This window comes from Paenibacillus sp. 2KB_20, from assembly GCF_052115765.1.
Lineage (GTDB): Bacteria > Bacillota > Bacilli > Paenibacillales > Paenibacillaceae > Paenibacillus_AQ.
On the sequence record NZ_JBFRHH010000014.1, the window covers coordinates 115343 to 163953 of the forward strand.

Consider the following 48611-nt stretch of genomic DNA (forward strand, 5'->3'; position numbering starts at 1 on the left):
TCAGTGCAGCTATAGGTGCTTTACTGAGACGAACCACTCCTGCTTTAGTGATACTGCTTAGTTATTATTTCATTGTCAGTCCATTGTCGAGAGATTTTCTACCTAGTATTAAAAATTATTTTCCGGATACGGCAGGATCTTATATGTATATGCCGCCTTCCTCTGATAAAATAAATGCCCTTACAGTAATGCAAGGGACAGGTATTACAATGTTATGGACAGTTATCTTTATTACAGTAGCTATTGTATTTTACCGTAAACGAGATGCCTAAGTGTTTCATCATTTCCAATGAATAAATATTTCATCTAAGAACGGATTCTAACCTTTTTGCAGGCTGTCGAAAGCGAGAATTCAAGGTTCGTGCTGGATGTGTAGTAAAAAAGTCGAACGCTTGACTTCCTAAATCTGAGGAATCCAGAATTGAAGGGCTTCGGCATCAGATAACGAATTACCTTGAAAGTGATCAGAGACAAAGCGAAGAGAGGGATTCCATCATCGGAATACCCTCTTATTTCCATTTGTATGGCTGATGGTATGTCATATCGGTCAGTAACATTCGGTCACTTCTTTGGGAAGGTGTGTCATATGACATTTTGACACTGTTGCACATGACAACGAGTGCAGTAGGATACAGAAGAGAATTTTGGGAACTAGAATATCTCTTATCAAACCAAATCATAAAGTATTTAAGGAGAGGATTTTATGAAAATGGAAAATCCCAAGAGTTCGCATGGATCAAACAAAATGCACGTATTATCGAGCAATTTACGACAATGGCAGCTTCATATCCTGATAACCAGAAAGACTTTTATTTGAAACATGATATTGCCATGTATGAAAATGCGAAGTGGACAGAAGAACATGTAGGAAAAACAATCGTGTGGGGCCATAATGGACACGTTTCGAAAACAAACATGATCCCTTTCGTATACCCTAAAGTAGCTGGGCAGCATTTAGCAGAACATTATGGGAAACGGTATGTATCCATTGGAACATCTGTCTATGAGGGACGTTACAATGTTTATAACAGTAACCAAGAATTTGGGCCCTATGGAACATTAAAATTAGATGACCCGAATAGTTATAACTATACGTTTGGACAAGTCAATTACGACCAGTTTTTTGTTGATTTACGTAAGGCAAGCGGAGTGACAAAAACTTGGCTAAACGAGCAACATCCCGTTTTCGCTGGAATAACTATGGTAGGTCCAGATATCCCAACAACTGTTGATTTATCATTAGGTAAAACATTTGACATCATCGTTCAAATTCAGAAAGTGAATCCATCTCAACTGAATCAATAAAATCTTAATTAAAGTACAAATGGATGAGTTTTGAAGAAGCAAAAGAAAAAGTCTAGTCAACGATGAAGTCCTTGGATGACAAGAACATGTATGCTTAAAAGTCGCTTAGTTGCGGCTTTTTTTTGTTTTAACGATTTATGTTCTTGTCAAAAACCAATAGACTTGAAGTTTTTTAGTGGGATATGGATTACATGGCGCTTTGCTGCTAGAGAGCAATACTAGAATCATGAACATTCCAGCCACCAGATACTTTGATCAATTACAAATGTCCCAAATACAGCCTTTGACTAAGCAAAGAAGAAAAGGACCTGCGGTGTCAGGTCCTTTTCTTCAGTGAACATCGAAGACTTGCTTTAAGAAATCGGGTTACCTTTGATATTCATCTGGATGTATCCCCTTCTATATACAGACAAAGCACGATACAGACAAAGCACGGATTTTGTGATTAAATGTAAACTAAAGTTGATTGTTGGTTGGGAATTTTGGGCAAATAGGTTGGAAATTTAGGGTAATAAGTAATGGGAGCGTTCATAGGGGGAAACAATATGCATAGCAAAGGGTCTTTCAGGAAATTCGCATGGAGGACAAGCTTGCTGTCGATGGCGACAGTATTGCTGCTGTCCGGATGTGGTGGTAAGCAGCAGGCAGAGTCTGTCCCGGCGCCGGTGGTGGAGGCTCCGATCGAGCAGCCAGTGGAAGTGCCTCAGGAGAATGCATCTTCTCCATATAAGTCACCTCTGACAGGATTGCCGTTAGAAGCGTCACTGACGCAGCGGCCACTGGCCATTATGATCAATAACGCCCCGGCGGCAAGGCCGCAGTCGGGTCTGGGACAAGCGGACATGGTGTATGAAGTGCTGGCGGAGGGAGGGATCACGCGTTTGATCGGCATTTTTCAAAGCCAGAGCGGCATTGAGAAGATCGGGCCGATTCGCAGCATTCGTCCTTATCTGATCAATCTAGGCGAGAGCTACGGCGGTGTTCTTGTACATGCTGGCGGTAGCCCTGAAGCTTATAGCATCATCCAAAAGCAAGGCAAGCAGGATATGGACGAGATCGGAAATGCAGGCTCCTTCTTCTGGAGAGACAAGGAACGCAAAGCGCCGCATAATCTGTATTCCAGCGACGAGAAGCTCCGTGAAGGAGCAGCCAAGCTTAATTATGGCAACGACGTGAAAGTGCCGCAATATTCGTTCTATTCGGAGCCGGCGGCTGCAAGCGGCGATGGTGCAGAGGGAACGGCGCCTGTGGAGGTTGTGTCCGGTGAACCCGGGGAGAAGGTAGAAATCAAATTTTTACTGGATAGTTATGTGGTGGCTTATCAGTATGACGGTTCGACCAATACGTACAAACGGTGGGTCAACGGATCGCCGCATGTGGATCTCAACGATAATGTTCAGCTGGAGGCCGCGAATGTAATCGTGCTGGGGGCGGATCATAAAGTGCTGGATGATGTGGGCCGGCTTGCCGTGAATGTGGAAACGGGCGGGAAAGCGATGCTGTTCCAGCGCGGAGAAGTCATCGAGGGGCAGTGGGTACGCGCAGCGGGCGATGCGATCCGTTTCGTGAAGGACGGCAAGGAAGTGCCGTTGGTGCCAGGAACGACGTATTTCAACATTGTGCCGAATTCGCCTTCTTTTGAAAGCCATGTGACCATTACGAATCCTTGATGCATAAGATGTGGATGGAGGATGCTCTGTCGGGATAATTTGCACTCATACGGAGATGTTAATAGGCAGGAGAATTGAAGCGATATCCATGCATCTTCTTTTTTGTTAGTTCCTTACATTTCTGAGTGTTACTTTTCTATACACACCCTGCCATGGATGTGATAAGATAGTCAAGGTTGTCTATCTTTTGAGGGCGTTCGCGGCAATTTATCGAAAAAAGGGGTTAAGAGTATGAAATTGAAGAAGAAGGATATATTCTTCCAAACGCTGGAGAATATGGCCGATACGGTGGTACAAGCCGCAGATTATTTTTCGCAGCACGTTTCCAATCTTCAAGATGTGCTTGAATTTGCCAATGAAATGAAAAAATACGAGTCCCAGTGTGATACCTATACACATACCATCATTACTGAGCTCAACAAAACGTTTATCACGCCAATCGAACGCGATGATATTATGGACCTGACAACCAGCATGGACGATGTGATGGACGGATTGGAAGCAACCGCATCCCGGTTCTATATGTACAATTTGGGGAAACCTGACGAGTACATGGTACAGTTTGCTGAAATTCTGCGTCAATCGGCTTACGAAATTCAGAAAGCCATTCATTTGCTCTCTCAAAAGAAACTTCTGGCTATTCGTGAGTACACGATCCGCTTGAACGATCTGGAGAACCAAGGCGACGAGCTGCTGCGCATCTGTATCAAGGATCTGTTCGCCACCGTCTCTGACCCGATTCTGCTGATCAAGAAAAAAGAGATTTACGAACGTCTTGAAACGACCACGGACACCTGCGAAGACGTGGCAAATATGCTGGAATCCATCATTATGCGCAACTCGTAAGGGAGTCCTGAACAATGGATACAACGATGTTAGTATTAGTAATTGTTGTTTTTTTGGCGCTTGCATTTGACTTCATCAACGGGTTCCACGATACGGCGAATGCCATTGCAACGTCGGTATCAACCCGGGCCTTGAAACCGCGGGTAGCCATATTGCTTGCAGCCAGTATGAACTTCATCGGTGCGATGCTGTTCACAGGGGTTGCCAAAACCATCGGCGGCAGCGTCGCGGATCCGACCAAGCTGGATAACGGGATCGAGGTTGTTATTGCAACATTGCTTGCAGCCATCATCTGGAACCTGGTTACCTGGTGGTTCGGATTGCCTTCGTCCTCTTCCCATGCGCTGATTGGGGCATTGGCCGGTGCGGTATTTGTCGGCGCGGGAAGCGACATGCTGAATTATGCCGGATTTAAGGATATCGTCTTGGCGTTGATCCTATCGCCAATCATTGCCTTTGTGATCGGTTATCTGGTCATGCAGCTGCTCAAGGTTATCTTTGCTAAACACAGCCCGCATACGGTGAATAAAGGCTTCCGTACGATGCAAATCTTTACGGCAGCACTTCAATCCTTCACGCACGGCACCAACGATGCACAGAAGGCGATGGGGATTATCACCTTTGCTCTGGTCACCTCCGGTCAATTGACAGAGATGGAAGTTCCGCTCTGGGTTAAAATTTCTGCAGCGACAGCGATGGCGCTCGGGACCTCGATCGGTGGCTGGAAGATCATCAAGACCATGGGTACGAAAATTTTCAAAATCGAGCCGATCAACGGGTTCGCAGCTGACTTCTCGGCCGCATCCGTCATCTTCTCGGCTACGCTGCTTCATCTGCCGATCAGTACAACCCATGCGATCACCTCGGCAATTCTCGGTGTAGGCTCAGCGAAACGCTTCTCCGCCGTGAAATGGTCTCTGGCAGGACGCATTATTGTGACTTGGTTTATTACGATTCCGATTACGGCTGTACTGGCAGGAATCATATTTAAAATTCTTTTCTAAAACGTAATTACACATAGATAATGGATAGTAGTGGGCCAATCAGGAATCGATTGGCTTTTTTTGTCTAACGAAACCGAAGGTGCAGGGAAGGAGTCGTATCATGATTCGTACGTTATCTATTACGCCAAGCAACGAAGCCGTAATCGGACTTTCACTCGAAGAGATTCGAATAGAGGACTATGCCTGGATTTGGGTCGATTTCAGTGAGCCCACCCCGGAGGAGGCCCGGATGCTGGAGAGCTACTTTCACTTTCATCCGCTGGCGGTGGAGGATTGCCTGCACATTCTGCAGCGGCCGAAGCTGGATTATTACGAACAGATGCAGTTTTTTGTCCTGCATGCCCTTCAGCCGGATACTCTGGAAGTCGTCGAGGTGGATCTGTTTCTTGCACCTTCGTTTATTGTCTCCTTCCACGAAAAGGCGCTGCCCGAAATGAATGACGCTTGGGAACGCGTGACCTCGGTCGCCGGCAAGGGTCCGCTGGGCCAGGACGGTCCGAGCTTCACGGCCTATACGATCGTGGATAAGCTGGTGGATCAGTACTTCCCCAGCTTGTTTGCCATCGAGGACGAGCTGGCCGAGCTGGAAAGCCGAGGTGAGAAGGATTCGGTCGAGGAGCTAATGAATCAGGTGTTTGCGCTGCGTTCGAGGCTGCTTCGCCTGCGGCGGACGGTTGTGCCGATGCGGGATTTGCTGTACCGGATCGTGAACTCGCAGCATTTGGAGCACCACGCGCACCATGCTTATTTTTCCGACATCTACGACCATCTGCTGAAGCTGGCGGACATGATCGAGGCCGACCGCGAGATGACGGCGGATCTTCGTGACAGCTACATATCCGTGAATTCGAACCGGATGAACACCATCATGAAGACACTAACAGTGATCACGACCATCTTCATGCCGCTCACCCTGATTGCCGGGATTTATGGGATGAATTTTCAGAATATGCCGGAGCTGGAGTGGCATTACGGGTACTTCTTCGTGCTGATTCTCATGTTTGTGCTTGGCGGGGGCATGGTGATGTGGTTTATGCGCAGAGGCTGGTTTAAATAAAAAGGTTTATTATGACGTGGACATCGTGATGCCATTCGGAAATAGAGGCATGTTAGTCAGAGTTGCTGTGGGTTGGGTCCAAGTCCTTGCCAAGAAGTTATCGGATAAGCGGTAAGGTTGTCCTGCACCATAAGGCGAATGCTAAATCGCTGGGGTTTCTTGTTTCTCCGTAAGGGGTAAAGGCTTGCAGAGGAGGGACTGCATATGAAACTCAGGCTCAAACCACATCCCAAGAAGCGTTCATCGCGTCAACCAGATGAGCCTTTGCGTTCCCGGCTGCTGCGCCGGATGCTTCGCTTGGCTTGGAAGCGAAAACGAAAGCTGGCCGTTACGAACCGCTATGAGGTGGGTATGGTCATCAGCGAGATTGCGACGGGCCTGTTGTTCATTGCAGGCAGCATCATGATGTTCTATCCCCATATGAAGCGAATCCCGACCGTACTGTACCTGCTGGGCAGTATTATGATGCTGCTGCGTTCCGGTTTGCGCGGCTCCTATTGGTTTCGGTTAAAATCACTCGAAAGCGTCGAGAATAAAGAAGCCAGCCCCGAAGGGGACTGGACGCGCTGATGAGGATAGCATAATTTGATAAAAGGATATGGCTCCAGCCTAGTGTAACAGACTGAAGCCTGCTGCATGATGTATGTTGGTTCGGATGATCCCGCCTATAGTGAGTTTCAAACGTATCTGCTAAACCAATCGTGCCCAATATCCTTCGAAGATCAGAGGCTGCGGTGTTTCTGTGACTCACAGTAGGGTTTATAGCCTACCGATCTACATAAATCAACGGCGACGTCTGCTTTTGCCGGATGTTCTGCGCGATCCGGAGCGGCGCCGGCTTCCCGAGGAACGGCGGCGTCTTCTCGGTCTGTATTCGTAGGCGTCCTCATTCTGGTCCGTAAATGTGTTTGATCCGCTTTTGCCTTTCTTCTTAAGTGCGCCTGCCAGCACGGAGAATATGGGGGCAAGCTGCTGGAAGCCCTGCATGAGCTTTTGTACCTTGCCAATGTTGTTGACGATGCCGTCGATGCCGCCCATCCGGTCGATGAGTCCCTTAACGTCGCTCATATTGTTGACCCCGAGCCCGCCGAGGAGCTTGCTTAATCCGCCTCCACCGCCGCTGCCGCTGCTGCCTCCTCCGCCAAGGAGACCTGCCAGGCCACCGCCACCGGAATTCGTGGATGGAGCCAGAGCCGAAGCCGAAGCCTCCATGTCCGTTACACCGTCGGTATATGGATATAACGCGGTTTCGCCCACTTCCGGATAATCGCTGTATGGAGAGATGCCAGGGTATGGCGATGGCGCCTGGGGCAGTGATTCATTTTCAATGAGGGAGCGCTGGTTGGTGGATCGGCGGTGATAATAGTGAGAATGACGCGTCATGATATCACTTTCCTTTTTGAGTTAAGATACAATACTGTATGATGCGGGCGGGCGATGGGTTTAGGCGGATGTCCCGATTTTCGGGATAGGAGCGGAATCGGGCGATAGCCTAGGAAGATTTTGGCGAGCACTGGAGATGCGAAATGTGAGCGTGTATAAGGGATGCTGCCTCTGGGTAATGGTTGTCCTGTAGTGCGTGAAATCGTTAATGCTTGAAAATACTATATCCGCTCGGGTACAATGGGAGTGCGAGTGTTATACACAGTAACAATAGGGGATGATCATCCAGTGCAATTAAAGAAGCTAAATGATAAAAGCATCGATCAATTATTCGAAGCGATATTAACCCTGGGCAGTGTGGAAGAGTGCTATGTATTCTTCGATGATCTCTGCACCGTTAACGAAATTCAGTCCTTGTCGCAGCGGCTGGAAGTGGCGCGCATGCTGGGCAAGGGATGCACATACAACCAGATTGAAGCAGAAACGGGAGCCAGCACCGCAACGATTTCGCGTGTGAAGCGTTGCCTGAACTACGGCAATGACGGTTATAAAATGACGCTGGAGCGTTTAGGACGTTAAACTTATGACGAAGCCGGGTGTGCTGGTTATTAGTCATGGTTCACGTGAACAGAAATGGGTGTCGCTGGTGGACGAAGCCGTCCAGAAGCTGGCCTCTCATATGGATATACCGGTCGTATCTTCGTATCTGGAATTGGTAGAGGGCCGTCTGATTCAGGACGGCATTACGGACTTGGAAGACCAGGGTGTCACCGACATTGTGGTCATTCCTCTATTTGTCTCGTCCGGCAGCACACATGTCGACGAAATAGCTTATGCTATAGGAGCGAAGGATGCTCCGGACATGGAGACGGACCTGGCGCCGTTTCGGGTCCAGTCCCGGGTTCATTTTGGTACGCCGATGGACGACGACCCCGAGATGGCGGCCATGGTATGGGATAAGGTAAAAGAGCTGTCCGTGAACCCGGCGAAAGAAGTTATTCTTCTCGTCGGACACGGCAGCCGGCATGATCTGTTTCGCAGCCGCTGGGAAAAGGGTATTAACTCTTTGGCACAGCGAGTTAGCGAGGTAAGCGGAACAAGCGCGGATTATGCCTTACTCAGTCCCGGCGATGTTCGGGACAAGGTGACAGCATGGATGGAGCGCGGCTGCGATGTGATCGTAGCTCCGCTTTTTTTAAGTGAGGGGTATTTTACGGAGAAGGTGATACCTGATCGGCTGGAGGGGCTGGAATGCCGATATTCAGGCAGAACCTTGCTTCCGCATCCGCTGCTGCCGCAGTGGATGGAGTCGCAGGCTAAACTTCTTCTTCTATCCTTGAAATCATAAGTAGGTGGCGTATCGTTAATGAGAAATGCAAGATTAATCTATAACCCAACCTCCGGCCGGGAGGAAATGAAGCGTCGGCTTGCTGATATATTGAACCGTCTGGACAGTGCTGGCATCGAAACCTCCTGTCATGCAACAACCGGAGAGGGGGATGCGACCCGTGAAGCGGCAGATGCCGTCGAACGCGGCTACGATCTTGTGATCGCGGCCGGCGGAGACGGTACGCTCAATGAGGTCATCAACGGGATGGCTGGCAGGGATAACCTTCCGCCGCTCGGTATTTTCCCACTGGGCACCACGAACGATTTTGCGCGGGCGCTCGGCATCTCGAAGAACTGGGAGGAGTATTGCGATCTAGTGATTCGGGGCGAGACACGTCCGATTGACGTGGGCAAAGCGAATGATCGTTACTTCATCAATATTGCGGGCGGCGGTACGCTGACCGAGCTCACCTATGAGGTGCCAAGCAAGCTGAAGACGATGATCGGGCAGCTGGCGTATTATTTGAAGGGGATCGAGAAAATGGTCAGCCTTACGCCGCAGGAGCTCATCATCAACGCCAGCGGTCATCCGGCGATCCATGACGAATTCATGGTGTTCCTCATTGCCAATAGCAACTCGGTCGGCGGCTTCGACAAAATCGCGCCGGGCGCGAGCATCGACGACGGCTTGTTCGACGTCATTGCCCTGCGCAAGTGCAATCTTGCGGAGTTCGTGCGCGTGGCTACACTAGCACTTCGCGGCGAGCACATCAACGACAAGAGAGTCGTGCATTTCCGCACCGACTATATGGAGGTCGTCTCTCCGGGACCGGTTCAGCTGAACCTGGACGGCGAGTTCGGCGGCGTCCTGCCAGGCACGTTCCGCGTCCTGCCGCAGCATTTGCGGATTTTTGGATGAGATGGGGCAGGCTGAGAGGCGTAAGGCATCGGGGCGCGTAAGGCGTGATGGTTGCTGCCGATGGCTCAGCGTGGACTGATCGCATTAGTGATGGATAGGCGATTGGGGCGATGGACCATTTTTAAAGAGATGGAACAGGCCGAGGATCGCCGCTTAGGCTATACGTTGTTGTAAGTAAATGATTGGATTTGCAGGCTGAATGGATTGAATAACATACGAGGCTCCCGTATAATGATGGACGTGAGCTTGTGCGCTAAGCTCCCTTGGGGGAGCTTTTTGTTGTTTAAGCGAATGAAGGTTAACGGAAGATCATCCGCTCCATTATGGATGGGACGCCGAATGGGAATATAGAGTAGTAAGGGACAAGTTGAACGGAAAGAAGTGAACAGCACATCATGAAGAAGAACCGCAAGGGAAGCGACATGCGCCGCAGCGGCAAGCCGGCGGCTTCGGCGGCCCTCCTGGACCTGCCGGTGGCGAAGAACGACGAGGTCGTGATCGATATTATAGGAATGAACCATGACGGGGAAGGGGTTGGCCGTGCGGAGGGCTACACCCTGTTCGTTCAGGGCGCCCTGCCGGGCGAGAAGGCCCGAGTGAAGGTGCTCAAGACCAAGAAGCAGTATGGCTACGCCAAACTGCTGGAGCTGGTCGAACAGAGCCCGAACCGCATCGCGGCCCCATGCCCGATCTACGACCAATGCGGCGGCTGCCAGCTGCAGCATATGAGTTATGCCGGGCAGCTGGAGTGGAAGCGCCAGCTGGTGGTGGACAACCTGGAGCGGATCGGGAAGCTGCGGGTGGTACGTGAGGCGGAAGGTGCTGGAGAGACGCGTGTGGGCGACGGACGGAGTGGCACAGATGGTGGAGGGGACATTGAGAATTCTGAAACCAATGGGGCGAATCCTGCCGTGTCCGGCGTTGATTCAGATCAAGAGAGGATCCTCGTGCGGCCGACACTCGGTATGAGCGAGCCTTGGCGCTACCGCAACAAGTCCCAGGTGCCGATCGGCGTAACGGAAGGTGGCCTGATCGGCGGTTTCTACGCCCGCGGCAGCCACCGGATCGTGGACATGGAGACATGCCTTATCCAGCACGAGCAGAACGACGAGGTCGTCAGCCGCGTCAAAGCCATTGGCCGGAAGCTAGGAATTACCGCTTACAATGAAGAAACCGGCCAAGGCCTGCTTCGTCATGTGGTGGTCAAGATCGGTTTTGCTACCCGGGAGATGATGATTGTGCTCGTCACGAACGGCGAGCGCATTCCGCGCGTGAACGAGTGGATCTCTGCCATCCGTGAGGAGCTCCCGGCTGTTGTTAGTGTTTGCCAGAACGTGAACACACGCAAAACGAACGTTATTTTCGGGGATGTGACTCGTGTCCTGTGGGGCCGCGAGGTCATCCATGACTATATTGGAGATGTGAAGTTTGCGATTTCAGCGCGTTCCTTCTACCAAGTGAACCCGGCTCAGACCGAAGTGCTGTACGGGAAGACGGTGGAGTATGCGGGATTAACCGGGGAAGAGACTGTGATCGACGCTTATTGCGGCATTGGGACGATATCCCTGTTCTTGGCCCAGCATGCCAAGAAGGTGTATGGAGTCGAGATCGTGAAGGAAGCGATCGAGGATGCGCGTGCGAATGCGGAGCTCAATGGTATGAAGCATGTGGAGTTTGAGGTTGGCGCTTCTGAGGATGTGATTCCACGCTGGAAAGAGCAGGGCATCGAGGCTGATGTCATCGTGGTCGATCCACCGCGTAAAGGGTGCGATCCGCGCCTGCTAGAGACGATTCTTGAGATGAAGCCGGAGCGTGTGGTGTATGTGAGTTGTAATCCCTCAACGCTGGCAAGGGATTTGCGGGTGCTGGAGGATGGCGGGTATCGCACGGTGGAGGTAACGCCTGTGGATATGTTTCCGCATACGGTGCATGTGGAGAGTGTAAGTCTATTGATAAGATGAGATGCTTTCATATGCTCATAAAGGCTACAGAGCAGATCTTAAAATATCGTAAAGGCAGTGTGCGTAGCTCGATGAAATTTGGAATCACCTCAAATGCAGATCAATATTACTTGTATCGGATTATTAAATTGATCAGCGAGAATATCGTGACATTGTCGTCATTCAAGATCCTATTGGTAAGTTTGAAGATGGAGAGCTTACATTAATGCCGAACGCATTTACTATTTCAATGGTACAGAACTTCTGAAAAAATATTATAAAATGAAGGAAATATAAGTAATTTTTTTGATAGAGCAGGAAAAGCAGCGTAGTATGGCGAATGATATATGGTTATAAAACTACTGAAAAAGATGGTGATCTAATGTCTCTAAGAAATGAAATTTCACACATAATAACTAAACAATCTTGGGACACCTATAAATCACAAGCAATGGACAATAAAAGAAAACATGTTGAAACCAATAGAGAGTATGAGATGTTGTTTTCCCCATCATTTTGTTATCTGGTATTGAAAGCACTGTGGAGAATTGTTGACGCTAAGAAACAATTTGAGCTTAGAAGCTGTAAGTATAAAAGATTACAATTAGATATAGAGAGCAACAAACTGGCTAAAGAAATCGCGAACTATTTGTCCACTCTCTCGATCATAGAGTGCAGCTATTACATCGGAGTACTGTATACTTATTTGCTACCTCAGAAATACAAAGCTGAATACGGTATTTATTATACACCTCCGGTCATGGCGGAAAGGCTACTTGATCTCTTGGGTTCTGAGGGAGTTAATTGGTCTAAAGATAGCATCTTGGATCCTGCATGCGGTGGGGGAGCGTTCTTAGTACCTGTAGCAAATCGAATTTTGGGTGACCATAGAATAAAATGTATACCGGCAGAAGAAAGAATTCGGCATCTGGAAAATCATATTTCAGGGATAGAGATTGATGAATTTGCTGGGTGGTTGACACAAGTGATGCTCGATGTAGTTACATATCAAGACGCGTGTATAATTGGTCGTAAGATGAAGAATGTCGTGCGACATGATGATACAATACAATATGCATTGAAGCAAAATAAAAGCTACCAACTCATCGTCGGTAATCCTCCTTATGGTCGAGTTACTCTCAATGAAGAACTTAGGAAAGCATACTCGAGATCCCTTTATGGTCATGCGAATATGTACGGTTTATTCATCGATGCTGCTCTGAGAATGAAGTCGGTAGAAGGTTTCATTGGTTTTGTAACCCCAACCTCATTTATGGGGGGGCAGTATTTCTCTAACTTAAGAAACTTGCTAATGCAAGAAGCCCCACCCTTAGACATTGACTTTATTACAGAACGTTCGGGTGTGTTTGATGAGGTCTTACAAGAGACATGTTTAACTGTTTTCGGCCCAAACGATTCCAAAGAAACAAGCATTCATAATATCAAGACAGACACTGTGGGTTATAGAGTGAATAGAGTAGGAACATTTCAAATAAATGAAGGAACGAGTCCGTGGTTTCTTCCGAGGGATAGTTCTGAGACTAAACTGATTAAGAAACTCAATAAAATGAAAACTACACTTAAAGACTATGGATATAAAGTATCAACTGGGCCACTAGTATGGAACCGACACAAGGAACAACTTGAAAATAACCCGCAAGTTGGCTCATATCCAATAATCTGGTCACATTCGATAGTGAATGGGGACTTCACTTTTGATTATATAAATAAAAAACCGAAATTTATAAATATACAAGATGAGCAAGACTTCCTTATCTGCAAAAAACCAGTAGTGTTGTTGCAACGGACCACGTCAAAAGAACAACAAAGACGTCTAATATCAACAGTTCTACCTCAAGATTTCTTGTCAGAGTGGAATGGAGCTGTCATCGAAAATCATGTTAATATGATTCATTCGGTTGATAAGCAGAAACTTTCACCTGAAGCATTATCTTTGATTCTAAGTACTACAATTGTAGATCGTATATTCAGATGTATATCAGGTAGTGTTGCGGTTTCGGCATCGGAAATCCATGCCTTACCACTGCCACCGTTAAAGAAAGTATTGAGTATTGAGGGCTTAATACAACAATATAACTCAAACCAGATTAGTGCAGAAGATTTAAGCTGTTGCGTTGAGAAAATTGTGTTGAAGGCTTATAATCTTGGAGGGTGAAATGAGATACAACTGGCTTTCGACTGAGGTGCCGAGCGTTGAAGAAATTTCAAGAAGGTTGAGTTTGATTTTTACCAGAGGACTTGATCCAAACGGATATATATTGAGAGAAATCGGTGCTAAGACTATATTTGTGATGCTGTATTCATTCAGCGTGCAGGGGCAGAATTGGATCAGACCTGCAATTGTCACTTGTATGACAGATGAGCAGGCCAAGATAAAAGAAGAGCAGGCAAGGTACTCATGGCTTGAGAATAATTTAAATAGAAAAAAGAAAGAAAAAGACATTCCGGGCAGGTGGTACAAAGAAAATACTCGTGAATCGATTCGTGATGAGACAATTCGCACACTTGTCCATCTTGGGGCTATTGTTGAAAAGAGTGGGCTTGCTACTACATCGCCGGCACCTAGATATACTTTACAGTCTGATTTTGCGGAACTATTTAATACTGAACTCTCCGAAGAAGAACTCTTTCAAGCAATTGCTAATTGGCAGGAGTTAAATCTATCAGCCATTGCAAGAGCAAGGATTGCTATTTCGAAAAATATGGCAACATCAATTGATGATGGTGTACTAGTAGAATTGCCGAATGGCGAAGTGAGGAAATTATCTCCAGGACCGAGTTCTGATATAGCAAAATCTGTGGTGGAGAAGATGGCAAAGGTATTTCTTAAAGAGCCTGCTATTCTATTAATCAGTGAATCAGCAAAAAAAATTGTTGTGAATGACGATAGGATTTGTACTGCAATCGGATTTCATATTGATGTAACTAAGGTACTACCAGATATTATAATGGTTGATCTTGGTCGGGAAGAACCGCTCATTGTTTTTGTTGAATGCGTTGCTACAGATGGGCCAATTTCGGATAGACGAAAGCTAGAGCTTATTTCAATAGCGGAGGAAGCAGGCTATAGGGGAAAAGACTATACTTTTGTTACCGCGTTTAGAGATAGAACGGATGGGGTTAGTAAGAAACTTACTCCTTCAATTGCTTGGGATACATTTGTCTGGTATGCTACTGAGCCCAATTCTATTATTTACATGCATGAGGGGGCTGATCAGAGCAATGTATCTTTAGGTGACATACTTCAAACTTTAAGAAACAATTGAATTCGACTTAATAAGTAAAGGCACTAAAACACCTAAGATATTAAGGGGTTTTAGTGCCTTTCTTGTTTGTTATCTTGATTTGATTTTCGGCAGCTATGCAATTTTGAAGGAGAGACAAGAAGTCATCAGCAAAATCAAGCTGAACAACTAATTCTGCAATAATCCTCGCAGAGAATATTAATAATCGATACTGGCCAGTTGCTATTTTATAGTCATGCACATCATCCCAGCATGTTACTTTATTAGTAGTGGCTAATATTAGAATTCTTTTTGAGTTAAATTTATCTTTAGATAGATGATGTTGTACTTTTTCAATAGTGTGATGATCAACGGCTGTTGTAGTATAACATTTTGCATCTGCTGTAAAGTCGCCTTTAATCACCTCGTCTAAATAATCTAAAAGATCAATTGTAAGTTTATCAGCATTACCTGCACCAGCAGCGTTGACAGGAATCCTCCGGAATCTCGGATACGAGTCTAGCATGTTTCTATATTTGTATAGTTGAATTTGTTGGGAGCGAAGTTTATCTAAGAAAAAATTAGTTAACTCATTTTCAACCGCTTGCCAAGTTATTAACGAACTTTTGCTTAATATTTCTTCTTCAACAAGAGAAACTTTTTGAATGCTTTCAATAACAGTTTGGGCACTTGGCAAATCACGAAGTCTATATTTTTCTTTTTCAAACCCGGAACTAATTATATCTATTGCTGATATAGTGACAATGGTATCAGGGAGTGTGGGCAGTTTATTTTCAACTAGTTTAATGAAGATAAGACCATTATTTTCTTGAATTGCCTTAGATATAGATAAGAAGTCAGTTGCCTCTTCCTCGAGAACTAGAAGATATTGACGCTCTTCAACTTGTAAAAAATAATTACCAGTTCGATTATCAATATTTACTAGTGTACAACCAGTCGATTGAATTATTTTTAAAGTTTCTTCAAAAACTTTACTGTAATTAATAGAAGTAATTTCAAAGTAGATGTTACAACAGCGAGCAATTTCTTCTTCGATATAATAATTATCACAATGAGAGCACTCAAGTAAATCAATTTCTTTTTCAGCAGGCAGGATGGTCTTTTGTCTACAACCTATCATCCTATCTCCAATACTTGTGCTCTCTCTGCCTATACAATCAAGTTCTATGAATTTATTTAAATTAATATAGTTATTATTTTTAAGATCTTTAATGTACGATGGAAGGTCGTTGGTATAACGTGTCCCCAATACTGGAATTAACATAGTTACCTCTCCCTAGATTCTACTATACGAGCATCAGTATGATCATGTAATAAGGCTACTAAACTTCTCTTTTTTTGAGAACCTCCACCAGTACCAGATATTGTGATGTAAATTTGTTCTGAGACTTCTGAAAAATAGAAGGTGAAAATATGTTTTTTTTTGTTTACAGCGAATGAGACCTTTACTTTTTTCACGGTGGAATCAGGAATAAGTAGTGACAATGTGACTTTTCTTGATGTATCCTCAAGCGATTGAATCAACGAGATTTCTCCAGATTTCTTTTCAACTGTTATTAATGGTTTTCCAGGAAGTGGAGTGACTAATTCAATTAAATTAAGTTCAACACCAGGCACATTATCGACTAGTAGTGTTTGGAGAAAAGTTTGAAATACTTCAATAGAGTTACCATTGCTACGTTTCACATAGTTAGCAGGCAGCCGTTGATCGAGATTAATGATAATATTATTTGCAATGGTTAAATAGACTTCTTCTTTTACGACGCTGACCGCTCGCACTCTAAGATCTTTAAGAGTTGGACTAAATCTAAAAACTATTAAATCAGCATTCATGTCTACGATGTATTTCTGAAAAGTTCTTAAGCCTCCACGTTGAGATTCTCGCAGGATAAAAATTAAAATTTCATTATTGTAGTGGAGGATTTTTAAGCAAGTACTTGACAAATTTGTAGAACTAGATGATTCATAACGCTCTAATATTCCGTTAATAAGATCAATGGTGATTGTAGGATCTACAATTCCCATCTGCTCTATTTGGCGTAATTGAGCTTGCTTAAGTGGATCGAATATAGTTTCCATATCCATTAACAGAAGATATTCTTCATATGCAAACTTTTCGCATCTGCTCACTAAATAGCACATTTGTAATAGTTCTACATCAATTTGTGATAACATAAAAGCATAGATCGTTCGATTCAATTTGGATGTTTTTTCAACTGATTCCCAAAATCCACTTTGAACTAAGCCATCTTTAAGATACTCTATAGCTATCTCCCCGGTTAATTGGGAAGTAAACTCTTTGAGATAGCCAATTGATAAGATATCCATTTTTGTCTGATTAGCTAGAGGCCGTGGGAGTTCGGTTGTTTTTGACACACCTAAAGGTTCTAAAATAGAATTTTTGATTTGTTTGGGAAGAGAGTCCAATAATTTAATGTAATCGTCTTCAAGAAGAAGCTTATTTTTTACCCCCTCGCAATCTGTTTCTAGCACATCCTGCCAAGTCACTTCTGTTATCGTTTTCAATGATTCAATGTTAGAGCGAATTGCAACATCCATATTTACACCACCCGCTAAAATTTTCTAATAAGATAGACTATACTACAGTTTATGGAATTCTTAAAGTTAAGTGAACTGACGTTAGATATTTGAAATTTCAGTAGGATTTTAACATGGGAGGACTAATTTAAGTGGGAATACATACTTTAGCTAAAGGCACAGATCTAATAAAGGCTATTCTAAATCTTGGCATCATACTTAATTATCATGTTAGGGCCGAGTCTCCTGTGAAAAAAGGAGAAACCAACCAAGCAGTTGATATAGCTTGGTTTATTGATAAGGAAGATACAAATTATCCAATAATGATTTTCGAAATAGAAAGTTATTCTACTAATGCTTCATCCGCAAATCCACTTAAGATATTCGGAAAATCCAATCAATATTTTGAAAAGCCATTATTCTTTTTTCACGTTTTCGTAAAATCCGGTGATAATCCAGCAATACTTAAAGATCTCGAGTTTCAATATGGGAGTAATAACTATAGAATTTACGAGATATCTAAAGGCGATTTAAACAAATTGATTCTGGATGTGATATCACAACATAGGAGAATCAATAAGAATATTAATATACAGGGCTTAATGAAGTTATTCACTTTTGATGAATACTGGAAAGAGATTAATATAACTTCTGTGCTTGAACACATAGAAAATGTGTATAAGCACAAATGGAGCGAAATTTTGCCGATTTATGCAGAATTAGCTCAACAACTCCCAATCCTGCACAATGAGTTCATTAGATTCTTGGACAAAAAAATATCTAATGGCTCCAATTGTAATGATAATTATGAAGATTACATAGCGTATCATTTTTCTTATGGAATTTATCTAGCTATCTTATATTGTGTCAAGAGTGATAAAGCATATCTTTTTATGTTAAAGGACTGGCAAGAGAACAGTAGCTATACGGAGATGATTGGTCCCTATTTTGGTTTATGCAGAGATTATGATGAGTTCATTGAAGACTGCTCAGGAGCTTATTTAGGGATGTTAGCGGTTCTATTTAAACAACAATCTGATGGCGTGAAATATATACTCAAGCAAAGTATTAAAATTCTAAAAAGGATGAAAGGGCATCCTGATAACATTATATTCTATAACGCCATATGGGCTTTGCATATTGCCGCTACCTGTGACATTTGTGAGCCAGAGTATAACTACATTAGAGATTATATAAATGAAAGAGGAAAGCTAAATAAACATTGGATAGTAGAACCTTTATCTGCATTAGATAATACAACTGAGTATAATAATGAAAGTCTCTCACTCGAATACATTTCTGATTTAGAAACGTTCAAAAAAGAGTTTGTGCATAGTGACATCCTAGATTCAAAAATGTATAAACAAGAGGCAGTCTCATTAGCCATTCGAATGCTTGGTGATTTGGGTTGTTGGTCTGAACGATGGTATGAGCCTGTTCACGATCATGATTGTACAAAAAGCTGGGGAACTAGAATAATCAATTGTTTGCACTTTAATGATAATGACGAATAACTCACATAATTTTTTCGCTTGTGGTAAGGATGATTATTAATGATCCTATAGCTCGATAAACTTGCTCAAACAGTATAGCTGTTTTTAAACCAAAATCCATCATCTCCATCTGGCTCAAAGTCACTATCTCATGGTGGGGAATATCGTCTGCACCTATAACAATTGGTAACATCCGATGATCTTGTCAAGCCCAATTATTATTTTGGATACAAGTCCCTCTGATGAAATGGGCTGTTCTGTAGAGGAAACGGCAATGACAAAGGAGTTCGACCTGAGTTTGCTTTGAAGTTTCTTATATCACACTACCTGCCTAACGCTTTCATATTCTTTAATGGCTTCAAGATAAAACATTTCTATCTTGTCACCTACAGTAAAGACCTTTCCTCCAATTCCCTCTCATACCCCTCTATCAAAACCGAAGCCTTAACATGAAGCGCCCTTGCTAATGCAGTAATCGTTAGCAAAGTAGGCGCTTTTTCTCCGTTTTCTAGCTCACTAATATAAGACCGGTCGACACGGGAATACAGGCTCAGCTCATCTTGGGTGAGCTTCTTTTCTTTACGAATATTTCGGAGAGCTCTGCCGAAGGCTAGTAACTCTATGGATTTATCATTATGATTAGCCACGTTATAACCCCTTAATAGATAGTTAAATTCATCTTATGTGTTTCTATAAGGGAATTTCCGTAGGCTATTGCCTACAAAACGGTTGGAATGTTATAATACAGATACTGGAAAATACTAAATTGGATAACTAGAGTATGTTCTTAGTGAAAAATGGGAGTGAAGCTAATTATGAAATCGACGGTAACAAGAGATACCGACCTGAATGTGAATACATCCTCCCAACATGAGGAAACAGGCGGCTTTTACCAGGATATGATTGTTCTTCATGCCAGCTGCTCTCAAGAATATATGAATTTATCTTTGCATTTCTTTGACAAAAACATGCATCACGTCAGTATATTACTATGCAACAGGGCATTAGGATCCATGCTAACCGCTTTATATATAAAGAAGGAGAGAAGGCAGCCTATTTCAAATATGTTGCTAGAAGAAATACTGCGGATGCTCCCCAAAGACTCGGAGATGAATGTGGAGCCGTTGATATTTATACAATCCTTATCCTTTTTATCACAGGAGAACTCCCTTATTAGCAAAATGCAGCCCACACATCTAATGAACCTGATTAAGAAAGCGGATGAATTCCTTCTTCAGATATCCAGCCAACTAGAGTTACCCTATGAACCATACCACTCTCTTTTTGAGAAATAAAGCTAGCCGTCATCTTCATTGATCATTCAACTTGGCAATTCTACAATGTTGCGTATCGTTACGAAATATAAACTGCAACTTTTTTTCTCCCTTGCGTTCTTACATATATACCAAAACTTACAAGGAGGATTGAACCTAATGAAAAATCTCTCTCGCGGTATTTTATCTTTATGTTTAATCGGAGCATTACTTCTCTCTGCATGCGGGAAATCACATGACACTGACACTCTTTCCAATAGCAAAGAACCTACCAACACAACAAGCCCAGCACCTTCAACCAACAATACACCAACAAACATAGAAAGTCTGATCGAACCAGCCGAGAAAGAAGCAATTAAGGACATCACAGCGGCCGATTTTAAGAAAGGCGTTTCTATTGACTTTGACAAATATAAAGGCAGCTTCTTTGACGAAAACATTATCTCCAAGTTAAGGAACAATCTTGAATCAGTTGTGGAGAACAACAAAGAAAAGTTTAAAGAGAATCTGAATAAGGAGACTTTGGAATCTATAAGAGAAGGCTTCTATTACACAAACGTAAGCGATCAATTTATGTTCTATGATTTGGATCTTATAGAAAAAGTCGATCAGCCAGAACAAATTAGAGTAGGCGTGCGCTTTGCAAAAAAATCCTCAGACGGGAGTATTGAAAATCAAGGTATTACCTACTTCTTTACTAAAAACGAAGCAGGAGAATGGGGTATTGAAAATATAGATTAAAACCCATACAAAAATAGAGGCGGCTCCCTCGTAAGGAGCCGCCTTGTTGTTGCTTAAGTAATAAGAAAACTAATCCTCTCCTTCTATGCCTTCATACAGCTCCGTTATCGTCATGATCGGCAGTAATGCGGACTTCCGGATATTGCTCCTTATAAGTTTGGACGTATTGGTAAACGTCCGCTGCCGTTTCTAATGGATCAGGTGCAGTCTGCCAGTCGCCTGGAATTCAGCTCGTGGGCGCTCCTGGTGTGCCTAGCTGCTCGATACTTCCGGAAGCAGACAAAAGGACGGCCTGGGCCGTCCTGGGTGTGAGCTCCGCTGGTGGGCGCTATGGACATATACTTTGCTGAAGTAAATGTTCTCATCGGGGATTATCACCAAAGGGAATCTTTGGTGATAACTCTAAAAAAGCTGATCGGAATCCGATCAGCTTTTTTAACTATTTCCATCAATCCGCCGAAAAATTTCAATTAGTATATTTCGGGCCATCTCAATATCTTTCGGATCTCGTTCTCTCAGTAAAGAGATAATATCTTTCATACCCGACTCCTCTGGCAATTCTTCTTGTTCTTTCAAATATGTAAAAAGCTCATACACTCCAACATCTAAAGCACTAGCAATCTTCGCCAGATTCTTCATGGAAACATTACGTTCGGCACGTTCAATAAATCCTATATAACTTATATTGAAGCCAGCCTTTTCAGCTAATGCTTCTTGAGATAATCCTCTTAATTTACGAAGATCCTTTATACGTGCTCCGACTAATTTTAAAATATCAGGCATCGTTACACCTCTCTTTAATAGAAGTGTAGGGAATGTTTTGATTTGTAATAATACATAGATAATAAGTTATTTGAATAAATTACTACTATACAGTAATATTGTATGTAGTTTGTATTTATTTATTCATCCTAAGTGAGTATTTATTTCTATATGTTTACTCTTTTTGATGAACTGAGTTAGAACTACTTCTTATGCATCTGCAATTTTGGAAAGACCATTAAAGGAATTCAGTCGCAGCTGGGATATCACCAATAACCTGATAGGAGCTGACGTATGTGAATCATTTAACCTCCATCGACGAATGCAGAGATAGCAAAGATAGGCTGTTAAAAATTCAGGAATCCTCTATTCATTCCAAATCAATGATTAAGATGCAGCATTACGTACAGATCTATATGAACTCAGCAGCCCGGTTGATGCATCCGATCTCTGCTCATGTATGTATCTTGTTTAGTGATCGCGCTTTAGGATGCATGCTCAAGGCATTGTATATGAAGGAGAATAATTGCATGTTTTCTCCATCTTACTTTTCGCTTCAGGATGTCATCCAGCTAACGGGACAGAATTCTATCCCGGATTTGGATAAGGTGATGTTTATTCATACCCTTAATTTTGTGGTCGGCTGTAATGATGCTTCAATTTTTCAACACATGGATGCCGCGCAGCTTGAGAAGCTTCTGAACCGCGTGGACGATGTGCTGATTCACCTATCGGGTAGAGCAGCATCCAATTCTTCCGAGTTGTATCGCTCGATTTTTTAAAGCTGTCTTTAAATATTTAAAGCATGTTGAAACAAGATATCATTATACGTAGGTACTGGAAGTATCTTCATGTTCATTCAACTTGGCAATCTGAAGTGATTTCCGGATATATGGTTGTCGAATAATTCAAAATATGAGGGGGGGGATTTCGATGGATGTCAGAGAGTTCATAAATTGCATTCAAGAAAGATATCCTGATGTAGATAGATTTGAGCTTGAAGATTATCAAGAAATTAGAGAATTTGAAGATAGATTAGGGGTGAAACTACCACTATCGTTTTGTACTTTTCTAAGTGAATTCTCTAATGGGATTTTTGCTTGATTGTGAACCTATCGGCGGGATTAGCGAGGAAACGCCTTGTGGGGCAATATGTAAAAGTCATGTGATTCTTCCGGATCTCCCAAAGCCGAGTTTATGAGAGTTTTAACTGGTTCACCGCAAGAATGGTGCTGATTTTCTATTCCATAGGATTAATGATTTTAGTTGTTATTTTCTTTATGTTGTTTGGTCATTTTGCGGATTAAGTCACATCCTTCTCAGCATGTCAGAGTAGGTTTAATCAAGTGGTCGCATTTTGTTGCGATTATGTATTGGAAAGCGATGTTTGAAGCCGTTAAGAAGGAATCTTATTCGATCGCTGAAGCATGAAGTGGAGAAGATGATCATCTCAACGTTGACTATTGGCTGGGAAGGATGCGGCTCATTGATTCGAACTATGGTGGCACTGGATTTTCCCATTGACGATGCTGATAGTAAAAAGGAACGAGGATGCTAACATCCTCGCTCTTAACAACATCAGCCTTGAGGGCGGTGCCAGTTGCAGGACTAGAAATAGGTCGATACCCCATTCACTCGCGGCCTATTTCTCTTTTTGTTTTGCTTCACTTTGGAGTCGTTTTATCTACCGTTTTTGGGTTGTGCACTAACTTCAATCCGAATAATCCCTTTCAAACATATAATCTGCTACCTTTTGCCAACGGTGACGGATAGATTTAAATCATTTCCAAGTTGATGAGCCCCACCAACCAGTTGCAATTTTTACAAAAAGGTAATTTCCACCCCCGATAGTTGGTAAAAGTGAGGTATCGATGGTGTGTGGTGTATAACGGTAAAGAGAATAGGTGGCTCTATTATCTACCCAAACATAGTTTTTGTACGTTACCCCGCCGGAAGTTACAGATTTACCAAAATTAATACTAGTAACAGTGCCATCAGGTAGCTTTATTGGGTACCCAGATGATGGTGATTGGGTATAACGATTTTTAAGAGTTTGTGTTCCACCGGAAATCTGATAGTTAAATCCGCCTTTTGATCGATCATCACCAGAATCGGTTGCTCCATAACCCATTGCATAATAGAACCGCCGAGAACTATAATCAACGGATCCTGGCTTAGCAGAAATTAGAGAAGATTCCTTTTGCAGAGTTGCCAGTATAACCTTGGGATTAACTCCGTTTGTTGTGGCAGCTGTACTAATAGCTGAAGCGGCATTGATGGTATGACCATTAAAATATGGTTTGCCATTCGAGTCTAAATAATAGATTAGAACAACGTTTTTCAAAACTGAATCTCTATTCTCAAAGAATGTCTGAATAGCTGATGAGCTCATGGTTGAAGAATTGGTAAAGTCAGCATCTGTTATTAGAGTATTCATATTAACTCCCGAAATAACTGTACTTTCATATGCAAAGGGAACTATGGGATAGGGAATAGGAATTTTTTCTGATGTGTCTAATGGAACCTGCTCGTTTTCATTAACAAGGTTCTTTTCATTCACAAAAGCCGAGTTTGCATAAGTTTTAATACTTAGAGAATTCGTTTTTTTGTCAAGCTCATAGATCTGCATCCCGTTATACGAATCTGTTGAAGATATCATTTCGCCGTCTGCGTCATACTGGTAATTAATAATATTACCATCGCTATGGAATTCGTTAAGAATATTCCCGTTTTCATCGTATAACATTACGTTAACGTCTCTGTTTGTCAAAACGTATTCCTTGATCTGATTAATAGAGGATAACCTTTCTTGTTGTGGTACAGCGATTTGATCAGCTGATGCTAGATTTGGCATCAATAGGACTAAGGCAACGACCGAAAAAAATAACTTCTTCAAAATCCCAGCTCCTTTTGGCTAAATATGGTATAATACTAATACAAATTACATATTCTTCTTTTTTGTGGGAAATTCTTCCTTTGTTTAAAAATTTTTTATAGGGGTGATTCATATTAACTTAAAAAAAGTTTTGTTATGCGTTGTTCTTGTTGCTTTGATCGTAACTTCCTGTTCGCCAAGAAATCAGGATCAAATAGAAGAATCCGTAAAATTGGATATGATAAATATTTATATGTACCGTAATGATTCCAGTCGTGTTCAACCCGAACTGATCAATGTTCAAAGTGACCCTGATTTGCTGAGGAATGCCGCACAATGGGCACAGGGTGGAGAACCCGAACCGTTGCCTAATATTCAAGAAATTAAACAAATGTATGTCTTTCAGTTTCAATTTCGCAATGGTGATACCATCCAAGATGTCTATTACATGTACATTACGGATACGAATAATGAGCATTACATGAAGGAATTTGATGGGAGTCTTAAAAAAGATACGGACAAATTTGATGCTTCAGAAAAAGAACGGATATTAAATTTAATAGGACTTGAAGGCTGGAAAAAGGTTTCAGCATCAGACTTATTAAATTCGTGATTGTTAGATTGAATAAGGGATCCTCCGCTTTTTGGGAGAGCACCAGTAAGGAAGCCCACGGCATTCCAGAGGCGGGCATTCAGGCAAAGGAACAAAGTCTGGGTTTTCCATTAGCGATGGCCCTACGGGATTATTATAAGATTTTGGGACGATCCCCATATATCACTAAAGGGTGCAATAACCAATATGAACCGCTCCCTCTGGAGGAAGTTTTCATTCCCGATGACACGTTTTTTACGACAGACAAGGCATTTTTGATCTTCTATCAAGTAGAGGAATCTGTGATATATTGCGGGATCCGAATTCAGGATTTGGAGATGGAAGATCCATTGGTCTATCTGTGCGCGTGGAACTCCCCCGACTGACTGGTAGCTGGATAATTGATCGCTTCAACGTAAGCCAAAGAAAAAGCCGGCTCAACATACGAATAAAGCCAAAACTTCAGGAAACAACGCCAAGCCCAAGGTCCAGCCTACTCGTATTGGTGAACTGGGTGAGCATAAGATTAATATTCAACTAGATCAACTTCCCCAAGGATGTAAGTATGTAAGTGATTTAATGGTGACGAATTCGAAGTCCCGTTCGGGCTATTCGCAGATCGATCATGTAGTGATCACTCCGCAAGGATTGTTTGTCATCGAGACGAAGAACTACACGGGAGAGATTAAGGGAACAAGAGAGAGTAAATCATGGACTGTTAGTAACCGGTTTAAAATGTATAATCCCTTTATGCAAAATTACGGGCATATTCAAGCGATTAAAAGTTTGCTCCCTAACTACCAAAAAAGCCGGTTCATCTCACTGGTTTCTTTTACGATGCGTTGTAGATTCAGCGTAGATCCGGAGCTGAAAAAAAATCCAATCGGACGAACTGATTGTGTATGATGTTGAGCTTTCCGAATATATTCAGCGCAAAATGAATCGGACTCAAGCGGAGAAGGTGGATACCGTTTTGACAGAATCAGATATTCAGAAGATCTATCAATCCTTGATTGAGGCGAACATTACTGATCCGAGGATACGGGCTGAGCATGTGGATAAAGCAAAATTACGTTAATATCAAAGAAGATATGATAACACTAGAAATGAGGGCTTATATATGAAAGGCAAATTCACTACAATGGCATTATTGCTTAGTTTGGCAGTTTTCTTTTCGTTTACGGGTGATGTCTCTGCTGCAGCAAAGAAACCGAAGGACATCTTTGCTGAAAAGTACCCTAATGAAGTGGTTAAGATCGTCAAAACCGATGACATTAACAATGACAAGAAAAAAGAATCGTTTATTCTCACTGAATCGGGTAATTTTTATCTGATTAACTCAAAGAGACGAGTTGTTTTAATTGACACAGGTATTATAAGTGATGAAGACTTTAAACAATCGACGATCCAAGTGTTTACAGTATCGAAGAACGAGAAACATGTGGCTGTTACGTTCTCTTATTTCCCCTCGAATACCCAGTTATATGTATATCGACTTCAACATGGGACATTGAGTAAAGTTCTTCAATTGATGGGCGATCAGGGAGTTATGATTGATTCAAAGGGTAAAGTACATCAGTACTGGAAGAACTTCAGAGACGAAGGCGGCTGGGATCTGGCAGAGGGAATATTCACCTGGAGTACAAAGACCAATAAATACAAAGGTTCAGGAAAATATATGCAACGGGATAATTCCTAGTGTAGATACTTTTCAAAAAAAACGATTTTCTGAACTTGATATGTCGGTCGCCGTAAGAATTATACAGGAGCATCCTCCATCCATGTATATCAAAAAGATTAAGTCCGTATATGTTTTTCATATTTTTATTGTAGATAGCCACATGCTAGCATATACAAATGCAGATAGATTAGTTGAGCTTTATTCTCCACCTATCACAAATTCGCCAATAATGTTCTTTCCAGTTTTATCATAAAGCGGTACGGTCCAAGATCCTGGGTTGTTTTTGCGATACTCAGCAGCCTCACGAGGGTTACTTACATGAGATTCTAGCTCAGATGCGTATACATACCCTTCAGTGCCATCTGTACCAGTTGCAGCGATTAAGTCCGCTTCTACGCCATATAACTCGTATATATCAGCTCCGTACGTAAGTCCATATTCATTTACTGGATAAACATCTTTTGCTGATACAGATGATGGATTAGGATTAACTGCCTTTACTACTGAAGAGTTATTAAGGTTACCAGACTGTTGTGTTCCCTTTGAAGAGTTAATAGGATTACCAGTTTGTTGCGTTGTCGGCAAAATTGTTTTATCAGAAGACAAACCTTTAGCAATTAGGATAATTACAATGCTGCTTAATGCAATGACGGAAACTATTATTATTCTGATTTTCTTGTTCATTCTATTTGAGCCTCCTAAGTGTGTTTGTAGAATCTTCAAATTAAGCTCAAGCATAAGAACTTATTTAGACCAGGTATTATTTTGCGAATAGTTCAATGAATTTACAATTTGGTTTCTACATGTTTGGTTTCATGCTCATTTTGTTTTTACTTGAGTGTACCTCATATATACAACGTAAATAGCGACTCTTTGGTTATGATTTTCTGATCATTTTATCACCAAGGCACCTTAAAATTGGCTCGTGCAGATATGATATGCTTAGGGAAGTTGTATATACAATAACCGCGCAACTGCTAGTTGAACTTTTTAAAAAAAATACCGAGAAACCCAAATGGAGACCTTAGTCCTTCAACCGTTCGATAGTATCCAGTATTACCATTGTAAAAATAGTGAATATTTGAATTTTTGTGAGATTAATAGGTGTTTGAACTTCCAGAACCTTAGTGCCAAGAATGTTTCCTTTTGGTTGGCTTATCCAATTACATAACAACGTATTACTTCGTATGTACCAGGAGGTGCCCATATCTCTCTTTGTTCCACCATCAGGTACATTGCCCCCAATTCATGAGAACGTGCATATGGGAAATTTGTAGAAATTCCGCTGATGTTTCGCCCTTTTCAGAAAAATTATAGCCCTATCGAGTCTTGCATGAAAAGTAGAACAGTCTTAGGTCCAGCATCCGTTCCAACATTGGTCGAGCTCCTCTAACCGACCATAGATCGATGATAAATTCATCTTGGTTTGTTATATTTGTTTGGCAAAGAAGCCGGAGCAAAAGGAGAAATGACAAGTGAAAGTTGTATTACGCATCACGATTTATCTCATCGTTTTTGTCGTTGTCGTGGGAGGGGCAGGAGCGATCGGATTCATCAACACAATGAATAACGGAATGTCGATTTACGATAAAGACGTCCCCGCATTAACGAATGTGCAGGTACCGAAATATGATGCCGGCAAACCGACAGTGGCTGTGCTACTGGCGAACGAAGTGACGGAAGTGTTCGACTTTCTCGTCCCGTACGAGATGTTTGCGATGACAGAGGCTTACAATGTATATGGCGTTGCCCCTGACCGCGAAATTAAATCCCTAACCGGGGGACTCGATGTTGTCCCACATTATTCTTTTGATGAAATGGACGCGATGCTAGGCAAAAGTCCGGACATTATCGTCATTCCGTTTATGCCGATTTTGGATGATAATAAATATGTACCTGTCCGAGAATGGATTCGAAAGCACGCGGACGTTAATACGACATTGCTCTCTATTTGCAACGGAGCAGAAAATCTGGCGGATACTGGCTTGCTGAACGGCAAATCAGCCGCGACGCACTGGGGAGACATTAACCGGCTTATCAAAAAATATCCAGACATTCAGTGGGTGAAAGATCAGCGCTACGTTCCGCAAGGTAATATCGTATCTTCTGCCGGTCTGACATCAGGGATCGACGCAACGCTATATGTCATCTCTCAGCAGTTGGGCGATGCGGTTGCGAGAAAAGTAGCGGAAAATATGAATTATCCTTCTTACGATTACGTGACAAATCCGAAAATGAAGCCATTCAATGCCGGGGTGAGTGATATAACGTACGTACTGAATAATGCTTATCAATGGAACAAAGCCAAAGCGGGCGTGCTTCTCTATAACGGCGTTGATGAGCTGGATTTGTCAGCCGCATTTGACACGTATGCCGCTTCCGGTACGACAACCACACTAACGGTTTCCAGCAAGAATGAAGCCATCGTAACGAAACACGGCCTGAACCTGGTCGCGCGTTATCAAACAAAAGACGTGCCAAAGCTCGAGAAAATGATTGTCGTCGGTGCCGATGCCGAGTCTGAAGCTGCCGAGGATATCAAGGAGTGGAATAACAGCGGCAATAGTGCGAAGCTGATGTTCTTGCATCGTGATATGTCGGGCCGGTTTGCAATGGACCCTGCATTCGAGGATTTGGCAAAACAGGAGGATATCCAGACAGCGAAATTTGCCGCTAAGCGGCTTGAATATCGTGCCACCGACCACCTGAAGCTGGAGGGCCACCCTTTCTCCTTTGAAGCGTTTGGCATACCGATTTTGCTCGGTATCCTGTCTTTGCTTGTCGCTCGGTTCATCGATAGGCGTCTTATCGGCAGGAAAAAAGGATAGCTCGCGCATCGAGTGAAACGGTTCATCCGACAAAGGGCAGCCGGGGCAGGAGGCTGGTTGAAAGTCAGCGTTTCGTACATCTCAGCCAGATGGTTCGGTCTAAGCTATATGGGGTCAGTTAGAGCAACTGGGTTTCTTATGAGGGGAATCCGCTATAGTGGGGGGAGCGGATATTCCTTCCGGTAACACGAGTAAAACAACAAAAGCGGCCATGAAGAATCAGCCAAAGGATAGACTAGGACAAGCTGTAGTATCATTAATATTCGGTATATTCGGAATATTATTTTTCATAGTAGGGATGTTAAAGTTGGGATTTGATTCCCAGTACAGCTACACGACTTCGACAGGTACTATGGCCACAATTCTCTTTGCTTTTATACTTAGTGTTGTTGGTTTTTTCTTAGGTATTATTGCAAGAAGATCTTCTAAAGGAAGAGGTATGGCGATAGCGGGGATTACCCTAACAACATTACCCGTTGTCGTCATGATCTTAATTATTGGTGGGGGACTGGTACTAAACTACATGAGGTGGTAAGGTGGGTCAAATTTTGGTACACTCCCGTCAATTATTGAACGGACTATCTATCTACATATGACTAAAGGGCTTGATAGAACGGAGAATTTTGATATGCAGGGGCGAATAGCTCCTGTGATTGTGCTTGCATTTCTGTATAATAAAAGGCGGCTGTAGTTAGTCGCTCCATCATTGAGCACAGTGCGTTAGGTGTAGAACGCAATTAAGTCATCTCAAAGCCTATAAAGTCGTGTTATAGCCTAAAGTTGTGCCGGGCGAAATTCAGGTATCCACTCCTGTTTTTCCTCGGTTTTTTTATTGAATCCTTCCCCTTCATTTTTCCATAGTCTTTCTTCTGTTTTTAGCACGAATTTAATTGCCTTTTTGGTCCCGATCTTCATATCCTCCTACCGTATCATTAAAAAATTGTGGAATTAATTCGGAATATGGAAATAAAGTAAGATAATAGTACAGTAAAAACCTGTGGCATGTCTCATGGGAGCGCTACAGATAAATAAAGAAACAAGGAGGTTTGAAAATGACTAGTAAAAGGTTTTCTTTTAAGCGCTTATCACTTTTGGTAGTTTTAGTAGTATTTCTATCCACATTTTGCGCAGCCTTACCGTCAGTAAATGCAGCCGCTAGAGGAGCATGGGCTCCAAATACCGCATATGCAGTAAATGACACAGTAACCTATAGTGGAAGCACTTATACCTGTCTTCAGGCACATACTTCTCTCGTAGGTTGGGAACCGTCCAATGTCCCTGCTTTATGGCAGAAAGGCGGTAGCGGCGGAACTACGCCACCGACAACAAACGGAGTGACGTTCTATGCAGATATAAACTATGGAGGAAAAGCAGTGACACTCGGGATAGGCAATTATACACTGTCTCAGTTGAACGCAAACGGAATTCCGAATGACTGGATGTCGTCTCTTAAGGTTCCAAGCGGTTGGACGGTTGAAGTATATGAGAATGATAATTTTGGAGGAACCAAGTGGACCTTTACTTCAGATTCTTCCTGGGTTGGCAACACGATCAATGACAAAATGTCATCAGTCAAGATTTATACGGGTTCACCACCTCCTACAGTAACAAAGCCTGCCGAGGTTCCAAGCCATATATGGACATATGTCATGAATGCGGACAATGCCTATGGGAAAGGCGGAGATTTTGCTTTATTGTTAAGTGCTGTTATCAAAAAGGAAAGCAGCTTTGGAGCAGGTTTACCAGGTAGTCCATCGGCCGGCGACGGATTGATGCAGGTAGAACCAAACACACGCAATGCGTATTTATCTCAATTCAGCTCAAAATTTGGCCGTGTGTATAATCATAGCAGTGAACAAGATCAGGTATATCTGGGCGCGTTAATTTTAAATGAGAAGATTACGAAGTTTGGAAATATCTACAACGGATTATTACACTACAACGGTGGAGATAACTGGTATCCGGGAGCCACCGATTCTTATGGCCGTCCTATTCTGGCAGATCAATATGCAGATGCAGTTTACGCTACGTATAAGGGCTATGGCGGTAAGAATTAAGGTGTTACATTGATATGTAAATTGAAAAATAGCGAGACGTGAAAGGATTTTCTTGTTGAGTGGAAGCGGCTTATTTAATTTGAAAGGGCATGAGTTACCAAGCAGATCATTGCTTGCATAACCCATGTCCTTTTTTCTGTATCAGGTTTTTTTTCGACTACTAATTTTGATTTTGAAAATCTTACGAAACATCTTGGAGCCCAGTGGTATTTTTGGTGCTGAAGAAAATCAGAAGAAAGATCGAGGGAAAACCTGAAAGTGGGCTATCGTATATACAAACAAATAGCCGATAAATCGTGGAAGGAGAAGAGTGAAAAGAGCACAACGGACATTACAGCTGGACTTGGCATTTGCTTGCTGTGGATCGTTATCTTTGATTCAATGCGACGAAGCCGAGGGTGGAGCGCGGTTGGTCGAAGTGTGGCTGAGGACCTTCGGCCCCGGCACTGTGACCGACATCAAGTGGTGGCTCGGATCGACGCTCACCGCGGTACGCAGGGCGCTTGTCAGCCTCCACGCGGTTGAGGTCGATCTCGATGGCCAGATCGGCTACGTCCTTCCTGATGATATGGAACCGGTCGATCCCGTCGAACCGTGGGCCGCGCTTCTACCGCCGCTGGATCCGACGACCATGGGGTGGTTTGAACGCGACTGGTATCTCGGTCCTTACAAAGAGCTATTGTTCGACACCAGCGGCAACGCAGGACCCACGGCTTGGTGGGACGGCCAGATCGTGGGAAGTTGGGTCCAAAGTGACACCGGTGAGGTCATCCTTCAACTTATTAAGGACATCGGCGCAGAAGGGATGGCCTCGCTAGAGCGCGAAGCCGCACGGCTTAGCGATTGGCTCGACGGTAAACGCGTCCTGCCGAAGTTTCCCTCGCCGCTCGCAAAAATGCTCATCCAAGCCGACTAATGTAATCTACTTGATCATTAGTGGGAGCTAAGATTCTCCCCCCACACCTTACATTCTATCAATATTGAGTATTCGTCACATGTGGAGTGCCGTGTGTTGCTAGTGAAGGTATCCTTTAGCAGTAATTACTTCTTCAGGAGGGGGAGAAGATGCACATCAAGATTGCAACTGAATCTAAATATGCTTACTACTGATGTGCCTAAAGACCGTACATTATTAATCTCTGGCGCAGATAGAAAGCTAAATGAGCACGGAGGTTGCAAGCCCTGAAGTAGTTAAAGTCAAACTTCATCACTTAGGGGAGAATCCTTGAATCATAGGTTTAAGCCTGCTATGCTTGTTTCTAACAAATGGCAGAGATGCCGTCTAACAAAGCGGTTGAGAGTCCTGCCTTAATTGAACAACCTACACTTCTGTAGTTCTTCTTTTCTTTTCATTATGAATTTCTCGCAATTGAAGAAACAAGGGAAGACCAAGTGAAACACCAACTATTAGCGTGCCAATAACAGGGAACCATAAGTACTTCATTTCTTCTTTCTTGCCTTCATATAGAATAAAACCGATAAGAACTACTGCTGATACAACTACATCCAACCATGCAAATGTTCCAATATGAGATTGACTAGCTTCATGCAATAATTGAGTAATACTAAATCCATTCTCATATATCCAAGGAATGAATTGTGAATACGGAAGAATCATGCCTAGTAATGATAATATTCCATAAAAGAACTTCACCTTGAACCCCCTAAATCAATGGAACTCGATTAATACAAGTTTGATCTTTTTTTCGAAAAACCTTCTTGATCTTCAACAATCTTACAGTAGGGGGTCCTGATCGGAATGAATAAACCGATGTGTGACCTAAAAATAAGACCCCCTGATAAGACAGCCAACGCTACGATTCTAATTGAAATGCAACGTTGGGTGTATCAGCAGTACAAAAATTTTACACACAACAGATTCAGAGGGCATTCGCACTATCGGGCGAAAGATTACTGATACCGTCCCTATTGATGAAATTAAGTCTATTTCTCGTAACTTTTTAGTGGCATACCAACAAATTCTTTGAATGACTTGATTTGATCACCCTCAAATTCGAAAACTACCGTAAGTTCATTGCGATAAGGTTGTGTATTCAATGTCCCCTGTGCCTGAAAAACGACGACTCCAAAATGGACATCGTAAAGTTCAATAAGGGGAGTAAGCTTTACACGCAGCGCTTCCCTTTCAAAGCTAACCAGTTCTTTAAAACGTTGCTTACCAACCTGTTTACCTTTCCAATCATCGTATGGTAAAGGGATCGAGAATTGAAATTCCTCTGTAACAAGTGCGAGGAATTTAGTCGTGTCCCCGACTTCAATTGCGGAACGAAAAGCCTGAAACGCTCGACGGCATAAAGAAGTTTCCACATCTCTTGCTTTCGGTTGGCCTGTATAATTATCCTTCATCATTTAGGCAATCTCCTTTTTTTTGCTCAATATTGATATTCTATACGTTTGGTATTGTCATCTAAAATCAGACCTTTCCACCTTGTGACGGAAACATTCCCCATCTATACACACGATAGCATTTTGGAGTGCTTATAGAGAGATTTACAAGGATGAATATATACCACCTATTCTTACAAACTCATCAAGCACTCGTGATTCTTTTTTCGATCTCATCGTATCCTCTTATCTCAGTTCCTTCTGCGAAATAGTTATATCCGGCCCCAAAATGCAGCAATAACCTTACACTGGATACTTTCATCTGTTTCATTCCAATCCGCTACATACTTTTCAACGAACTTGTTTATCCCAACACTTTTTGATCCCCTCCTGATACGATTATCTTACCTCTTGGCAAACCAAGAATATCCTATAAACAAGACAGGTACTTACATGTTTATGTGATATGCTAAAAAAAAAAGGGATGTTGGCTTATGTATAAATCTCAACGATTATTGCGGTTGATAATGATCATTAATGCAAAAAAATCATTTACCATTCCGGAGCTTGCGATGGATTTAGGTGTTTCACCACGAACGATTTCCAGGGATTTAACCGACCTTGGAGAACTAGGGGTACCCCTTTATTCCATTCAAGGGCGTGGTGGCGGCTACAGACTTCTAAACGAAAGTATACTTCCTCCAATAACATTTACTGAAAGTGAGGCTATAGCGATTTTTTTTGCCTCCCAGTCTCTACGATACTTTGGGGCGATTCCGTTCGGTGATCAAACTAAATCCGCACTAGATAAGTTCTATCATTATTTGCCGTCTGATGTGAGAGAACAAATTAATCGATTACAGGATAAAGTAGCCATTTGGTCCCCCCACCGGAGTATGTCAGTCTCATGCCTCACCGTTTTATTACAAGCAATCATGAAAAAATCCGCCGTTACGATTGGGTACAATTCAAGCGAAAACGGGCTAAATACCAGAGAGATTCAGCCAATTGGACTTTATTCTGACCGTGGTTATTGGTACTGTCCGGCATATTGTTTTACCAGGCAAGCGTACAGACTATTTCGAGCGGATCGAATTTTGACCGTTAGTCTGAATGATAACGTTTCTTGTCTTGAAGATGTAGATAGAAAGTCCGTGTTCAACTGGGATGTGGAGGAATTAGAGGCTCAAGAAAAAACATTATTTTGTGCTCACTTAACACAAAAAGGAAAGAGAAAATTAGAGGAGAATGGAAGGTTTAGAGATTTCATCGAAAGTCAGGACGATGGAGGCGGAGTTATTCGGATGCACATACCGGCTAACAAATTGGAGTTTTATACGGACATGATATGGGAACTGGGACAAGAAGCAAAAATTGCAGAACCTATGGAAGCCATAACATATATAAAGTGTAAGTTAGAAGAGATGAAAAAACTGTATCCTTGATGTTGCGTGATGTTCAAGCAAGTAGAAATGCCCTGCTAAGTTATCCTGCCCGTTAGCTTAATGACGTGGGTTGCGTTTCTCTTCCTGTCTGTGGGTATGGCGATAGCGGGGATTACCCTAACAACATTACCCGTTGTCGTCATGATATTAATTATTGGCGGGGGACTGGTACTAAACTACATGTGGTGGTAAGGTGGGTCAAAGGCTCCGAGCCTTGTGATATGCTCCCCTTTTGGCAGACAGGTAAAAAAACCGACTGCTTGAAGGGGAGTTTTCTTTAGTCAAAATCGAATCCATTTAGTGCCGGAGCATCACATTTCAAAAAAACGATTTTCTGAACTTGATATGTCGGTTGCCGTAAGAATTATTCAAGGCATCCTGCATGTATATCAAAAAGATTAAGACCTTATATGTTTTTCATATTTTTATTGTAGATAGCCACATGCTAACATATACAAATGCAGATTGAGGGGGAATGTTATTCAGTTTCCGATTCATGGTTTTTATTCATTCGATATAGGTGATCCTAAATGTTAAAAAAGTCAGCGTTTCCATTACTACTGCTCAACATGTTTCTCGCTAATCTAAGTATGGGCCTTGTCATTCCGATCATACCGGAACTTCTTGAGCAGTTTACGGCAAGCGGACAGGCCGCGGGCTATTTGGTCTCCTGCTTTGGCCTGACCCAGTTTCTATTCTCACCTCTTGCAGGTAATTTGTCAGATCGATATGGCCGTAAACCCATGATTATCATAGGTTTGATCTTGTTCGCCATCTCCAACTTGCTCGCAGCGTTCGCGGGCGATCTAACTTTATTATTCGTATCCCGGTTGATTGGCGGAATAGGCTCAGCAGCCTTAATCCCGTCTATCATTGCTTACATTGCCGACATTACAGCAGATGAGCAGCGCAGCAAGGCCATGTCATGGTTAGGAGCGTCGATGACATCCGGGTTTATTATTGGACCGGGTGTCGGCGGATTGCTTGCGGAATGGGGCATTAAGATGCCCTTCTATGTATCCGCATGTGTAGGGCTGCTGGCAATGGTTTGCAGTCTATGGGGTTTGCCTGAATCGCTGTCGGCGGACCTTCGCCGGATGCGTCGTCAAGTGAAGGAGAAGAGGGAAAATGTATTCCGGCAAATCGTGCTTTCGGTTCGGTCTCGCTATTTTGTCCTGTTGCTCATTGTGTTCGCCATGACCTTCGGTTTAACGCATTTTGAAGCGATTTTCCCGCTTTTTGTCGTTCAAGTCTACGGATTCACGACGCGTCAAATTGCTATACTGCTTACCGTATGTTCGCTCATCGGCACGTTGAATCAATTGTTGTTCACTGACCGGATCACACGACGATTCGGAGAAAAACGAATCATCGTTGCCATGTTGTTGTTATCGGCAGTATCCCTTGTATTCTTATTATTCTCAGGCCATTTCTACTATGTCATGGTAGTCACGATGTTGTTCTTTACGTTCAATAATATATTGCGCCCCACGATCAATACGCTGTTGTCCAGAGTGGCCGGGGATGAACAGGGATTTGTTGCAGGGATGAATAACGCTTATACAAGTCTCGGTACGATATTTGGACCGATGCTGGCAGGTATTTTGTTTGAAGTCCACTTTAACTTGCCCTATCTGTTTGGCGGATTCGTACTGCTAGTGAGCAGCATTTTCACGGGAAGTCGATTGAGAAGTATACTATCTGTTCAACGCGGCTGATGTGCTCTAATCTTACACAAAAACAAGAACAGTTGTCTAAGACGCAGCAGTATAAGAAATTTAATGAAAATTGATTGAAGTATTATAAGGAATATAAGATCGAACTAAGAGAACTGCCATTCATGGCAGTTCTCTTGTTTCCGTATATGACCATAATCAGGGTATGATAGATCTTCACCCAAGGGCAATATTCTAACTTTAGAAATTTGTTATTTTAAATCAAACCAGCCTGGCACTATAGATGTCATTGCCATAAATCCGTCGCGAAATACGGGTAGTCAGGGTTTGAAAACATAGGAGGAACCATGTCCTGGAGCAAATTGAAGCAACAGCTGGAGAGTTTTCTCAGTCCTGCATTAGCTGGAAGAGTTGAATATCGCGCAACCGGATATCGTTATTTACCTGATAAAGCAGGGCTTTGTTATATTTCGGGAGATAAGAAGAACGTGAAATTAAGAATGATACGGATATCCAAATTTCTATCAGCCAAGATGAAATTGAAGCGATCAGAAAGGATACCAAGGGGACCGTTCCCGAGGATCGTCTTCAAGTCATTGCAAGAAGCAGAAAAGTTTCAGAGCTTGCAAAAGAGCTTTTGTCAGCACAGGCAAATTTAAGTAAATCCAATTTTGTCGTAGTAGCTACTACGTTTTTATCGACTTCGATAGATGAAAGCTTGGAGAGTCATGATATCTTATTGAATATTTTAGCTTTGGTGGACAGACGAGTTGGCAAAAAGCGAATTTTAAACATGGCCGAGAAGATGAAGTTAATGGATTATAATCGTCTTAATATCAACGGTAGTACCGTGATGCAATCCGATAGCATCGGTAATAAGGCTCAACCCTCTAACTTAGTGGGTTGAGCCTTTTATTCTACTTTCAAATTTAGTGATCCCCTCAGCTTTGTCTTAAGGTGCGATGTAATTATGGCTTTACCATTAATCCCCCCTACTTACTCCCGATTTCATTTTTAATGAAGTTAATTACATCTTCTGAACCAAACGAAGTATGTTCTTTTCCAACTATTGCGTGAGCAAACAGAAGTGTTTTTCCATTCATATCATAAGTGTCTATGTTCAAATAAAAATCTGTAGGACTCCCGATTTTTTGGATATTCTCTTTTTCCATATAGCCAGCAACAAAAGTATGAATTTCTGAGTATACATTTTCCCCTTTATTTTTCATTATAGATAAATTACTCACCGCGAACTCGCTACTAGATGGGTTTTGAACAACCGAGTTACTTTGGTCTACCCAACGAAGGAAACCTTTATTTCTTACTTGTATCAACCCGATTTTTTCACCATCTGCTAAGAGGACTATATTAGTTAAATGCTTAGCATCCATTGAATACCCTTCCTCAGCAACAATATCTTCTATAGAAAAGTCGTACTTTTCTATCTGCGCTTTATAACTGTAATTAAATTTATAGAAAATAAAAATAATTATTGCTATTAACGCTATTAATAATATAAAGATTTTTTTCATATCGAACCCTCCGTTGTAAAAACTAGAAGGAAAATGCAATATTCCATAAATGTGGAATATTGCATTTAACAAATCACCGTTACTGAACTTGACCAGGATTTACAGGAGTCACTAAATACTCAACCAATTTCTTGGTAGTGTCATGTTCAGACTGGAATGTAATGGATGAAATATAGGATGAACGTTGCGCTTGTGTATCAAGATAAGCATCTAGTGCTTTAGTACCGCTAGCATAATATTGGCCATAGTCTGTTTTCTCGGAATCGAGGGTTTTAGAATACCCTTTGCCATCAGTTATACCAACAGCAGTTATGCTGGCATTCGAGGTATACATGTTAGATCTGAAAGTCATACTTTGACTAGAGTCAGATTGGCCTTCACGTTTAACATATGTAAAGCAGACTGTTGATAGGGTACGATGCGAAACAACGATAGAATTATTATGCCTTTGATTTCCTTCAGGTATTAATAATTCCCAAGGGAGCCAACCATATACCGGTACTTTCTGTAACAAATGACCAATAGCTTTCTCCGAATAGAGTTTTACTACCTCCTTACTTCCAGTGATAACATAATGCATGTTATCGTACAATTTATAACCTGTTCTTGCACTCGTTAAATTTGTATTATGTCCTCTGGCTTGGGCGTACAAGTCTTGTAAAGCGTATGTTACACCATTTCTAGTAATGTTATATCTAGCCTCGTACCATCTTACATTAGAATTACTTGGTGGTACCTCTGCTGTGGGGCTAACTTCCCTATAAATGTTACTAACTTCCTTTGGCGACAGGACATTCACACCTAAAGTGTTAAGTTTTTCTTCTAAAGAAACTTCACTATCCTCAAATGAGGCAATTTTCATTTCATTACCAGGTAAAAGTTTAGCAGCTCTTACTTCTGCTAATTCTTGAAATACTTTGTTAATTTCTTCTTTTCGCTTCTCCGTTTCTAAATTAGCTTGGTCTTGTTCAGGAGTATTTACACCCTCCTGGGCATATACAGAAGAGGAAAACGTTAATACTAAAAGCAACGTACTGAGTAAAAATAATGAAATTTTACGTTTCAAAAAAATCACTCCTTAAATGTCAATAAAAGCCGTTCCGATTGGCTCTTCACTTATATAACGTTAAGGATATCTAGTTAGTTAGGGATTTTTGTGAAATTCTCCTAATTTTTTTCAATATAGTTAAAATCGGTTTTTTTTTCAAAGTGAACCATTTTTCAGTACTAACTTAAATCCTTCTTTTTACATTGGTAAAAGAACGAGTGCTCGCATATAATGCAAACAAATGTTCCCGTTTTATTGAAGGAGGAATATGTGTTGAAATCATCTAAACGTGTGGTGATGCTTGGTGACTGCCAGTCCCTTTTATGCCTCTGTTGAAAAGGCCGAACATCCTGAATACAAGGATCGACCTTTGGTGGTTGCTGGGGATCCTGAACGCCGATCAGGAATCATGCTGGCGGCATGCCCTCTTGCAAAGGCGACTCACAACAGCAGAACAACTTGGGGAAGCTGCGGCAAAGTGTCCAGATCTCGTGTGATTAAGCCGCGGATGCAGCGGTACATCGACGTATCCATGCTGATAACGGGCATTTACAAAAGCTATACGGACTTGGTCGAGCCATACAGTATCGACGAGCAATTTCTTGATGTTACAGGCTCAATGCATCTTGTTGCGGATACTCCGGAAGAAATGGCACGGATCACCCAGACTCACGTTCAGGCAACCACAGGGGTTTATACTCGGTTCGGAATTGCTGAAACCAAGATCCTTGCGGAGACTGCACGCGACAATTATGCCAAGAAAAACCCATCAGGGATATACACCCTGACTAAAGAAATGCTGCCTGAAACGCTCTGGAAGCGGCCTGCCAGCGACATGTTATAGCCGGCAGCCGGATGACAAGACATTTTACTACTATGGGCCTCCCAACGATCGGCCACGTCGCACAGCCCCTGTTGGGCAAGCTCAAACAGATGATGCGACGGAAATTCGGCAAGAACTCCGACATTAATGCCGAATTGTACTGGCGGATCGCAAATGGAATCGGCGACAGCCCTGTGCGGCCGGGGACGCACCAGGTCGCCCCTAAATCCGTCGGCCACATGATGACGTTGCCGCGGGATTATGGCACCATCGAAGAGATTAAGGTCGTGCTGCTGGAACTCACGGAGCTGGTCTGCCAGCGCTGTAGGGCACTAGGTTTCATGGGTCATGTTGTATCGGTCGGGTGTATGGGAGCGGACTAGAATTGATTGAGTAGGCGCTGGCAGAGTCTTTTTATACACACCGTACAATCAAATTTACGTTTGTTCGACGAATACGAGGACCAGGAACTAACCGCCATGGTATCTGTAATTCACACCTATCGGCGCGAAATCAGGCTGGCGACAGGAACAGGCGAGTGGGAATGGATTAAGATCGATGATATAATTTCAGCAAGTACTTTTGAATAAAAAATGACCCGCTCGGCGATATGCCGGTGGATCATTTCTTTTTTTATAGCTTGAATTGAGCTTCACTTCCACCCATCGCCTTGTATGCGTCCAATACATTCTGTAAGGCCTTTTTCTCCTGACTGGTAACTGTTCTATCCTGGTGCCTTTCGTCTCCTTGAGAACGTATAATAGTCTTATTTGATTTAATAACAGCGTTGATGATATCATACATATCTTTATCAACTACCACATCATAGTATTCCCAAACTCCACCTACCTGGTTATCCCGATTCACATCACTGTAATTCGGATTAACTGTGAAGGTTTGATCATCTGCTCTGATTGTATAGTTATTAACGAATAACCAGTTATCGCCGGTGTATTGGAATCTTGCAAATAAAACAGGTATGTCACTACCTTCGCTAGTAACGAAGAAGATATTAAAACTATTGTCGTTAATATACTGAGGACTGGTCTTGTCCTCATAAACAGTACTTCCAGTTACTTCGTCTGTTCTTGTCCTCATTGAAGCAGTCGCTTTCTTTTGCCGTTCTTTTTCAGCTGCAGCAAGTTTTTCTGCAGTTGCTTTTTCTTCAGCAGCTTTATCATCTATTTGTTTTTGCAATTTCTCGACTAAAGCATTGATTTGTTTTTCTTCTTCAGAATCAGGGTGTTTCTTAGTTATCGTTTCATGTGTCTTTTCTAGTTGTTTAATATCTCCGGATTCGAATTGCGAGTTAGCTTCTGCCAGCAACTTTTCTGGTCCGTATTTCAATTCGTCTAGTTGTTTCTTAAGCGATTCATTTTCGGTCTTGAGTTTTTCTAATGATTCTTTAGTGGATTCAAGTTCTTCACTTGTAGCACTTAAACTAGAAGATGTTCCGCATCCTACCAGTAAAGTTGCGAAAGATAAAACAGCAATAATAGTTCGAAGTTTCATGTTTCCTCCTCTATATCTAAAGTAATACTTACAGTGTATCAAATATAGGTAATATATACCATGTGAATAGTCATTACTAGGACCAGGAAACAAGAAGGATTGGATTTTTACAGAATATAGGAATGTGTTATTATGAACCCATAAAATTATAAGGAGGTACCAATATACCTCGAAAAAACGTGCAAATTAAAGATCTCGCAGACTCAATAAAAAAATCTGCAGGATTGCCACCAGTATGTAAAATTACAGATGTTATGGATTACTTTCAGTTGAGTAGAGCCACCATTTACCGGTTGCTCAAAACTTAGGAAACCCAAAGTTACAAGTACGGCAACAAACCGCGAATTAAACGCAAATGGGTGCTGGAATATGAAGAAAACCGATTGCAAAATCGAATCGAGATATATTTCAATAAAGGAGAAAAAGACAGTGAGAGAAATCGAACGTATTGTCAAAGTAAAACTTAAACAGCATGCAACATTGATACTTAGCACGGCCTTGACAGGCAAATATACTGAAAAGTACTGGCAGTTCATTTCGCCAGATATAACGAGGCATTACAGTAGTCTGGAGGAAAGCAACCCTTCTGAATTAATTGAAATTTTGGATGACTTATCTATAGAAGGCTGGGAACTTGTTTGTCCACTGGTTAATGAGGATGGTTACATTTTGAGGAGTGTTGAATATAAAGAAGATACAATGACAATCTATGGCGACGAGCAAGAAATTAAAGATCTATATAAGTAAACCTTCATTCATACATAAATGATTTTTGAACTATACGCAGTTTATGTGCAATTTTTTATACCTATAAACTGAACACTCCAGGTTATTGCGACTAGAACATTTTATATTGATATGAAATTGATGTTAAACACCGCGAAATTCCCGCAATCGGAGATAATCTAAAGTTGAAACCTTGTAACCACGCGGTTTAATATAACAGAAGAGTTAATAATAGGATCGTTTCCCGCATACGGTGCATGTGGAGAGTCTGGCGGTGTTAGTGAGGGATTGATGCAGGTCTGTAATCCCTGTAAGGACTATTACTAATGGTCACATATCGAATGTAATAGCTACTGAAAACAGTAAACTACGGATTCACTATATACGCCTTTGTATTTAACTGAAAAGATGAGCTTTTTTATATTGCGCTTAGCATTGGAGGATGGTCAAATAGCGCAAACAAGCGTGGAAATATAAGAAAATGAATGCCCCGGTTAGGGACATTCATTTATCAGGTTTTTTAGGCACCAAGGAACATGTTCATGTCATCTTCCACATTAGTAATACCGCCGATACCGAAGTTTTCGACGAGGACTTTGGCAACGTTAGGCGACAGGAATGCAGGGAGCGTAGGGCCCAGATGAATATTTTTAACGCCAAGATAAAGCAAGGCAAGCAGCACGATAACCGCTTTTTGCTCATACCAGGCAATGTTATAGGAAATCGGCAAATCATTAATATCCTCAAGGCCGAATACTTCCTTCAGTTTCAATGCAATCACGACGAGGGAGTAAGAATCATTGCATTGACCAGCGTCCAGGACCCGCGGAATACCGCCGATTTCGCCTAGATCCAGTTTATTGTATTTGTATTTGGCACAGCCTGCAGTTAGAATGACTGTGTCTTTCGGAAGTTCAGCCGCAAAATCGGTGTAATAGTTGCGGGATTTCATCCGTCCATCGCAGCCGGCCATGACGAAGAAGCGGCGGATCGCCCCGGATTTCACGGCATCGACGACTTGATCGGCCACGTTCATCACAGCGGCATGAGCGAAACCGCCGATGATCTCACCCGTTTCAAGTTCCGTTGGAGCTGGGCATCCTTTCGCTTGCTCGATTAGTAGGGAGAAGTCTTTGGGAGCACCGTCTGTTCCTTCCGGAATATGGCGGACACCCGGAAACCCAGTGTTGCCTGTTGTATAGATACGGTCCTTGTAACTGTCTTTCGGCGGAACGATACAGTTGGTCGTCATTAATATCGGTCCGTTAAAGGCTGCGAATTCGCTATTCTGCTTCCACCAGGCATTCCCGTAATTGCCTACAAAATGCTCATATTTCTTGAATGCCGGATAATAGTGGGCAGGCAGCATTTCACTGTGCGTGTACACGTCCACGCCGGTTCCTTCCGTCTGCTTCAGCAGCTCCTCCAAATCCTTCAGATCATGACCGCTGATGAGAATGCCGGGTCGGTTGCTTACCCCGATATTGACCTTCGTAATTTCCGGGTTTCCGTAAACTGAGGTGTTCGCTTCATCAAGCATCGCCATGGCGTTTACGCCGTATTTACCGGTTTCCATCGTCAAAGCTACCAGATCCTGCACTTCAAGGCTGTCGTCAAGCGTGGCGGCAAGTGCACGGCGCATAAAACGGTTTAATTCGTTATCATCCTTCTCCAGATGAAGCGCGTGGTACGTATAAGCAGCCATCCCCTTCAAGCCGTAAGTAATTAATTCGCGCAGCGAGCGGATGTCTTCATTCTTGGTCGAGAGGACACCAACCGTACGTGCCTTTTCATCAAAAGAAGCTTCGTTATCCGCTTGCCAGACGGCAGCATCAGGGAGATTGGCGGTTCCCTCCGGATATTGTTCGTTATAATAGGTGCGCACCTCGCCGCGGAGCTCTATCGCTTCCCGGATTTTTTTCACAAAAACCTCGCGGTCAAAGTTGGCGTTCGTAATTGTTGCAAACAAGGAGTCCATAATAAACAGCGATACGCGCTGTTCAAGCACCTCCGGCAGCTGGACATCCAGACTGAGAAAAGAGATACCTTTCAGCAAATAAATCAGTAAATCTTGCAGGTTTGCCACATCATGCGGTTTGCCGCATACTCCGACAATGGTGCAGCCTGTTCCTTTGGATGCTTCCTGACATTGAAAGCAGAACATAGACGGTTGATGCTGTAAGGTCTCTTGGGCGTTGTTATTCATTATTTCTCCTCCAATTTCGTGATTTTTTGTCGTAAGGTCAGTATAAGATTGCCTCGCAATAGGACTGTTGAAGACAGTATACTTCGCTCCCACAACCGACATAGTGATTGGAATCACAATTTTTTAAGTAGTGAGTTTAATCACAAACCTGGTCCGTTTCTTCTTTTAAACTGGAATTAATGACCTAAGAAGAAATGAGGAGAGAACATGTCGATTTTACCTCAAAAGAATGAACTGGGATTTTTCGAGATCCGTCTCGAATCCATCGGCGGGCTTGGCGCCAATCTGGCCGGAAAAATGCTGGCCGAAGCCGGGGTCACCGGCTCCGGACTTAACGGTTCGAATTTTTCCAGCTATGGTTCGGAGAAAAAAGGGTCGCCCGTGAAGAGTTTCGTAAGGTTCTGCGATTCCGAGGTGGAAATCCGCGATCACAGTCCCATTGAGCAGCCGCATGTCATCGGTGTATTTCATGAAGCATTGTATAAGACGATAGATGTCATAAGCGGATTACAGCCTGATGGAACGGTGCTTGTGAATACGGCGCGAGACCTTTCCGAAGTGGCCGTGGATCTGAACATGACGCAGGGAACGCTGGCCGTAGTTGATGCGCTGAAAATTTCCGTTGAGGAAAAAACCAAAGTGAATACGGCCATGCTGGGGGCTTTGTTCCGGATTTGCAGCTTCCTAAACCCGGACGATATGCGGCAGGTGATCCGCACAACATTTGAGAAAAAGCTGCCCCACCTCGTGGAAGCGAATTTGCGGACCTTTGACAGAGGATATAACGAAGTCCAGTTCCTTTCCTTGGGAAATGGCTCAGAGCTTATAGACCCAATCGCTTTCGCAAGACCGCAGCCGATTCTTGGATATGAAACGCAGGAGCTGGGCGGGATTCTGAACGTTACGGCGAACAGTGTCCTGAAGGATCTTAGCGGCTCCCGGCAGGGATATTTGCCAGAGTACAAGTTAGAGGACTGCATTCACTGTGCCGCCTGCGATACGGTATGTCCGGATTTCTGCATCGTGTGGGAGAAGAAACCGGATAAGCGCGGGAATATGCAGATGTTTATGAAAGGTATTGATTATCAGTATTGCAAAGGCTGCTTGAAGTGTATCGAAGCTTGTCCGACCACCGCTTTGGCTGCCATGTTAGAAGAGCCGCATTATGCGGAGCAGCACCGTGTGCCGCAATCATTTCCCTATTTAACTGCGGAGGGAGTCAGATCATGAATATGCAAATTCAAGAAACTACGGAGAACAAGCTGGCGGCCGCTCAAACGGCAGTCTTCGAATCGGGCAACGAAATGGCTGCCATGGCGGCTGCCCAGATTAACTATCACATTATGGGTTATTTTCCGATTACACCTTCTACGGAAATTGCCCAATATCTTGACATGATGCGTACACGCGGTGAACACGACATCAAGCTGATTCCAGCTGATGGCGAACATGGCTCGGCGGGGATTTGCTACGGTGCGGCCGCAGCCGGAGCACGGGTATTCAACGCTACCAGCGCGAATGGTTTCCTGTATATGATCGAACAGCTTCCTGTGCAGGCGGGCACACGTTTCCCGATGGTCATGAATTTGGTGACGCGTGCGGTCAGCGGACCGCTGGATATTCGTGGTGACCATTCGGATCTTTACTACGGTCTGAATACCGGCTGGGTGATTTTGACCGCCCGTTCACCGCAGGCAGTTTATGACATGAATATCATGGCGCTGCGAATCGCTGAACATGAAGACGTACGCCTGCCGGTCATTGTAGCTTATGACGGATTTTTCACATCGCATCAGAAACGCCGGGTACAAATATTTACGAACCGGGAAACTGTTCAGGAGTTTGTAGGGGAAAAGGCGCCTGAATATCCACATGTGCTGGACGAGAACAACCCGATCGTTGTTGGGGCTTATATGAACGGCGACGATTTGATGAACAACCACTTCCAACAGTCAAATGCCATGTACCGTGCGGGGGAAGTATTCGAGGAAGTGGCAGAGGAATACGCAGCTTTATCCGGAAGATCCTATTCACCGCTTGATCTGTATCGCATGGAAGACGCGGAGGTGGCTTTATTCCTGCTCAATTCGGCGGCCGAATCCTCCAAAGACGTCGTGGATCGGCTGCGGGCGAAAGGAATTAAAGCGGGCGTAATCAGCCCGAATATTCTCCGGCCGTTCCCGGCAAGAGAAATCCGCAAGGCGTTGACAGATGTCAAAGCACTGCTGGTTGGTGAACGTGCCGATTCTTACGGTGCGCACGGGGCCAATCTGACCCATGAGGTCAAAGCGGCCCTGCAGGAAATCCGTGGTCCGCAGCCTATTGTGCTGTCCCGCATATTTGGACTTGGCGGGAAAGACTATTATGCGGATGACGCGGAAGCTTTTTTTGCCTTGACGATCGAGGCAATGGAGCTCGGTTATGCCAAAGTGCCGTTTGATTATTACGGCCAAACACCGGGAGCTGAGGAGCAAAGTCTGCAGCCGGTCATTGCCCCGATGAATGGAGACAGCTTTAAATCTGGCCTGATCACCGTAAAGGTGGATGAAGAGACAAGTAAACTATCCGTTAAAGTGCCGCCGATGCGGGCGCTTGCCGCGAAACCGAAACGGTTTGCTTCCGGCCACGGAGCTTGCCCGGGCTGCGGTATTTTCCCGGCGCTGGAGCTCTTTTTCAAAGGGATTGAAGGCAATGTCGTTACTTTATTCCATACCGGCTGCGCTTATATCACAACAACGGGTTATCCGTATAACTCGCATAAGCAGAGCTTTATTCATAATTTGTTCCAGAACGGACCGGCTACTTTATCCGGCACGGTAGAAGCGTTCCTTGAGAAGAAACGCCGCGGGGAAATCGAGGTTCCTGAGGATTTCACTTTTGTGATGGTGACCGGCGACGGCGGCATGGACATCGGGATGGGTTCGGCCATCGGGACGGCGCTGCGGGGCCATAATCTGATCATTCTGGAATATGATAATGAAGGCTATATGAACACCGGTGCACAGCTTTCGTATTCTACACCATTAGGACACATGACCAGTACGTCGGGTGTCGGCAAACAGCAGCAGGGCAAAGCGTTCCATCACAAAGATACGGTACAAATGATGGCGGCGGCACATATTCCCTATGTATTCACGGGGACGGAAGCATTTCCGCAGGACCTTGTGAAAAAGGCGGCAAAAGCGCAGTGGTACGCCCAGAATGTAGGTACCGTCTACGGCAAGCTGCTGATCACATGCCCGCTGAACTGGAAATCGAGCGACAAGGATGGGGAGAACATCGTCCGCGCGGCCGTGAATTCAAACTTCTTCCCACTGTATGAAGTGGAGCAGGGAGAAACGAATATTACGTACGATCCTGAAGCGAAGAAAAAACAGGTACCGCTCAGCGACTGGCTGAAATATATGGGCAAATCAAGACATCTGCTCAAGGAAGAAAACAAAGAAATGCTTGGCGAATTTGAAAAAGAAGTGGAGCGGCGCTGGTCGATTCTGAAAGCGAAACACGAGAACCCGCTGCTATAAAATATTCAATTCAGCATACTAGGATTTACAGCAACGGAGCGGGCATTGTCCCGCTTCTTTTTTGTTTATGGCTTTAGCCAGTTGAGTGCGTGAAACGCGCGAAACAAAAAACCACCCGCTATGCGGGTGGAGGGATTGAGGGTTTGACCACTAAGACCATTCCGATAAACTTGAGATGTTCAGGCTCAAAGAAAGGAATGGTCTTAGATGGCA

At 43.3% G+C, this 48611-nt stretch carries 46 protein-coding genes and 2 pseudogenes (1 of these 48 cut by a window edge); 34 read left to right on the forward strand and 14 right to left on the reverse strand.

From position 1 onward, the window contains the following. The 7 genes and pseudogenes from AB4124_RS28345 to AB4124_RS28375 form a co-directional block, all read left to right on the forward strand. Nucleotides 1–272 carry the end of an ABC transporter permease gene (locus AB4124_RS28345; RefSeq protein ID WP_076325562.1) on the forward strand. Its footprint begins 487 nt before the window's first position, so the window shows 272 of its 759 coding nt (coding positions 488–759); its start codon lies beyond the left edge, outside the window; the stop codon is at nt 270–272. 430 nt (nt 273–702) lie between these two features. Beyond that, nucleotides 703–1305, forward strand: a pseudogene (locus AB4124_RS28350) (erythromycin esterase family protein); the annotation flags it as partial. 545 nt (nt 1306–1850) lie between these two features. After that, the gene (locus AB4124_RS28355; protein ID WP_441974914.1) at nt 1851–2975 is read left to right on the forward strand and encodes a DUF3048 domain-containing protein; all 1125 of its coding nucleotides are present in this window, start codon (nt 1851–1853) and stop codon (nt 2973–2975) included. A 231-nt stretch (nt 2976–3206) separates the two neighbouring features. After that, on the forward strand, nt 3207–3821 hold the full coding sequence (locus AB4124_RS28360; RefSeq protein WP_053489885.1) for a DUF47 domain-containing protein: 615 nt from the start codon (nt 3207–3209) through the stop codon (nt 3819–3821). Between the two features lie 14 nt (nt 3822–3835). Further along, nucleotides 3836–4825 carry an inorganic phosphate transporter gene (locus AB4124_RS28365; RefSeq protein WP_076325560.1) on the forward strand — a complete coding sequence of 330 codons (990 nt, stop codon included), beginning with the start codon at nt 3836–3838 and terminating at the stop codon, nt 4823–4825. Between the two features lie 100 nt (nt 4826–4925). Continuing rightward, nucleotides 4926–5882 (forward strand): magnesium/cobalt transporter CorA, encoded by a 957-nt coding sequence (corA, locus tag AB4124_RS28370; protein WP_430201924.1) that lies wholly within the window; start codon nt 4926–4928, stop codon nt 5880–5882. Between the two features lie 204 nt (nt 5883–6086). Beyond that, nucleotides 6087–6452, forward strand: a complete 366-nt coding sequence (locus tag AB4124_RS28375) for a YrhK family protein (protein WP_076325558.1) — start codon at nt 6087–6089, stop codon at nt 6450–6452. 213 nt (nt 6453–6665) lie between these two features. Here AB4124_RS28375 and AB4124_RS28380 read toward each other — a convergent pair whose 3' ends face one another. Continuing rightward, entirely contained in the window at nt 6666–7265 is a 600-nt protein-coding gene (locus tag AB4124_RS28380) for a hypothetical protein (protein WP_441974915.1), read from the reverse strand. A 288-nt stretch (nt 7266–7553) separates the two neighbouring features. On the opposite strand from AB4124_RS28380, the gene AB4124_RS28385 reads away from it, so the two are divergent. The 6 genes from AB4124_RS28385 (at nt 7554) to AB4124_RS28410 (ending at nt 14740) form a co-directional block, all read left to right on the forward strand. Next, a complete protein-coding gene (locus tag AB4124_RS28385) occupies nt 7554–7844 on the forward strand; it encodes a YerC/YecD family TrpR-related protein (RefSeq protein WP_053489879.1) in 291 nt (96 codons plus the stop codon). Between the two features lie 4 nt (nt 7845–7848). Continuing rightward, nucleotides 7849–8613 (forward strand): sirohydrochlorin chelatase, encoded by a 765-nt coding sequence (locus AB4124_RS28390; RefSeq protein WP_430201928.1) that lies wholly within the window; start codon nt 7849–7851, stop codon nt 8611–8613. A gap of 18 nt (nt 8614–8631) precedes the next feature. Further along, complete coding sequence (locus tag AB4124_RS28395) at nt 8632–9513, forward strand: diacylglycerol kinase (RefSeq protein WP_076325555.1); 882 nt, start codon at nt 8632–8634, stop codon at nt 9511–9513. A 395-nt stretch (nt 9514–9908) separates the two neighbouring features. Continuing rightward, nucleotides 9909–11474, forward strand: coding sequence for a 23S rRNA (uracil(1939)-C(5))-methyltransferase RlmD (rlmD, locus tag AB4124_RS28400; RefSeq protein WP_441974916.1), 1566 nt, complete (start codon nt 9909–9911; stop codon nt 11472–11474). Between the two features lie 361 nt (nt 11475–11835). Beyond that, a complete protein-coding gene (locus AB4124_RS28405; protein WP_441974917.1) occupies nt 11836–13629 on the forward strand; it encodes an HsdM family class I SAM-dependent methyltransferase in 1794 nt (597 codons plus the stop codon). A gap of 1 nt (nt 13630) precedes the next feature. Next, the gene (locus tag AB4124_RS28410; protein WP_441974918.1) at nt 13631–14740 is read left to right on the forward strand and encodes a BsuBI/PstI family type II restriction endonuclease; all 1110 of its coding nucleotides are present in this window, start codon (nt 13631–13633) and stop codon (nt 14738–14740) included. Nucleotides 14741–14780: 40 nt separating this feature from the next. Here the strand turns inward: AB4124_RS28410 and AB4124_RS28415 are convergent, their stop codons facing one another. Next, entirely contained in the window at nt 14781–15983 is a 1203-nt protein-coding gene (locus AB4124_RS28415) for a hypothetical protein (RefSeq protein ID WP_441974919.1), read from the reverse strand. Between the two features lie 2 nt (nt 15984–15985). Beyond that, nucleotides 15986–17278, reverse strand: a complete 1293-nt coding sequence (locus tag AB4124_RS28420; RefSeq protein ID WP_441974920.1) for a hypothetical protein — start codon at nt 17276–17278, stop codon at nt 15986–15988. A gap of 131 nt (nt 17279–17409) precedes the next feature. On the opposite strand from AB4124_RS28420, the gene AB4124_RS28425 reads away from it, so the two are divergent. Continuing rightward, on the forward strand, nt 17410–18771 hold the full coding sequence (locus AB4124_RS28425; RefSeq protein ID WP_441974921.1) for a hypothetical protein: 1362 nt from the start codon (nt 17410–17412) through the stop codon (nt 18769–18771). Nucleotides 18772–19136: 365 nt separating this feature from the next. Here the strand turns inward: AB4124_RS28425 and AB4124_RS28430 are convergent, their stop codons facing one another. Then, complete coding sequence (locus tag AB4124_RS28430; RefSeq protein ID WP_441974922.1) at nt 19137–19397, reverse strand: helix-turn-helix domain-containing protein; 261 nt, start codon at nt 19395–19397, stop codon at nt 19137–19139. A gap of 168 nt (nt 19398–19565) precedes the next feature. Between AB4124_RS28430 and AB4124_RS28435 the strand changes: the two genes are divergently transcribed. Together AB4124_RS28435 and AB4124_RS28440 are read left to right on the forward strand one after the other, a co-directional pair. After that, complete coding sequence (locus AB4124_RS28435; RefSeq protein WP_441974923.1) at nt 19566–20045, forward strand: hypothetical protein; 480 nt, start codon at nt 19566–19568, stop codon at nt 20043–20045. Nucleotides 20046–20183: 138 nt separating this feature from the next. Continuing rightward, complete coding sequence (locus tag AB4124_RS28440; protein ID WP_441974924.1) at nt 20184–20765, forward strand: hypothetical protein; 582 nt, start codon at nt 20184–20186, stop codon at nt 20763–20765. 435 nt (nt 20766–21200) lie between these two features. On the opposite strand, the gene AB4124_RS28445 is transcribed toward AB4124_RS28440, so the two are convergent. After that, on the reverse strand, nt 21201–21548 hold the full coding sequence (locus tag AB4124_RS28445; RefSeq protein ID WP_441974925.1) for a helix-turn-helix domain-containing protein: 348 nt from the start codon (nt 21546–21548) through the stop codon (nt 21201–21203). Nucleotides 21549–21823: 275 nt separating this feature from the next. On the opposite strand from AB4124_RS28445, the gene AB4124_RS28450 reads away from it, so the two are divergent. Continuing rightward, on the forward strand, nt 21824–22309 hold the full coding sequence (locus tag AB4124_RS28450; RefSeq protein WP_441974926.1) for a hypothetical protein: 486 nt from the start codon (nt 21824–21826) through the stop codon (nt 22307–22309). A 151-nt stretch (nt 22310–22460) separates the two neighbouring features. Then, nucleotides 22461–22631, forward strand: a complete 171-nt coding sequence (locus AB4124_RS28455; protein ID WP_441974927.1) for an SMI1/KNR4 family protein — start codon at nt 22461–22463, stop codon at nt 22629–22631. A gap of 676 nt (nt 22632–23307) precedes the next feature. Here the strand turns inward: AB4124_RS28455 and AB4124_RS28460 are convergent. Further along, nucleotides 23308–24423, reverse strand: coding sequence for an RHS repeat domain-containing protein (locus tag AB4124_RS28460; RefSeq protein ID WP_441974928.1), 1116 nt, complete (start codon nt 24421–24423; stop codon nt 23308–23310). Nucleotides 24424–24640: 217 nt separating this feature from the next. Here AB4124_RS28460 and AB4124_RS28465 point away from each other — a divergent pair, with 217 nt between their 5' ends. The 4 genes from AB4124_RS28465 (at nt 24641) to AB4124_RS28480 (ending at nt 26693) form a co-directional block, all read left to right on the forward strand. After that, complete coding sequence (locus AB4124_RS28465) at nt 24641–25015, forward strand: hypothetical protein (protein WP_228030069.1); 375 nt, start codon at nt 24641–24643, stop codon at nt 25013–25015. A gap of 8 nt (nt 25016–25023) precedes the next feature. Further along, nucleotides 25024–25380 (forward strand): SMI1/KNR4 family protein, encoded by a 357-nt coding sequence (locus AB4124_RS28470; RefSeq protein WP_441974929.1) that lies wholly within the window; start codon nt 25024–25026, stop codon nt 25378–25380. Nucleotides 25381–25525: 145 nt separating this feature from the next. Beyond that, nucleotides 25526–25900 carry a nuclease-related domain-containing protein gene (locus AB4124_RS28475; protein WP_441974950.1) on the forward strand — a complete coding sequence of 125 codons (375 nt, stop codon included), beginning with the start codon at nt 25526–25528 and terminating at the stop codon, nt 25898–25900. A 214-nt stretch (nt 25901–26114) separates the two neighbouring features. Beyond that, complete coding sequence (locus AB4124_RS28480) at nt 26115–26693, forward strand: hypothetical protein (RefSeq protein WP_441974930.1); 579 nt, start codon at nt 26115–26117, stop codon at nt 26691–26693. A gap of 180 nt (nt 26694–26873) precedes the next feature. Here AB4124_RS28480 and AB4124_RS28485 read toward each other — a convergent pair whose 3' ends face one another. Beyond that, nucleotides 26874–27359: a hypothetical protein gene (locus tag AB4124_RS28485; protein ID WP_441974931.1), complete on the reverse strand. Its 486-nt coding sequence runs from the start codon at nt 27357–27359 to the stop codon at nt 26874–26876. A gap of 791 nt (nt 27360–28150) precedes the next feature. Here AB4124_RS28485 and AB4124_RS28490 point away from each other — a divergent pair. Both AB4124_RS28490 and AB4124_RS28495 read left to right on the forward strand, forming a co-directional pair. Further along, entirely contained in the window at nt 28151–29503 is a 1353-nt protein-coding gene (locus AB4124_RS28490; RefSeq protein ID WP_441974932.1) for a DJ-1/PfpI family protein, read from the forward strand. A 157-nt stretch (nt 29504–29660) separates the two neighbouring features. Then, nucleotides 29661–30038 (forward strand): hypothetical protein, encoded by a 378-nt coding sequence (locus AB4124_RS28495; protein WP_441974933.1) that lies wholly within the window; start codon nt 29661–29663, stop codon nt 30036–30038. 239 nt (nt 30039–30277) lie between these two features. Here AB4124_RS28495 and AB4124_RS28500 read toward each other — a convergent pair whose 3' ends face one another. Further along, a complete protein-coding gene (locus AB4124_RS28500) occupies nt 30278–30418 on the reverse strand; it encodes a hypothetical protein (RefSeq protein ID WP_441974934.1) in 141 nt (46 codons plus the stop codon). A 137-nt stretch (nt 30419–30555) separates the two neighbouring features. Between AB4124_RS28500 and AB4124_RS28505 the strand changes: the two genes are divergently transcribed. Beyond that, nucleotides 30556–31560 (forward strand): carbohydrate-binding protein, encoded by a 1005-nt coding sequence (locus AB4124_RS28505; protein ID WP_441974935.1) that lies wholly within the window; start codon nt 30556–30558, stop codon nt 31558–31560. Between the two features lie 310 nt (nt 31561–31870). Next, on the forward strand, nt 31871–32476 hold the full coding sequence (locus tag AB4124_RS28510) for a DNA glycosylase AlkZ-like family protein (protein ID WP_441974936.1): 606 nt from the start codon (nt 31871–31873) through the stop codon (nt 32474–32476). Between the two features lie 405 nt (nt 32477–32881). Here the strand turns inward: AB4124_RS28510 and AB4124_RS28515 are convergent, their stop codons facing one another. After that, nucleotides 32882–33214 carry a DUF2834 domain-containing protein gene (locus AB4124_RS28515; protein ID WP_441974937.1) on the reverse strand — a complete coding sequence of 111 codons (333 nt, stop codon included), beginning with the start codon at nt 33212–33214 and terminating at the stop codon, nt 32882–32884. A 290-nt stretch (nt 33215–33504) separates the two neighbouring features. Further along, entirely contained in the window at nt 33505–33930 is a 426-nt protein-coding gene (locus tag AB4124_RS28520) for a nuclear transport factor 2 family protein (protein ID WP_441974938.1), read from the reverse strand. 470 nt (nt 33931–34400) lie between these two features. Here AB4124_RS28520 and AB4124_RS28525 point away from each other — a divergent pair, with 470 nt between their 5' ends. The 3 genes and pseudogenes from AB4124_RS28525 (at nt 34401) to AB4124_RS28535 (ending at nt 37934) form a co-directional block, all read left to right on the forward strand. Then, the gene (locus AB4124_RS28525) at nt 34401–35351 is read left to right on the forward strand and encodes a helix-turn-helix transcriptional regulator (protein ID WP_441974939.1); all 951 of its coding nucleotides are present in this window, start codon (nt 34401–34403) and stop codon (nt 35349–35351) included. A gap of 530 nt (nt 35352–35881) precedes the next feature. Next, nucleotides 35882–37069, forward strand: a complete 1188-nt coding sequence (locus AB4124_RS28530) for an MFS transporter (RefSeq protein WP_441974940.1) — start codon at nt 35882–35884, stop codon at nt 37067–37069. A 305-nt stretch (nt 37070–37374) separates the two neighbouring features. Next, nucleotides 37375–37934 (forward strand): annotated as a pseudogene (locus AB4124_RS28535) (SF0329 family protein). Between the two features lie 85 nt (nt 37935–38019). Here the strand turns inward: AB4124_RS28535 and AB4124_RS28540 are convergent. Continuing rightward, nucleotides 38020–38559 carry a hypothetical protein gene (locus tag AB4124_RS28540; RefSeq protein ID WP_441974941.1) on the reverse strand — a complete coding sequence of 180 codons (540 nt, stop codon included), beginning with the start codon at nt 38557–38559 and terminating at the stop codon, nt 38020–38022. Nucleotides 38560–38638: 79 nt separating this feature from the next. After that, nucleotides 38639–39625 (reverse strand): hypothetical protein, encoded by a 987-nt coding sequence (locus AB4124_RS28545; protein WP_430135758.1) that lies wholly within the window; start codon nt 39623–39625, stop codon nt 38639–38641. A 286-nt stretch (nt 39626–39911) separates the two neighbouring features. Here AB4124_RS28545 and AB4124_RS28550 point away from each other — a divergent pair, with 286 nt between their 5' ends. After that, nucleotides 39912–40451 (forward strand): Y-family DNA polymerase, encoded by a 540-nt coding sequence (locus tag AB4124_RS28550; protein ID WP_430135755.1) that lies wholly within the window; start codon nt 39912–39914, stop codon nt 40449–40451. An 89-nt stretch (nt 40452–40540) separates the two neighbouring features. Next, a complete protein-coding gene (locus AB4124_RS28555) occupies nt 40541–40813 on the forward strand; it encodes a DinB/UmuC family translesion DNA polymerase (RefSeq protein WP_441974942.1) in 273 nt (90 codons plus the stop codon). A 250-nt stretch (nt 40814–41063) separates the two neighbouring features. Here AB4124_RS28555 and AB4124_RS28560 read toward each other — a convergent pair whose 3' ends face one another. Further along, on the reverse strand, nt 41064–41942 hold the full coding sequence (locus AB4124_RS28560) for a hypothetical protein (RefSeq protein ID WP_441974943.1): 879 nt from the start codon (nt 41940–41942) through the stop codon (nt 41064–41066). A 429-nt stretch (nt 41943–42371) separates the two neighbouring features. Between AB4124_RS28560 and AB4124_RS28565 the strand changes: the two genes are divergently transcribed. Beyond that, entirely contained in the window at nt 42372–42689 is a 318-nt protein-coding gene (locus tag AB4124_RS28565; RefSeq protein WP_441974944.1) for a hypothetical protein, read from the forward strand. 499 nt (nt 42690–43188) lie between these two features. On the opposite strand, the gene hcp is transcribed toward AB4124_RS28565, so the two are convergent. Beyond that, nucleotides 43189–44874, reverse strand: coding sequence for a hydroxylamine reductase (hcp, locus tag AB4124_RS28570; RefSeq protein ID WP_441974945.1), 1686 nt, complete (start codon nt 44872–44874; stop codon nt 43189–43191). Nucleotides 44875–45081: 207 nt separating this feature from the next. Here hcp and AB4124_RS28575 point away from each other — a divergent pair, with 207 nt between their 5' ends. Continuing rightward, nucleotides 45082–46104 (forward strand): 2-oxoacid:acceptor oxidoreductase family protein, encoded by a 1023-nt coding sequence (locus AB4124_RS28575; protein ID WP_441974946.1) that lies wholly within the window; start codon nt 45082–45084, stop codon nt 46102–46104. Continuing rightward, nucleotides 46101–48398: a thiamine pyrophosphate-dependent enzyme gene (locus AB4124_RS28580; RefSeq protein WP_441974947.1), complete on the forward strand. Its 2298-nt coding sequence runs from the start codon at nt 46101–46103 to the stop codon at nt 48396–48398. The genes AB4124_RS28575 and AB4124_RS28580 overlap by 4 nt, the downstream gene beginning before the upstream one ends. Nucleotides 48399–48611 lie beyond the last annotated feature (213 nt).

Excerpts from the sequence above, each read along its gene's own strand:
- AB4124_RS28410 (WP_441974918.1), top strand. The coding sequence starts at position 13,631 with ATGAGATACAACTGGCTTTCGACTGAGGTGCCGAGCGTTGAAGAAATT.
- AB4124_RS28575 (WP_441974946.1), top strand. The coding sequence starts at position 45,082 with ATGTCGATTTTACCTCAAAAGAATGAACTGGGATTTTTCGAGATCCGT.
- AB4124_RS28580 (WP_441974947.1), top strand. The coding sequence starts at position 46,101 with ATGAATATGCAAATTCAAGAAACTACGGAGAACAAGCTGGCGGCCGCT.
- corA (WP_430201924.1), top strand. The coding sequence starts at position 4,926 with ATGATTCGTACGTTATCTATTACGCCAAGCAACGAAGCCGTAATCGGA.
- rlmD (WP_441974916.1), top strand. The coding sequence starts at position 9,909 with ATGAAGAAGAACCGCAAGGGAAGCGACATGCGCCGCAGCGGCAAGCCG.
- AB4124_RS28505 (WP_441974935.1), top strand. The coding sequence starts at position 30,556 with ATGACTAGTAAAAGGTTTTCTTTTAAGCGCTTATCACTTTTGGTAGTT.
- AB4124_RS28520 (WP_441974938.1), bottom strand. The coding sequence starts at position 33,930 with ATGATGAAGGATAATTATACAGGCCAACCGAAAGCAAGAGATGTGGAA.
- hcp (WP_441974945.1), bottom strand. The coding sequence starts at position 44,874 with ATGAATAACAACGCCCAAGAGACCTTACAGCATCAACCGTCTATGTTC.
- AB4124_RS28360 (WP_053489885.1), top strand. The coding sequence starts at position 3,207 with ATGAAATTGAAGAAGAAGGATATATTCTTCCAAACGCTGGAGAATATG.
- AB4124_RS28435 (WP_441974923.1), top strand. The coding sequence starts at position 19,566 with ATGAAATCGACGGTAACAAGAGATACCGACCTGAATGTGAATACATCC.
- AB4124_RS28540 (WP_441974941.1), bottom strand. The coding sequence starts at position 38,559 with ATGAAAAAAATCTTTATATTATTAATAGCGTTAATAGCAATAATTATT.
- AB4124_RS28365 (WP_076325560.1), top strand. The coding sequence starts at position 3,836 with ATGGATACAACGATGTTAGTATTAGTAATTGTTGTTTTTTTGGCGCTT.
- AB4124_RS28375 (WP_076325558.1), top strand. The coding sequence starts at position 6,087 with ATGAAACTCAGGCTCAAACCACATCCCAAGAAGCGTTCATCGCGTCAA.
- AB4124_RS28390 (WP_430201928.1), top strand. The coding sequence starts at position 7,849 with ATGACGAAGCCGGGTGTGCTGGTTATTAGTCATGGTTCACGTGAACAG.
- AB4124_RS28355 (WP_441974914.1), top strand. The coding sequence starts at position 1,851 with ATGCATAGCAAAGGGTCTTTCAGGAAATTCGCATGGAGGACAAGCTTG.
- AB4124_RS28380 (WP_441974915.1), bottom strand. The coding sequence starts at position 7,265 with ATGACGCGTCATTCTCACTATTATCACCGCCGATCCACCAACCAGCGC.
- AB4124_RS28555 (WP_441974942.1), top strand. The coding sequence starts at position 40,541 with ATGATGCGACGGAAATTCGGCAAGAACTCCGACATTAATGCCGAATTG.
- AB4124_RS28500 (WP_441974934.1), bottom strand. The coding sequence starts at position 30,418 with ATGAAGATCGGGACCAAAAAGGCAATTAAATTCGTGCTAAAAACAGAA.
- AB4124_RS28415 (WP_441974919.1), bottom strand. The coding sequence starts at position 15,983 with ATGTTAATTCCAGTATTGGGGACACGTTATACCAACGACCTTCCATCG.
- AB4124_RS28420 (WP_441974920.1), bottom strand. The coding sequence starts at position 17,278 with ATGGATGTTGCAATTCGCTCTAACATTGAATCATTGAAAACGATAACA.
- AB4124_RS28480 (WP_441974930.1), top strand. The coding sequence starts at position 26,115 with ATGAAAGGCAAATTCACTACAATGGCATTATTGCTTAGTTTGGCAGTT.
- AB4124_RS28525 (WP_441974939.1), top strand. The coding sequence starts at position 34,401 with ATGTATAAATCTCAACGATTATTGCGGTTGATAATGATCATTAATGCA.
- AB4124_RS28395 (WP_076325555.1), top strand. The coding sequence starts at position 8,632 with ATGAGAAATGCAAGATTAATCTATAACCCAACCTCCGGCCGGGAGGAA.
- AB4124_RS28465 (WP_228030069.1), top strand. The coding sequence starts at position 24,641 with ATGATAAATATTTATATGTACCGTAATGATTCCAGTCGTGTTCAACCC.
- AB4124_RS28530 (WP_441974940.1), top strand. The coding sequence starts at position 35,882 with ATGTTAAAAAAGTCAGCGTTTCCATTACTACTGCTCAACATGTTTCTC.
- AB4124_RS28440 (WP_441974924.1), top strand. The coding sequence starts at position 20,184 with ATGAAAAATCTCTCTCGCGGTATTTTATCTTTATGTTTAATCGGAGCA.
- AB4124_RS28445 (WP_441974925.1), bottom strand. The coding sequence starts at position 21,548 with ATGCCTGATATTTTAAAATTAGTCGGAGCACGTATAAAGGATCTTCGT.
- AB4124_RS28405 (WP_441974917.1), top strand. The coding sequence starts at position 11,836 with ATGTCTCTAAGAAATGAAATTTCACACATAATAACTAAACAATCTTGG.
- AB4124_RS28485 (WP_441974931.1), bottom strand. The coding sequence starts at position 27,359 with ATGAACAAGAAAATCAGAATAATAATAGTTTCCGTCATTGCATTAAGC.
- AB4124_RS28455 (WP_441974927.1), top strand. The coding sequence starts at position 22,461 with ATGGATGTCAGAGAGTTCATAAATTGCATTCAAGAAAGATATCCTGAT.
- AB4124_RS28560 (WP_441974943.1), bottom strand. The coding sequence starts at position 41,942 with ATGAAACTTCGAACTATTATTGCTGTTTTATCTTTCGCAACTTTACTG.